Below are 55315 nucleotides of genomic sequence, written 5' to 3'. Positions count from 1 at the left end.
TCGGTCGCCCGCTCGCGGCCAACCAGCTGATCCAGAAAAAACTGGCCGACATGCTGACCGAGATCGGCCTGGGCCTGCAGGGCTGCCTGCGCCTGGGCCGCATGAAGGACGAGGGCACCGCCGCCGTCGAGATCACCTCCATCCTCAAGCGCAACAGCTGCGGCAAGGCGCTGGACATCGCCCGCCTGGCGCGCGACATGATGGGCGGCAACGGCATCAGCGACGAGTTCGGCGTGGCGCGCCACCTGGTGAACCTGGAGGTGGTCAACACCTACGAGGGCACGCACGACATCCACGCCCTCATCCTGGGCCGCGCGATTACCGGCATCCAGGCGTTTTCCTGAGCACGGCCTCCGGGGGGCCAAGGGCCCTCCGGTGCCGTCGGATATGGGGGGTGGGGTATATTACTAACCCACCGGTCATTAAAACCCCATGTCTGCCCCCACGCCCCTGACCTCCCCCGAATCCGACGCCGAACCGCGCCAGCGCCGCGCCCGGCGCAAGGAGGCGCGCCCGGGCGAATTGCTGGACGCGGCGCTGCGCCTGTTCGTTGAAAAAGGCTTCGCCGCCACGCGGGTGGAGGAAGTCGCCGCGCTGGCCGGCGTGTCCAAGGGCACCCTGTTCCTGTACTTCCCGAGCAAGGAAGAGCTGTTCAAGGCCGTGGTGCGCGAGAACCTGGCCGGGCGCTTTCCTGAGTGGAACGAGGAACTCGACCACTTCGAGGGCGACAGCGCCGAGCTGGTGCGCTACTGCCTGCACACCTGGTGGGAGCGCGTGGGCATGACGCCCGCCTCCGGCATCACCAAGCTGGTGATGAGCGAGGCCGGCATGTTCCCCGAGATCGCGGCCTTCTACCAGAAGGAAGTGATCGAACCCGGCCACGAACTGATCCGGCGCATCCTGCAGCGCGGCATCGACCGCGGCGAGTTCCGCCCGCTCTCCATGGACTACGCCATCTACAGCCTGATCGCGCCGATGATCTTCGTGCTGATGTGGAAACATTCCATGGCGCCCTGCTGCGCCTCGAACGAGACGCTGGACCCGATCGGCTTCATCGACAACCAGGTGGACCTGCTGCTGCACGGCATGCTCGCGCCCAGCCCCACACCCTGACCTTCACGCCACCATGAACGCTCCCCGCTCGCGCTCCACCTGGATCAAATGGCTGCTGCTGGCCGTGCTGGTGCTGGGTGTCGGCCTGGGCCTGGTGCGCGCGCTGGACAAGCGCAAGACCCAGGGCGAAACCGCCCGCGCGGCCGCCGAGGCGCTCAAGACCGCGCCGGTGTACACGCTCTCCGCGCGCGATGTGGTGGCCGTGCAGGCGCTGGAGCTGACGCAGACGGTGGGCCTCTCGGGCTCGGTGCAGGCCTTGCAGACCGCCGCCATCAAGGCGCGCACCGCCGGCGAGATCCAGGGCCTGAGCAAGCGCGAAGGCGACGCGGTGAAGGCCGGTGAGGTGGTGGCGCGCATCGACAGCACCGAGGCCGACGCGCGCGTGCGCCAGGCCACGCGGCAGGCCGAGTCGGCCCAGTCGCAGGTGGCGATCGCGCGGCGCACGCTGGACAACAACCAGGCCCTGGTGCGCCAGGGCTTCATCTCGGCCACCGCGCTGGAGACGGCCAGCGCCAACCTCGCCGGCGCCGAAGCCACGCACCAGGCCGCATTGGCCGCGCTGGACATCGCGAAGAAGGCCCTGGCCGACACCACGCTGCGCTCGCCCCTGACCGGCCAGATCTCGGCCCGCCTGGTGCAGAACGGCGAACGCGTGGGCGTGGACACGCGCGTGTTCGACGTGGTGGACCTCTCGGCCTTCGAAATGGAGGCCGCCATCACCCCGGCCGACGCGGTGTCGGTGAAGGTGGGCCAGACGGCGAACCTGCGGGTCGAAGGGCTGGCCGAACCGGTGCGGGCCACGGTCTCGCGCATCAACCCCAGCGTGCAGGCGGGCAGCCGCAGCGTGCTGGTGTACCTGCGCGTGCCGGCCGCCGAAGGCATGCGCCAGGGCCTGTTCGCGCAGGGCCAGATCGTCACCGGCGCGGTCAACGCGCTGGCGGTGCCGCTGTCCTCGGTGCGCAACGACAAGCCCCAGCCCTATGTGCAGGTGGTGCGCGAGAGCAAGATCGCCCACGTGGTGCTGGATGGCGGCGCCACCGGCCTGCGCGGCAGCGAGCCCATGCGCGAGGTCAAGGGCCTGCAGGCCGGCGAGCCGGTGCTCAGCGCCCAGGCCGGCGCCATCCGCGAAGGCACGGCCGTTCGCCTGGCCACCCACTGAGCGCGCCGCACCATGTGGTTCACCCAGGTCTCGCTGCGCAACCCGGTCTTCGCCACCATGGTGATGATCGCCTTCGTGGTGCTGGGCCTGTTCTCGTTCCAGCGCCTGCAGGTGGACCAGTTCCCCAACATCGATTTCCCGGTGGTCGTGGTGCAGGTGGCCTACCCGGGCGCCTCGCCCGAGATCGTCGAGTCCGAGGTCACCAAGAAGGTCGAGGAGGCGGTCAACGCGATCGCCGGCGTCAACACCCTGACCTCGCGCAGCTACGAAGGCCAGTCCCTCGTCATCATCGAGTTCCAGCTGACGGTGGACGGGCGCAAGGCGGCCGAGGACGTGCGCGAGAAGATCGCCATCCTGCGCCCGGTGTTCCGCGACGAGGTGGAAGAGCCGCGCGTGCTGCGCTTCGACCCGGCCAGCCGCTCGATCTGGTCGGTGGCCGTGATCCCGCAGGCCGTGGACGGCAAGACACCGAGCGCGGTCGAGCTCACCACCTGGGCCGAGCAGGTCTTCAAGAAGCGGCTGGAGAACGTGCGCGGCGTGGGCTCGGTCACGCTGGTGGGCGCCACGCGGCGCGCCGTCAACATCGACCTCGACCCCTCGGCCATGGAAGCGCTGGGCGTGACCACCGAGCAGGTCAACGCCGCCGTGCGCAACGAGAACCAGGACCTGCCGGTGGGCACGCTCAAGACCGGCGAGGCCGAGCGCGTGGTGCAGGTGCTCTCGCGGCTGCAGAACCCGCAGGACTTCGAGCACATCATCGTCGCGCGCCGCGGCGGCCAGGCCGTGCGCCTGGGCCAGGTGGCGCGCGTGAGCGACGGCACGCAGGAGGTGGAGAGCCTGGCGCTCTACAACGGCCAGCGCACCCTGCTGCTGCAGGTGCAGAAGGCGCAGGACGAGAACACCATCGCGGTGACCGACGGCCTGAAAGCCGCCGTGGCCTCGCTCGGCGCCGAGCTGCCGCCCGGCGTGCGGCTGGAGCAGATCGCCGACGGCTCGCGACCGATCCGCGTCTCGGTCGAGAACGTGCGCCGCACGCTGATCGAAGGCGCGGTGCTCACCGTGCTGATCGTGTTCCTGTTCCTGAACTCCTGGCGCTCGACCGTCATCACCGGCCTCACGCTGCCGATCGCGCTGATCGGCACCTTCTTCTTCATGAACCTGTTCGGGTTCACCATCAACATGATCACGCTGATGGCGCTCACGCTCTCGGTGGGTCTGCTGATCGACGACGCCATCGTGGTGCGCGAGAACATCGTGCGCCATGTGCAGATGGGCAAGCGCCCGTTCGACGCGGCCATGGACGGCACGCAGGAGATCGGCCTGGCCGTGCTGGCCACCACGCTGTCCATCGTGGCCGTGTTCCTGCCGATCGGCTTCATGGGCGGCATCATCGGCAAGTTCTTCCACGAGTTCGGCATCACCATGGTGGCGGCCGTGCTGATCTCCATGTTCGTGAGCTTCACGCTCGACCCGATGTTGTCCTCGGTCTGGCACGACCCCGAGATCGAGAAACACGGCCACGCCGCCAGCGGCCCGAAGACCTTCTACGACCGCACCATCGGCCGCGTGACCGGCTGGTTCGACCGCTTCCAGGACGACCTGAGCCACACCTACCAGGGCACGCTGCGCTGGTCGCTCAAGCACAAGCTCGCCACGCTGGGCCTGGCCCTGGCCACCTTCGTCGGCAGCCTGTTCATCGTGCCGCTGCTGGGCACCGAGTTCGTGCCCACGGCCGACTTCTCCGAGACCTCGCTGAGCTTTCACACGCCGGTGGGCTCCTCGCTGGAGGCCACCGAGGCCAAGACGCGCGAGGTCGAGGGCATCCTGCGCGAGTTCCCCGAGGTGAAGTACACGCTGTCCACGCTGAACACCGGCAACGCGCAGGGCACCATGTACGCCAGCATCTACGTGCGCCTGACCGACCGCCACGAGCGCACGCTGAGCGCGCTCGAGATGTCGGCGCGCCTGCGCGAGCGGCTGCGCGGCGTGCCCGGCATCACCGTGACGCACGTCGGCCTGCTCGACGCCGTGGGCGGCAACAAGCAGGTGGAGTTCTCGCTGCAGGGCGACGACCTGGCCGAGCTCGAACGCCTGACGCAGACCGTGATGGAGCGCATCCGCCCCATCGTCGGCCTGGTCGATCTGGACGCCAGCGTGAAGCCCAACAAGCCCACGGTGGACGTGAAGATGAAGCGCGACCTGGCCTCCGACGTGGGCGTGAGCGTGGCCACGGTGGGCGCCAGCCTGCGCACCCTGGTGGCCGGCACCACGGTGGGCAACTGGCGCGCCGCCGACGGCCAGAGCTACGACGTGAACGTGCGCCTGGCGCCCAGCGGGCGCGAGCGCGCGAGCGACCTGGAGCAACTGCCTTTCATGGTCGGCACCGACAGCGACGGCACGGCGCGCGTGGTGCGCCTGGGCCAGGTGGCCGACGTGGTGGACGCCACCGGCCCGAACCAGATCAACCGCCGCAACCTCAACCGCGAGGTCTCGATCAACGCCAACGTCTACGGGCGCTCGCCGGGCGAGGTCTCCACCGAGATCCGCCAGGTGCTCGACACCATCGCCTTCCCGCCCGGCTACCGATACGAGTTCGGCGGCTCCACCAAGAACATGCAGGAGTCCTTCGGCTACGCGCTCTCGGCGCTGGCCCTGGCCATCATCTTCATCTACATGATCCTGGCCAGCCAGTTCCAGAGCTTCCTGCAGCCGCTGGCGCTCATGACCTCGCTGCCGCTCACACTGATCGGCGTGGTGCTGACCCTGCTCATGTTCGGCTCCAGCATGAGCATGTTCTCGGTCATCGGCATCGTGCTGCTGATGGGCCTGGTCACCAAGAACGCGATCCTGCTGGTCGATTTCGCGATCCGCGCGCGCGAAGGCCGCGCGGGTGAGCCGCCGATGGACCGCGAGTCCGCGCTGCTGCTGGCCGCGCGCGTGCGGCTGCGCCCCATCCTGATGACCACGCTGGCCATGGTGTTCGGCATGGTGCCGCTGGCGTTCGCGCTCACCGAAGGCTCTGAACAGCGCGCGCCCATGGGCCAGGCCGTCATCGGCGGCGTCATCACCTCCTCCCTGCTCACCCTGGTGGTCGTGCCGGTGGTCTATTGCTACATGGACGACCTCGGCAACTGGTTCCGCCGCCGGCTCGGCCTGGCGATACCCCACCCCGTCCCCGAAGGTCCCACTCCTTAAAATCTCGCGGTTCCCGCCGCCCCCTCTAGAAACACCGTTCCTGCGAGTCGATGCCATGACCACTTCCACCGCCCCCTCCCTCAGCCTGAGCCAGGCCCGTTTCAACATGATCGAGCAGCAGATCCGCCCCTGGGAGGTGCTCGACGCCCGGGTGCTCGCCCTGCTGGACCGCGTGCACCGCGAGCAGTTCGTGCCCGCCGCGCACCGGTCGCTGGCCTTCGCCGACATGGAACTGCCGCTGAACCACCCCGCGGTGGACGGCCAGGCGATGCTCGCGCCCAAGGTCGAGGCGCGCCTGCTGCAGGACCTCGCGCTCAAGCCCACCGACAAGGTGCTCGAAGTCGGCACCGGCAGCGGCCACATGGCGGCCCTGCTGGCCAGCTTGGCGCAGCGCGTGGTGAGCATCGAGATCGACGAGGCGCTGGCCCGCCTGGCGCGTGAGAACCTGCAGAAGGCCGGCATCACCAACGCCGAGGTGCGCTGCGCCGATGCCGCCGCCAAGGGCTTCGCGGCCTGCTCGGATGGCGCGCCGTTCGACGCCATCGTGCTCAGCGGCTCGGTCGCCGAGATCCCCTCGGCCCTGCTGGACCTGCTGGCCCCGGGCGGGCGCCTGGCCGCGATCGTCGGCTTCGAGCCCATGATGCGCGCGACCATCGTCACCCGCACCGGCGAGGCCGCCTTCCAGACCGCCCAGCCCTGGGACACCGTGGCCCCGCGCCTGCGCCACTTCCCGGAACCCTCGCGTTTCCGCTTCTGAGCCCGGAAACCTTCCCCCGCCCACGGACGCCGCCATGAACTCGATCACCCCCGCCCAACTGCCCGACTGGCTGAAGCAGGCCGCCGACCCCGCCGCACCGCAGGCTGCCCTGCCCGTCGTGCTGGACGTGCGCGAACCGTGGGAGCTGCAGACCGCTTCCGTGAAGCCCGAGGGCTTCGAGCTGCGCGCCATGCCCATGCGCACGGTGCCGGCGCGCCTGCTCGAACTCGACCGACACCAGCCCATCGCCGTGCTGTGCCACCACGGCGGCCGCAGCGCGCAGGTGGTGCAGTTCCTCGAAGGCAATGGTTTCACCCACGTCGTGAACATCGACGGCGGCATCCACGCCTGGTCGCAGCAGCGCGACCCCAGCGTGCCCGTCTACTGAAATGAAACGCCCCCCTGTGCCGCTTCGCGGCTTCCCCCCTCCGTGGCGCGCCTTCGGCGCTTCGAGGGGGGACGGCATCTCGGGCCGGCAAAGCCGGACCCTGGATGCCCCTGGGGGGCTGCCTCTCTCACGAGTCTCTCAGCACCTCCGTCCCGCTCCAAGGAACACCGCATGAAAGCCGCTTCGTCCGCTCGCAAGTCGTCAGCCCACCACCTGCTGTTTCCGCGGGCGGTCATGCTGGTGCTGGGCGCGCTCGCCACCGGTGCCCAGGCGCAGAGCCTGGTGCAGCTGTACGAGGCGGCGCGCGGGTTCGACGCCACCTACCTGGCCGCGCGCTCGCAGTACGACGCGTCCCTGGCCCAGGCCGCGCAGGCCCGCGCCGGCCTGCTGCCGCAAGCCGGCCTGGCCGCCGCGGCGAGCTGGGCGCGGCGCGAGGTGAGCAACTACGGCGCGCTCGACGGCAACAGCAACAACCAGAGCGCCACGCTCTCGGCCAGCCAGCCGCTGTACCGCCCGGCCAACCGGATCGCCAACGACCAGGCCGAGCTCAGCGTCGACATCGCCAAGGCCCGCCTCACCCTGGCCGAGCAGGACCTCATCGTGCGCACCTCGCAGGCCTACTTCGACGTGCTCGCGGCGCAGGACACGCTGGCCTTCGTGCAGGCGCAGAAGACCGCCGTGGCCGAGCAGCTGGCCGCGGCCAAGCGCAACTTCGAGGTCGGCACCACCACCATCACCGACTCGCGCGAGGCGCAGGCCCAGTACGACCTGGTGCTGGCGCGCGAAATCGCGGCCGAGAACGACCTGCGCGTGAAGAAGCTCGCGCTCAACCAGCTGGTGGGCCGCCCCTCGGTGGAGCCGCGCCCGCTGGCCGCGCCCGTGACCCTGCCCGAGGTGGTGCCGGCCGACCCGCAGGCCTGGGTGGACCGCAACCCCGGCACGCACCCGACCATCCTGCAGGCCACGCGCAACCTGGAGATCGCCCAGCTCGAAACCAGCAAGGCCGAAGCCGGGCACAAGCCCACGCTGGACCTGGTCGGCCAGTACCAGGTGGCGCGCGGCCCCATGACGACCCTGCCGATCCCCGGCAACGTGCGCACCAACACCGCCAGCGTCGGCGTGCAGTTCAACCTGCCGCTGTTCGCCGGCTTCGCAGTCCAGAACCGGGTCAAGGAAACCCTGGCGCTGGAAGAAAAGGCGCGCTCCGACCTCGAAGCCGCGCGCCGGGGGGTGGACCTGTCCACGCGCAGCGCCTACCTGGGCGTGGTCTCGGGCCAGGGCCAGGTGCGCGCGCTGCAGGCCGCCGAAGCCTCCAGCCAGAGCGCGCTGGACGCCAACCGCCTGGGTTACCAGGTGGGCGTGCGCATCAACATCGACGTGCTCAACGCGCAGAGCCAGCTGTTCCAGACCAAGCGCGACCTGGCCCAGGCGCGCTACAACGTGCTGCTGAGCAGCCTGCGCCTGCGCCAGGCCAGCGGCGCCCTGCTGCCCGAAGACCTGCTGCCCATCGATTCCCTGCTCGCGAAGTGAGCTCCGCTACACTCGACCGCCAAGTTGGCGTCAGCCAGCCAACACCCGCAGAAGAGGAAGCCATGCAGACCATCAACGTGTTGTGCATCAAATGGGGCAAGAAGTACGGCCCCGAGTACGTCAACAAACTCCACAGCATGGTGTCGCGGCACCTGCACCGGCCCTTCCGTTTCGTCTGCCTGACCGACGACGGTGAAGGCATCAACCCCGCCGTCGAGGTCAAGCCCATCCCCGCCGTGGGTTTCGACGAATTCGACCAGCGCAAGCCCTGGAGCTTCGGCCACGGCTGGCTCAAGCTCACCAGCTTCGCCGATCCGCTCTACGACCTCACCGGCCAGACGCTGTTCCTGGACCTGGACATCGTCATCGTCGACAGCCTGGACGAGTTCTTCGACCAGCCCGGCACCTTCATCGTCATCAAGGAATGGGACAAGAAGGACGGCACGGGCAACACCTCGTGTTACCTCTACACCATCGGCGCGCACACCGACGCCCTGGAGCACCTGAAGAACGGCTACCCGGAGTCGATCGCGGACGTGCGCAACGAGCAGGAGTACATCACCGGCTACCTCAACCGGCAGGGCAAGGTCAGCTACTGGCCCGAGGCCTGGTGCCGCAGCTTCAAGCGCCACTGCATGCGCCCGGGCATCCTGGGCTGGTTCTCGCCGCCCACCATCCCGCCCGGTGCCAAGATCATCGTGTTCCACGGCAAGCCCAACCCACCCGATGTCATTGCCGGCGTGAGCGGCAAGTGGTACCGGCGCGTGTTGCCCGCCCAATGGGTCGCCGACCATTGGCGCTGAGCAGCCCGGTTTCGCTGCCCCATCGGGCGTACCGACTGCTCAGCCGCGCCCTGGCCGCTCCCCTGCTGGGCTGGTTGTGGTGGCGTGGCCGGCGTGAGCCCGGCTACCGTCAGAACCTGCGGCAGCGCCTCGGTTTCATTCCCATCGACCCCGAGCAGCTCGGCTGCATCTGGATCCATGCGGCCTCGGTGGGCGAGGTGCAGGCCATGCAACCGCTGCTGCACGCCCTGCTCGAAGAATGGCCGGCGCACGCCGTGGTCGTCAGCACCCAGACCCCCACCGGTGCGCGCGCGCTGCAGACGCACTGGGGCGACCAGATCCGCCACGTCTACGCGCCCATCGACACGCCCGGTGCCGTCGCCCGCTTCCTGAACCGGCTGCAGCCCCGGCTGCTGATCCTCGTGGAGCGCGAGCTCTGGCCCGAATGGCTGCAGCAATGCCGGGCCAACGCGATCCCGGTTGCGCTCGTCAACGCGCGCCTCTCCGAAGGCTCGGCGCGCACCTACCGGCGATGGCCGGGCCTGATGCGGCCCGTCTGGCCACAGCTCACAGTGGCGGCCGCCGACACCGCCAGCGCCGAGCGCCTGCGCGGGCTGGGTGTGCCCGAGCCGCGCCTGCACGACACCGGCAACCTGAAATTCGATGTCGCCGTGCCCGCCGCGCGCGTGGCGCTGGCGCCCGAACTGCAGGGGCGCACGCTGCTGGTGGCGGGCAGCACGCACGAAGGCGACGAGGCCGCCTGGCTGGCGATCTGGAGCGAGCTCTCGCCCGTCAACCCGAGCTGGCTGCTGGTGCTGGTGCCACGCCATCCCCAGCGCTTCGACGAGGTCGCGGCCCACGTGCAGCACAGCGGTCTGAGTTTCGTGCGGCGCAGCAGCGGGCAGGCGGTGGCGCCGGGCACGCAGGTGCTGCTGATCGACGCCATGGGCGAGCTCATGCACTGGTACCAGCACGCCTCGCTGTGTTTCGTGGGCGGCACGCTGGCGCCCGTGGGCGGGCACAACCCGCTGGAGCCCATGTCGGTCGGCCAGCCGGTGCTGTTCGGCCCTCACGTCCACAACGCGGCGCCGCTGTTCGAGGAGATCGCGCGCAGCGGCGCCGGCGAGCGCGTGCGCGACGCGCGCGAACTGGCGGCGGCGGTGCAGCGCTGGCTGATGCAACACGAGACCTGGCAACGCCGCGCCCACGCCGCGCGCGAGCTGATCGCCCGCAACCAGGGCGCCTCGGCGCGCACGCTGGCCGTGGTGCGGCCGCTGTGGCGGCCCGCACACACCGGCAACGTCTCGCGCGTGCGGGCCTCGGTGGATGCAGGCCGCACCGCCTGGTTCGATCCGCACCACCTGAGCCAGGTCTCCGCGCGCACCTTCGACCCGATCGCCCATGTGGGCGGCACCGCCCTGGCCACCGGCAGCGGGCGCGGCCAGGCGCTGCTGGTCCACGAGGGCGGGCAAGGCTATGTGCTGCGCCACTACCGGCGCGGCGGCCTGATGGCCCGCCTGAGCCACGACCGCTTCTGGCGCGCCGCGCCGCACGACAGCCGCGCCATGCGCGAATTCACCCTGCTGCGCCTGATGCGCTCCTGGCAACTGCCGGTGCCCGAGCCGGTGGCCGCCAGCCACTGGCCCCGCGCGGGCCTGTTCTACGAAGCCGACATCCTCGTCGGCCTCATCCCGGGCAGCGCGAACGTGGTGCAACGGCTCCAGCAAAGGCCGCTCGCGCCAGCCGAATGGCAGGCCCTGGGCCGCGCGATCCGGCAACTGCATGAGCGGCAGGTGTTCCATGCCGACCTGAACGCCCACAATCTGCTGCTCGACCCGGCCGGCCAGGCCTGGATCGTGGATTTCGACAAATGCGGGGTTCGCACGGGCGGCGACTGGAAGCCGCGCAACCTGGAGCGTCTGCGGCGCTCGCTGCGCAAGGAAGCCACCCGCGTCGCCCCTTACCACTGGACCGAAGCCGACTGGGCCCCGCTGATGGCGGGCTACCAGGACCTCCCCGCTCCCCCATGACCCCCCCGTCCACCTTCCTTCAGCGGGGCGCCAAGGCTTCGCTCATCCTGGTCTTCTTCGCGTTCCCGATGTCGGTCGCGCTCGCCAATGTGGCGCTGCTGCTCACCCTGGTGTTCTGGCTGCTCGGCTGCGTCTGGGGCCATTCCCTGCGCGACACCCGCCAGGCGCTGAGCAACCCCCTGGCGGCGCCGGCGCTGGCGCTGTTCGCCTGGATCGCGCTCGCGGCCCTGTGGTCGCCAGCCGAGGGGCCGCTCATCGGCACGGCCCTGGGCAAGTACAGCAAGCTGTTGTGGGTACCGGTCTTCATCGGTCTGCTCAACGACTCGGCCACGCGCCGCCGTTGCTGGCAGGCCTTCGCGCTGGCCATGCTGTTCACGCTGGTGGTCACCTGGCTCAATGTCTGGTTCGATTTTTCCTGGACGCGCACGCACAACCAGGGCTTCGGCGAGGACCACACCGTCTTCAAGGACCGCATCGCGCAAGGCATCCTGATGTCGTTCTTCACGGTGATGGCCCTGCACCAGGCCATGCATGCGCCAACGCGGGCCCGGGCCGTGCTCGCCGCCCTGGTGGCCGCGCTGGCGGCGTTCAGCGTGCTGTTCCTGTCGTCGGGCCGCACCGGCTACCTGGCCCTGCTGCTGGCCCTGGCGGTGTTCGCGGTCTTCGCCGTCGGCCTGCACCGGCGCCGGCTGGCCATCGCGGCGCTGGCCCTGGTCGCCGTGATGGCCGTGACCTTCACCACGTCGACCCAGCTGCGGTCGCGCGTCAACGAGGCCTGGCTTGAAGCACAGAACAGCAGCATCACGGTGCCTGTCACGTCCGCAGGCGCCCGCATGGAGATGAACCGCTTCGCGCTGCAGAGCGCGCTGGAGCAGCCTGTGCTCGGCCACGGCACCGCGTCCTATCCGGTGCTGTCGCCTGCGCATTTCACCGATCCTGCGTGGTGCGCCGTGGTCTGCGTGCACCCACACAACCAGTTCACCTTCTTCCTGTTCGAACAAGGCCTGATCGGCCTGGCCCTGTTCCTGTGGTTCGTGTTCGTCATCGCACGACAGGCCTGGCGCGAAGACACGCCGCGCCGGGCGCTGATGATGGGCTTTGTGGCGGTGCTGCTGGTCGCCAACACGACGCACAGCTCGTTCTGGCTCTCGACGGAAAACCATTTCTTCATCCTGATGTCGGCGCTGCTGATGGCCGCCATCCCGATGCGCCAACGGGAGCGGGTGGCCCCATGACGAAGACCATCGCCTTTCACTCCAACCAGCTATCGATCCGGGGCACCGAGGTCGCGCTGTACGACTACGCGCTTCACAACGAGACGGTGCTGGGCCACCGCAGCCTGGTGGTCTACAACGCCGACAGCCCGCACAACAGCGCCGAGGCCCTGGCCAAGTTCAGCGCGCGCTTCGAGGTGCTGGGCTACCGCCGGATCGACGAACTCGATGCCCTGCTTGGCCGGCACCACGCGGACCTGCTGTACGCCATCAAGGCCGGCAAGAACGACGGTGTGTGGTCGCGCACGGTGCCCACGATGGTGCACGCGGTCTTCCCGACCACCCCCGCGCAGGCCCATGGCGCCTCCTACGCCTTCATCTCCGAGTGGCTGAGCCGGCATTGCGCGAACGGCAAGATCCCCAGCGTGCCGCACATCGTGGAGCTGCCCGATGTGAACGAGGACCTGCGCGGCGAACTGGGCATCCCGCCGCAGGCCAAGGTGCTGGGCTGCCACGGTGGCGCCAACAGCTTCGACGTGCCCAGCGCGATCGAGGCGGTGCGCCAGGTGCTGGCGCGCTCGCCCGACACCTGGTTCGTCTTCCTCAACATCGCGCCCTTCGTGGACCACCCGCGCGCCCTCTTCCTGCCGGGCAGCAGCGACATGGTTTACAAGACGCGTTTCATCAACACCTGCGACGCCATGCTGCACGCGCGCCTGCAGGGCGAGTCCTTCGGGCTGGCCTGTGGCGAGTTCTCGATCCGCAACAAGCCGGTCATCACCTACGCCGGCAGCAAGCACCGGCACCACATCGACGTGCTGGGCGACTCGGGCTTCTGCTACACCGATGCGCGCTCGCTGGTCGACATCATCGAGAAGCTGGACCCGCAAGACCTCAAGCGACACCACTGGGATCGGTATTCCGCGCTCTACAACCGGGACGTGGTGATGGGCCTGTTCGACCGGCACCTGATCCAGCCCGCGCTGCGCAACCCCGACCGCGCCAAACCCCAGTTGAACCTGCGTTGGGCCGACCGGCTGCCGTACTACCGGCTCAAGCTGAGCATGCGCTTCGGCCGCCGCTGACGCGGCCGGCCCTCACCACGCGTTCCACACGCGCAGCTTGAGCTTTTCCCAGGCCGACGGTTTGCCGCCAGCGGCGCGGCGTGCCGCGAGCAAGGCGTCCACATTGCCCACCGGCTGGATCGCCGCCGGGGAGAACAGCTCGGGGCGCTGCGCGAACCATTGCGCCACCACCGTGTTGCCGAAATCGCCCATATGCACGCGGCCCCAGCGCTTGGCCCGTCGGTAGATGTCCTTGCCGGCGTGGATGCGAGCGAGGTTCTTCTCCCGGTCCTTGTAGCGGGGCTTGTTGAGGTTCTGGTGCGAGAAGCGTTCGAGCTTGCGCTCGATCATGTCCATACCGCCCAGGTAGCTGAAGTGCCAGCCCGCGTCGCGGACCTCGAGGGTTACCACCTCGGCGCGCAGGGCCGCGCTGTTGCGGATGTCTTCGGCCTCATGGGCGAGCGCGTAGGCGCCCGTGACCGCCACCGCCTTGCGCCAGAACGGTTCCGACACCATGAGGTAGTCGCAGTAGAAGTACAGCATCAGCAACTCGAAGACCTGGACGGTGCCCGGCTCGACGGGGCCGATTTTCTCGGGCCGGATGATCTCGTCCACGTCGGCGATGACCACCACGTCGTCTTCGGCCGCATCCTGGTAACCGAGGCGCAAGGCGTTGCGCTGCACGCGCTCGCGGTCCCACGTGGTCTGGCACGCCGCGAACACCTCGGCGCGCAGCGGGATGTAGCGGATCTTGGAGCGGGCCCAGGCGTATCGCTCGGCGTCGAACTGCAGGGCCTTCGCGGTGCCGGCGAAGGTGACCTCGGCCTCGACGATCACGAAGTGGTCCACGCGGTCCCACTGCGTGCGCAGACGCAGTTCCAGGCAATCCTCACCGTCGAAGGTGATGCAGTCGTAGACCTTGTAGGGAGATGGCATGGGATTCTGTCCGGAGAAACATTCGTGCGGCGCGATTCAGTCGCGCAGCCGCCAGCGCACCAGGCCCATCCAGCGCCCGGCCATGCGCGCGAGCAGGCGCGGCGACCACGCGATCGCGCGCAACGGCAGGGCCACCGTGGTGCCCAGCAGCACCGACCAGCGCTGGCGCCGCGCCTTCGCGTGCGAACGGTGCTTGGCGGTGTAGATCAGCTTGGACTGGGCGTGGTGGTAACCGCGCAGGTACTCGCTCTTCCAGGGCGTCTTGCCCTTGACCGAGCCGCGCGCGCGGTGCACGGCGGCCACGGCGGGCCACACGACGATGGGCCGCTGCCGCTGGAACAGCCGCAGGCAGAGGTCGTCGTCCTCGTAGTACAGGAAGAAGCGCTCGTCGAAGAAGCCCACGCCCTCGAAACGCGAGAGCCGGAACAGCATCGCCGCGCCGACCACGAAACCCACGCAGGCAGGGCCTTCGGCGCCGGGCCCGCGCGAGGACCAGGCGGTGCTCGGCCAGCGGTAGTTCACATCGGGCCGCCCGGGCGCGCCTTCGAGCTGCGGCGCCACGATGGCGGCCTCGGGCATGCCGTTGGCCACCCGCACCAGCTCGCGCAGGCCCTCGGGCGTGACTTCGCAATCGGGGTTGACCAGCAAGGCCAGCGGCGTGCGCGTGGCGGCGAGCGCGCGGTTGTTCGCGGCTCCGAAACCGAGGTTGCGGCCGTGCTCGAGCACGGTGGCCTGCGGCCAGCGCGCGCGCGCCAGCGCGGGGGTGTCGTCGGTGCTGCCGTTGTCCGAGATCACCACGTGCGGGCAGTGCGCGAGCAGCGCATCCAGCGCGTCCAGGCAATGGGCGCTGTGGTACGTGACCAGGACGACGGTGACCTGGTCGAGCAGCTCGTCGGCGTTCATCTCAATGCGCGCTGGCGCCGACCACGGCATCGGGCTTGGCCTGCTTCAGCAGCGCCAGCATGGTGGCCTCGATGCGGTGCAGCGCCTCGGTGGTCTGGCCTTCGAAGCGCAGCACCAGCACCGGCGTGGTGTTGGAGGCGCGGATCAGACCGAAGCCGTCGGGCCAGTCCACGCGCACGCCGTCGATGGTGGAGAGTTTGGCCGGCGCGTCGAACTTCGCCAGCGCGACCAGCTTGTCCACCACCGCGTGCGGCTCGCCTTCGGCGCAGGCCACGTTGAGCTCGGGCGTGCTGTGGCTGGTGGGCAGGGCGTTGAGCACGGCGCTCGCGTCGGGGCTGCGGCTGAGGATTTCCAGCAGGCGCGCGCCGGCGTAGGTGCCGTCGTCGAAACCGAACCAGCGCTCCTTGAAGAAGATGTGGCCGCTCATCTCGCCGCCCAGCGGGCTGTCCAGCTCCTTCATGCGCGCCTTGATCAGCGAGTGGCCGGTCTTGTAGATGTGGGGCACGCCACCGGCCGCCTCGATCGCGGGCGCCAGGCGCTGCGAGCATTTCACGTCGAACACGATGTCGCCACCGGGCACGCGCGAGAGCACGTCCTGCGCGAACAGGATCATCTGGCGGTCGGGGTAGATGGTCTGGCCGTCCTTGGTGACGATGCCCAGGCGGTCGCCGTCGCCGTCGAAGGCCAGGCCGAGTTCGGCGTCGGTCTCGCGCAGGGTGCGGATCACGTCCTGCAGGTTCTCGGGCTTGCTCGGGTCCGGGTGGTGGTTGGGGAAGTTGCCGTCCACCTCGCTGAAGAGTTCGATCACCTCGCAGCCCAGCGCGCGGAAGATCGCCGGGGCCGAGGCGCCGGCCACGCCGTTGCCGCAGTCCACCACCAGCTTCATGGGGCGCGCGAGCTTGGCGTCGGACACGATGCGGGCCTGGTACGCGGCCTGCACGTTGATCAGGCGCACGCGCCCGCCCTCGGCGCGCCGGTGCGTCTCGGCTTCCATGGTCTTGCGCAGGGCCTGGATGTCCTCGCCGTAGATCGCGCGGCCGGCCAGCACCATCTTGAAACCGTTGTAGTCCCTGGGGTTGTGGCTGCCCGTGACCTGGATGCCGCTGGTGCACAGCGTGGCGGCGGCGAAGTACAGCATGGGCGTGGTCGCCAGACCGATGTCGATCACGTCCACCCCGGCGGCCACCAGCCCCCGGATCAGCGCGGCGGACAGGGCCGGGCCGCTCAGGCGGCCGTCGCGGCCCACGGCCACGGTCTTTTCGCCCAGTTCCAGGGCCCGGGTGCCAAAGGCCAGGCCCAATGCCTCGGCCACGCCTTCGTTCAACGCGGTGGGGGTGACGCCCCGGATGTCGTAGGCCTTGAAGATGGACGCGGCAACTTGCATGGAGTTTTTCCTCGTGACGGGCAAAACGGGCATTGTAGGAGGGGGGTACCCATCATGCCGGAGGCACATGTCCGGAAACGGCCAGTCAACCCCGTCCGAACGGCCTACCATGGCTGCCATGAACCACTCAGACCGCATCGACGAAGACGCCTGCTACCGCGCGCTGTGCTCGCACGACGCGCGCTTCGACGGCCAGTTCTTCACCGCCGTCACCTCCACCGGCATCTACTGCCGACCGGTGTGCCGCGTGCGCACGCCCCGGCGCGAGAACTGCCGCTTCTTCGCGCACGCCGCGCAGGCCGAACAGGCGGGCTTCCGGCCCTGCCTGCGCTGCCGGCCCGAGCTGGCGCCGCGCGAGCGGCACTGGTCGACGGAAGACGCCTCCACCATCCTGGTGCAGCAGGCCACGCTGTGGCTGGACGACCCCCAGCACTGGCAGGACGACGACGGCGGCGCGATGGGCGAGCGCCTGGCGGCGCGGCTGGGCGTGAGCGACCGCCACCTGCGGCGCGTCTTCGAGGAACGCCTGGGCGTCTCGCCGCTGCAGTACCTGCTCACGCGCAAGCTGCTCACGGCCAAGCAGCTGCTGGCCGACACCGACCTGCCCGTCACCCAGATCGCCCAGGCCAGCGGCTTTGCCAGCGTGCGGCGCTTCAACGCGGCCTTTCTCGAGCACTACCGGCTCAACCCCACGCAGCTGCGGCGCGAAACCGCCACCCGCGACACCGGCCAGGGCACCGCGGTGCGGCTGGGCTACCGGCCGCCGTACGACGTGGCGGCCACGCTGGGCTTCTTCCGCCAGCGCCTGATCGACGGCGTGGCCTTCATCGACGAACAGGGCCTGCGCCTGGGGCAGACCCTGCGCATGGAGCTGGGCGGGCGCACCCACACGGGCTGGCTGGTGGCCGGCTTCGACGAGGCCCGCAGCCAGCTCGAGCTGCGCGTCAGCGACGACCTGCGCGAGGTCTTGCCCCAGGTGATTCACCGCCTGCGCGCCGCGCTCGACCTGGACGCCGACCCGACCGCCATCAACGCCGTGCTGCACGGCGCGTTCCCGGCCGGCGATGGCCTGCGGGTGCCCGGCGCGCTCGACGGCTTCGAGCTCGCGGTGCGCGCGGTGCTGGGCCAGCAGATCACGGTGGCGGCCGCGCGCACGCTGGCGCAACGGCTGGTGAACCGCTTCGGCGAGCCCGTCGAGACGCCGCACGCCGGCCTCTCCCGCCTGTTCCCCACGCCCGCCGCATTGGCCCAGGCCGAAGGCGACGGCCTGGGGGAACTCGGCATCGTGCGGCAGCGCCAGGCCGCCATCGTGGCGCTGGCGCGCGGCGTGGCCGAGCAGGGCCTGGTGCTCAACGGCAGCGCCGACGTGCCCGCCACCCTCACCGCCCTCAAGGCCATGCCGGGCATCGGCGACTGGACCGCGCAGTACATCGCCATGCGCGCCCTGCGCTGGCCCGACGCCTTCCCCGCGGGTGACGTGGCACTGCACAAGGTCATGGGCGTGCGCGAAAACAAACACCCGGCCCGCGAGGCCGAAGCCGCCTCCCTCGCCTGGAAACCCTGGCGCAGCTACGCCGTCGTGCGCGCCTGGTCGGCAGGCCACGTCGTCTCATCCACAGGAGCCTCCGCATGAAACACGATCCCCTCACCGTCTTCACCACCTGGCAAGGCCCGATGGGCGCCATGACGCTGGCGGCCACGCCGCGCGGCCTGAGCGGCGTCTGGTTCGACGGGCAGCGCCACGGCCCGGACCGCTCGGCCTGGCGCCACGACCCCGACCACCCGGTGCTGCGCCAGGCCATCGAGCAGCTCACGCAGTACTTCGCCGGGCAGCGCCAGCACTTCGAGCTGCCGCTGGACCTGAGCATGGGCACGCCCTTCCAGCAGCAGGTGTGGCAGGCCTTGTTGGGCATCGCGCCCGGCGCCACCACCAGCTACGGGCGACTGAGCGCGGCCATCGGCAAACCGGCCGCGGTGCGCGCGCTGGGGGCGGCGGTGGGCCGCAACCCGATGAGCGTGGTGGTGCCCTGCCACCGCGTGCTGGGCACCGACGGCTCGCTCACCGGCTACGCGGGTGGGCTGGATCGCAAGACCGCCCTGCTCTCGCTCGAAGGTGCCACCTTGGTGTGAGGCGGCGCGACGAACGGCATTGTGCCGTTCCACTCATCAATCCATGCCCCATCCGGCATCAATCGCGCGCCGTGACACCCGGGGCGCCATGCATACTTTGACGCCATGAGCCCCACCCTCGTCCTGGAATTCCTGCTGCTGGCCGCCCTGTGGGGCGCCTCCTTCCTGTTCATGCGCCTGGGCGGCGCCGAGTTCGGCGCCCTGCCCACGGCCGGCCTGCGCGTCGCGCTCGCCGCCCTCTTCCTGCTGCCGGTGTTCTTCATCAAGGGTGTATGGGCCGACTTCCGCTCGCGCGCCCGGCCCATCCTGTTCGTCGGCCTGCTCAACTCCGGCATCCCCTTCGCCCTGTTCGCCTACGCCGTGCTGCACATCCCCACCGGCCTGACCTCCATCCTCAACGCCACCGTGCCGCTGTCGGGCGCGCTGGTGGCCTGGCTCTGGCTCAAGGACCGGCCAGGCGGCTCGCGCATGCTGGGCCTGGCGATCGGCTTCGCCGGCGTCACGCTGCTGGTGATCGGCAAGTCCGGCTTCAGCGCGGCCGGCGTGGTGAGCGACGGCCCCGTGGCCAGCACGCTGATCGCCATGGGGGCCTGCCTGCTCGCCACCCTGTTCTACGGCATCGCCGCGAGCTTCACCAAGCGCTACCTCACGGGCGCCCACCCGCTGGCCACCGCCACCGGCAGCCAGATCGGCGCGGCCCTGGGCCTGGCCATTCCCACCGCCTTGCTGTGGCCCAGCCAGCCGGTGAGCAGCACCGCCTGGGGCGCGGTCGCGGCCGTGGCCCTGCTGTGCACGGCCATCGCCTACATCATTTTTTTCCACCTGATCGAGAAGGCCGGCCCGAGCCGCGCGCTGACCGTGACCTTCCTGGTGCCGGTGTTCGCGCTGGTCTACGGCTCGGTCTTCCTCAACGAGGTCATCACGCCCTGGATGATCGGCTGCGGCGTGGTCATCGTCTGCGGCACCGCCCTGTCCACCGGGCTGGTGCGGCTGGGCTGGCTGGAGCGCGCGGCCTGAGGGCGCGCGGTCACTTCGCGGCCGATGCGCGTGGGAGGGCCTTGCCCGCCGAGGGCGAGCCGGGCAGCGCCAGCGCCACTTCCTCGAGGTAGCCGGCCAGCACCTGCGCCTCGTCGCTGAGGGGGCGGATCGCCGAGCGGTAGATCTCCGTCCCAAGCTCGATGCGCGGCCGGAAGGGCCGCGTCACGATGTCCGGGAAGATGCCGGTGGACAGCAGCATGGGGTTGATCAACCCGATGCCCACGTTCTGCTGCACCAGCGCGCACACCCCCATGGAGGTGCTGGCGATCGTGCCCTGCCCCACCAGCACGCCGGCTTCCTGCAGCGTGGCGCGCACCAGGATCGAGGTGGGCGACTCCTCGGGCAGCGCGATCACCTCGGCGTCCACCAGGTCCTGCGGCCGCACCAGGGCCTTGGCCACCAGGGGGTGGCGCCGGTGCATGGCCACCACCAGCAAGTCCTCGGAGATGGTGCGGCGCTCGCACAGTTCCACGGCGCTGATGGTGTTGGGCGCGGGCGGGTTGGTGACGCCCAGATCGACCTCGTGGTGGGCGACCAGCCGCAGCACCTCCGGCGGCCCCTCCACCCGCACCCGCACCTTGACCTCGGGGTGGCTGAGCTTGAAGCGCTGGATCGCGCCGGGCAGGATGGCGATCAAAGGGGGCGCGTGCGCCGCCACCGTCACCGTGCGGTTCGAGGCCTGGTCCAGCGTGGCGGCTTCGGCCAGCGCCCAGGCCAGGTGGTTGGCCGCCTGCTCGGCGCGCGGCAGCAGGCGGCGGGCCGCGGCGGTGGGCTCCAGCCGGCCACCCTGGCGCGTGAACAGCTCGACGCCGGTCTCGCGCTCCAGCAGGCCCAGGGTCTTGCTGACAGCGGCCTTGGAAATGCCCAGCTTGAGCGCGGCCTCGCCCAGCCCCCGGCTGCGCATCACCGCGGTGAAGATCTGGAAATGGCGGCCGTTGAGCAGCGAGGACACAGGCATGGGAAGGCGAAACGTGGGTGGTGGTCAAGGGCGAAATCGTCAACCAGAGGTTAACAAGAAAGTGCCTTGTGCTCCCGGGTGCCTCCCTAGAATTTCCCTCATCCCATTCACCCATTCCCCCAAGAACCGAGGTAGTCCCCCGTGATCCGACAACTGCTCCCCGCCCTGATCGTTTCGGCCTTTGCCCCCTTCGCCGCGGCCCAGTCCTTCCCCTCCAAACCCGTGACCATCGTGGTCTCGGTGCCGGCCGGCGGCACCATCGACGCCATCGCGCGCATGGTGGCCAAGGACATGGGCGAGGCCCTGGGACAGCCGGTGGTGATCGACAACCGCGCGGGCGCCAACGGCAACATCGCCGCCGAGTTCGTGCGCCGCGCGCCGGCCGACGGCCACACGCTGCTGATGCTGGCCTCCAGCACGCTGACGCTGGGCCCCTACGTCATGGACAAGGTGCCGTTCGACCCGATCAAGGACTTCGCGCCCGTCGCCATGACGGCCGGCCTCAACATGGCCCTGCTGGCCCACCCCAAGGTGGGCGTGAGCGACGTCAAGGGCCTGGTCGAGAAGATGAAGGCCAGCCCCGGCAAGCTGAACTACTCCTCCACCGGCAACGGTTCCTTCCCGCACGTGGCGGGCGCCCTGCTGAACCTGGAGACCGACACCCAGGCCGAGCACCTCGCCTACAAGGGCCTGGCGCCTTCGATACAGGACCTGCTGGCCGGCGTGGTGGACTTCACCTTCGACTCGGGCAGCGCCATCCATGTGAAGGCCGGCAAGCTCAAGGCGCTGGCCGTGATCGGCCCCAAGCGCGCGGCCGCCCTGCCCGACGTGCCCACCTTCCGCGAAGTGGGCCTGCCCGAGCTGGAGAAGATCAGCGGCTGGCACGGCGTCTTCGCACCCGCCGGCACGCCGGACGACGTGATCCGCCGCCTGAACGCCGAGATCAACAAGAGCCTGAAGAAGCCCGCCTCCATCGAGCGCGTGCAGGCCATGGGTTTCGAGAGCGTCACCACCACCCCGGCCGAGCTCGGCAACGTGCTGCGCAAGGACCACAAGACCTACGGTGAGCTGATCACGCGCACCAAGATCTCCATCAACTGACCGCCCGGGCGCGCCGCGCCCCTCCCCCTCGTCTGTGAACGACATCGCCCGATCGACGGCGAGGGGCCTTGCTTCGCCTTTCATTTCCCGCTCCATGCCCAGCTTCCAATTCGAAACCCCACCCCGCATCGTCTGCGAGCGCGGCGCGGCCCTGCGACTCGCACCGCTGCTGCAAAGACGCCGGCATGCCTTCGTCGTCACCGACGCCGGCCTGGTGCGCGCAGGCCTGATCGACGCCCCGGTGGCCGCGCTGCGCAAGGCCGGGCTGCGCGTGACGGTGCACGACAAGGTGGAGGCCGACCCGCCCGAGCACGTGGTGCTCGCGGCGGTGGACGCGGCCCGCGTCGCCGGGGCCGACTGCGTCATCGGCCTGGGCGGCGGCAGCTCGCTGGACACCGCCAAACTGGTCGCGCTGCTCGCGGCCAGCCCCCAGCCGCTGGCCGACATCTACGGGCCGCAGCGCGCGACCGGGCCGCGCCTGCCGCTGATCCAAGTGCCGACCACGGCCGGCACCGGTTCCGAGGCCACGCCCACCTCGGTGGTCTCCACGCCGGACCACCAGAAACGCGGCGTCATCAGCTCGCTGCTGTACCCCGATGTCGCCGTGCTGGACGCCCAGCTGACCCTGGCCCTGCCGCCCGCGCCCACCGCCATGACCGGCGTGGATGCGATGGTGCACGCCATCGAGGCCTACACCACCCGCCACCTGAAGAACCCGATCTCCGACGCGCTGGCGGTGCGCGCGCTCCAGCTGCTCGACCGCCACCTCGGGCGCGTGATCGCCCAGGGCGACGACATCGAAGCGCGGGAAGGCATGCTGCTGGGCTCGATGCTGGCCGGCATGGCCTTCGCCAATGCGCCGGTGGCCGCGATCCACGCCCTGGCCCACCCGCTGGGCAGCCACTTCCACGTGCCCCACGGCCTGGCCAACGCCCTGGTCATGGTGCCGGTGCTGCGCTTCAACCTGCCCGAGGCGGGCGCTCGTTACGCCGAACTCGCGCGCGCCTTGAACCCGGCGCTGCACGGGGCCAGCGACGGTGAAGCGGCCGAGGCCTTCATCGCCACCATGGCCCGGCACGTGGCGCAAGCCCCGATGCCGCAGCGGCTGCGCGAGGTGGGCATCGCCGCCAACGACCTGCCCATGCTGGCCGAGGCCGCCATGGGCGTGCAAAGGCTGCTGACCAACAACCCGCGAGAACTGAACCAGACCCACGCCCTCGTCCTGTACACCCAGGCGCACTGACGCCGAGCCAGAGGCGCTTCTACTGGGTTTGAACACATCGCCCCAGGCCCTGGTGCCTCTGACCAAGGCACGCCCGCCTGGTCAGGGGTCCAGGCAACGCGATCGGTCGATGTCCTGTCAGTTCGACAGCAGCAGCAACTCGCTGCGCGCCTCGATGCCCAGCTTGATGTAGGCGCGTTTGCGCAGGGTCTGGACCGTGGACGGGGCCACGCCCATGCCCGCGGCGATGCCGTCCACACTGAGACCGTCCACGATGCCCACGCAGACCTCGCGCTCGCGCTCGGACAACCGGGGTGCCCGCTGCAGCAGGTTCTGCTCGACCAGGGCCTTGCGCGCCTGCGCGTGCAGGCGCTGCCGCCGGACATGCAAGGCGTTGAGGTGCACCTTGCGAAGAATGGGTGCGATGGCGGTCAGGCGGTCGATCTCCATCGGGGCAAAAGGCCCGCAGGACACATCGCGGTAGAGGTTGATGGCAAACGCGGTGCGGGCAACCGGCGCGTACAGGAAGCTCAACCGGCCCGTGAGTTTCGAATGCTCAAAAATTTCCTGCCGCCAGCAGATGTCCGGAATGTCCTCCAGACCATAGTGCACCACGGTCACATCCGGCGAGGGATGCACATCCTGCTGGACCCGGCCCGCCAGGTGGGTCACCTCGTCCAGCTGGCTGTACTGCCGCTTGTAGCGGGCAAAGCACTCGGCCGTGATGTTGGGCAGGTGGTCCCCGTGCGTGCATCCATCCACCTGCGAGGGCACGGCCCCCGAGTACTCGACCAGGGAGAGGTAGTCCACCTCCACGTGCGCGTTGATGAAGTTCAGCAAGCCGCGCCCGGGTGCGGTGCTCGTCGGCACATCGAGCAGCAGGTTCATGGCCGCCGCGTCCACGTGGTGGCCGGGCGGTGGCGTGAGGACATTCCAGGTGGAGCGCATGGCGCAGCCAGTTTGAAACCTCGCCGAGAGGGCACCAATAGGGCTTACCCGGTCGGCTGCCGCGCGGCCGCGGGTCGACCTGCCCGGCGCCCTCTGCTTACTGCGCCACCAGCCCGAAGTCCTTGATGCGCTTGAGGATCACCTCGGCTTCCGCGCGGTGGCTGGCCTCGAACTCCCTGGGGGTGCTGTTCATGATGTCCAGGCCCCGCTCGTTCATCAACCGGCCAACCTCCGGGTCCGCCAGGATCTTCCGGATCTCGTCCGCGAGTTTCTTCACCACGGGTTCGGGCGTCCTGGCCGGCGCGACGAAGGCGATGTAGACGGCCGCATCGAACAAGGGGTCGTCGAAACCCTGCTCCCGCATGGTCGGGACTTGCGGCAGCGCCGGCGACCGCTCTTTGCCCATGATGGCGAGTGCGGTCACCTTGCCCGCCAGCACGTGCTGCTTGGCCAGCCCGGCCGAGGTCAGGCCCACGCTGACGGTTTTCGACAGCAGATCGGCCATCACCGGCGCCTCGCCGCGCTGCGGCACATGGACCATTTCGGCACCGATGATGCGATTGAGCTGTTCACCCGCCAGATGGCCCAGGCCACCGGGCCCCCACGAGCCATAGGTCAGCTTGCCGCGCTGCTCGGCCGCGTAGCGCCTGAAGTCGGCCATGGTCTTGACGGGGAGGTCCGCATTCGCGGAAATCACCGCCGGGCTGCGAACGGCCTGCGTGATGTAGCTGAAATCCTTGAACGGGTCGTACGACAGCGTCTTGTACATCGCCACGTTGTTGATCAGGGTGTCGCCCAAGGTCACCAGCAGCGTGTACCCGTCCGGTGCGGCGCGCGCCACCTCGGAAGCGCCCAGGGCACCGTTCGCCCCCGCCTTGTTGTCCACGATGACCGGTTGGCCGAGCTGCTTGGACAAGCGCTCACCCACGGTGCGGGCGACGAAGTCCGTGGCGCCGCCGGCGGCCGCGGAGGCCACGATGCGGATGGGTTTGTTCGGAAATGCGGCGGGCGCTTGAGCGAGCACCGCGAAAGGCAGCGCGGCGGCGCCGACGAGCGCCAACAGGCGAAGGATGGTTCGATGGATCATGGGGTTGTCTCCTGGATGGGGGTGTTGTTCTGTGCTAGGCCGCGACGACCGCCGGGCGGGCGGGCGCGCGCTCGCGCTCCTTCGCCAGCTCGCTGTCCACGAGGCGGCGGAACTGCACCAGCGCGTGGTCCATCGCCATGGGCAGCATGGGCGCGGCGGGGTCGAGAAGCAGGTTCCGGTACTGGGCCGTGATGATCGAGCGGTCTTCCTCGAAGGCGGCGAGCAGTCCCTGGAAGATGGTGGCCGTGGTCCCGGGAATGGGCGCGGGCGCGTGGTAGGCCTGCTGGAAGAAGTAGTGGGTGGAGCTTGCCGTCTCGGGGGTCAGCGTCTGGCAGCTGTGCAGCCGCACCGCGCCCGCCATGTCGCCCTCGGCCCGGCCCGTCGGGCGCCCGCCGGAGTCCATGATGAGGGTGCCGGGCAGCAGGAAGTCGTAGATGAACCAGCGGTCGACGTTGCCTTCGAATTCGTGGAACGAGCGCCAGTACGCGGAGGGCGGCACGTCCGGCACGTGGCGCGTGACCCGGATGCCCTGCGGCACGCGCGCCACCTCGGGTTTCGACTGCGCGATCCGCGTGGAGCCCCCCAGGGTGTTCTCGTGCACGTACGACAGGTGCGAAAAGTCCAGCAGGTTGTCGCAGATGAGCATGTAGGGCGTCTCATAGTGCAGATAGCCCGGCTGGTAGTGCCACTCGGGGTGGTCGCAGGAGAAGTTGTCCGGCAGCAGTGAGACGTCCGCGAGACCCGGATCGCCCATCCAGACGAACACCCACCGGTTCCGCACGGCAACGGGGTAGCTGCGCACCTTCGCCTTGATGGGGATGCGGTCGAGGCCTGGCGCTTCGACGCAGGCGCCGTCGGGCGAGAACTTCAGCCCGTGGTAACCACAGCGCACGCAGTCGCCCTCGCGCCGACCGGCGGAAAGTGGTGCGAGGCGGTGACAGCACCGGTCTTCCAGCGCGACGGTCTCGCCATTGGCCAGGCGGTACAGGAGCAGCGGCTCGCCCAGAATGACGCGGGAAAACAGGCCGTGTTCGGGGATCTCGTGCGCCCAGGCGGCGACGTACCAGCAGTTTCGAATGAACATGTCGTTGGCTTCCATCGTGGATGGATGCCAATCTAGACGAGGGTCATTCGGCCGTCTGTCCTCCGCTTGAAGGACAGCGCTGGAACATCGGGTGCCAGAAACCAAAATGGGCTACGCGATTTCTCACGTAACCCATTGATTTATTTGGCGGAGTGGACGGGGCTCGAACCCGCGACCCCCGGCGTGACAGGCCGGTATTCTAACCAACTGAACTACCACTCCTGGTAGATGGCGTTCGTTCTTGCGAACCAAGTGCCAACCACTTGTTGCCTACTTGCCTTGCGGCTTGTTTGGCGACCCTACGGGGATTCGAACCCCGGTACTCACCGTGAAAGGGTGATGTCCTAGGCCTCTAGACGATAGGGTCATAACCTGGACTCAAAGAGCCTTCCATTGTAGCAGCGACAGAGCTTGTTTTTTCTGCCGATGCCGCGATGAAAACCTCTTCGCGACTTCAATCCTTGGTGGAGGTAAGCGGGATCGAACCGCTGACCTCTTGCATGCCATGCAAGCGCTCTCCCAGCTGAGCTATACCCCCACAGGGTTTGCTGACCGCCCTTTGCGACTTGTCGCTCAGTGCATTTCAGCAAGCCTCAAATTATAGGCGATTTTTTCAGGCGTTCTGCAAACGGTGCAGAACAACGTCACGATTTTGCAGTTCGAGCACCGCATCGAGCGACGGCGTCTGAGCCGTGCCCATCACCAGCACGCGCACCGGCATGGCCAGTTGCGGCATCTTCAGGCCGTGCGCGGCGAGCACTTCCTTGATGGCCGCCGAGAGGCCGGCCTTGTTCCAGGCACAGGCCGCGAGCTTCTCCGCCAGCGTGGCCAGCACGGGCCGCACGGCGTCGGTGATGTGTTGCGCGCGCTCGTCGGCGTTGGGCGTGATGTCGGCGTAGAAAGCCCTGGCCCACTGGGCCAGCGCCACGGTGGTGTCGCAGCGGTCCTTGAACAGGCCGCAGATGCGCGGCAGGCGCGCGTCCGTCGTGATGCCCTGCTGCTGCAGGTGCGCGGCCACCAGCGGCGCGAGCGCGTCGTCGGCCATGGCCTTGAGGTGCTGCGCGTTGACCCACTTGAGCTTGGCTTCGTCGAACTGCGCGGCGCTGCGGCCCAGGTGGTCGAGGTTGAACCATTCGAGGAACTGCGCGCGGCTGAAGATCTCGTCGTCGCCGTGGCTCCAGCCCAGGCGCGCGAGGTAGTTCACCATGGCGTCGGGCAGGTAGCCTTCGTCGCGGTACTGCGTGACGGGCTTGGCGCCGTTGCGCTTGCTCATCTTCTCGCCCTGCTCGTTGAGCACGGTGGGCAGGTGGGCGTACACCGGCGGCTCCTTGCCGAGCGCGCGGAAGATGTTGATCTGGCGCGGCGTGTTGTTCACGTGGTCGTCGCCGCGGATCACGTGGCTGATGGCCATGTCGATGTCGTCCACCACCACGCAGAAGTTGTAGGTGGGCGTGCCGTCGGGCCGCGCGATCACGAGGTCGTCGAGTTCGTCGTTGGCGATCTCGATGCGGCCCTTGACCTTGTCGTCCCAGGCCACCACGCCGCCCTGCGGGTTCTTGAAGCGCAATACAGGCTTCACACCTTCGGGCACGGGCGGCAGGGTCTTGCCGGGCTCGGGCCGCCAGGTGCCGTCGTAGCGCGGCTTCTCTTTCGCGGCCATCTGCTTCTCGCGCAGCGCATCGAGCTCGGCCACGCTCATGTAGCAGGGGTACACCTGGCCGCCGGCCACCATCTCGGCGAGCACCGCCTTGTAGCGGTCCATGCGCTGCATCTGATAGAACGGCCCTTCGTCGTGGTCTAGGCCGAGCCACTTCATGCCTTCGATGATCACGTCCACCGCGGCTTGCGAGGAGCGCTCGAGGTCGGTGTCTTCGATGCGCAGGATGAAGGCGCCGCCAGTGGAGCGCGCGAACGCCCAGGGGTAGAGCGCGGAGCGGATGTTGCCCAGGTGGATGAAGCCGGTGGGCGACGGGGCGAAGCGGGTGCGGATGGGTGCGGACATGTCAGAAGGAAGAAAGACCACGGTCAAGATCGGCCTGGATATCGCCCAGGTGCTCCAGCCCCACCGCCACGCGGATCAGGCCTTGCACCACGCCCGCCGTCTGGCGCTGCGCTTCGGTCAGGCGGCCGTGCGAGGTGCTGGCCGGGTGGGCCACCAGGGTCTTGGTGTCGCCGAGGTTGGTGGAGAGCGACATCACCTGCAGCGAATCGAGCACGTGGAAGGCGCGCGCGCGGGCCTGCTCGGGGTCGGCGCCCTTCACCTCGAAGGACAGCACGGCACCGCCGCAACCCGACTGCTGCGCCATCGCCAGCGCGTGCTGCGGGTGGCTGGCCAGCCCGGGGTAGTACACGCGGGCCACCGACGGGTGGGCCTCCAGCCACTGCGCGAGCGCCAGGGCGTTGGCCGACTGGGCGCGCATGCGGATGTCCAGCGTCTCCAGGCCCTTGAGCACGACCCAGGCATTGAAGGGCGCCAGCGTCATGCCCGAACTCTTGAGCACCGGCAGGAAGGTCTTGGTCACCAGCTCCTGGCTGGCGCACAGGGCGCCGGCCATCACGCGGCCCTGGCCGTCGAGGTACTTGGTGCCGGAGTGCATGACGATGTCGGCGCCCAGCGCCATGGGGCGCTGCAGGGCCGGCGTGGCGAAGCAGTTGTCCACGCACAGCAGCGCGCCGGCGGCGTGGGCGATGTCGGCCAGCGCGCGGATGTCGCAGACCTCGGTGAGCGGGTTGGTCGGCGTCTCGGCGAACAGCAGGCGCGTGTTGGGCTTGACGGCCGCCTTCCAGGCCGCGACGTCGGTCTGCGACACGAAGCTGGATTCGACGCCGAACTTGGCGAGGTCCGAGCCGATGAGCTTGATGGTGGAGCCGAACATGGAGTGTGAGCACACCACGTGGTCGCCGGCCTTGAGCAGGCCCAGGCACATCATGAGGATGGCCGACATGCCCGAGGCGGTGGAGATGCAGGCCTCGGCGCCTTCGAGCGCGGCCAGGCGCTGCTCGAAGCTGGCCACCGTGGGGTTGCCGTAGCGGCCGTAGGTGAAGCCGTCCTCGTCGCCGGCGAAGCGGCGTGCGGCGGCTTCCGCGCTGGGTTGCACGTAGCCGCTGGTGAGGTACAGGGCTTCGGAGTTCTCGCCGTACGGGCTGCGTTCGACGGCTTCGCGCACGGCGAGCGTGTCGCGGTGCAGGTCAGGTTTCTTGGCGTTCATGAAGATGGGGTGTCAGACGACCTGGGCATTGGGCAAGGCGAGGCGCGAGGTGTCTTCCTCGCCCTCTTCGCTCTGGTCGCGGCCGGCGTTGAGGCGGGCGATGTCGGCCGGCGTGATGTCGCCGGTGACGTACACGCCGTCGAAGCACGAGGCGTCGAAGCCGTCGAGCTTGGGGTTGAGCGAGCCGATGGCCTGCTTCATCGCGTCCACGTCCTGGTAGATCAGCGCGTCGCAGCCGATGATCTCGCGCACCTCGTCGACGGTGCGGCCATGGGCCACGAGTTCGTCGGGCGTGGGCATGTCGATGCCGTAGACGTTGGGGTAGCGCACGGGCGGCGCTGCGCTGGCCAGGTAGACCTTGCGCGCACCGGCGTCGCGCGCCATCTGCACGATCTCGCGGCTGGTGGTGCCACGCACGATGGAGTCGTCCACCAGCAGCACGTTGCGGCCCTTGAATTCGCTGCCGATCACATTGAGTTTCTGGCGCACCGATTTCTTGCGCACGCCCTGCCCCGGCATGATGAAGGTGCGGCCCACGTAGCGGTTCTTCACGAAGCCTTCGCGGTACGGCAGGCCCAGCAGCTGGGCCAGCTCCATGGCGCTCGGGCGCGAGGATTCGGGAATCGGGATCACCACATCGATCTCGTTCGGCGGCACGGTGGAGACCACGCGCTTGGCCAGCGTCACGCCCAGGTTCAGCCGAGCCTGGTAGACCGAGATGCCGTCCATCACCGAGTCGGGCCGGGCCAGGTAGACGAATTCGAAGATGCAGGGGTTGTGGCTGACCTTGTCGGCGCACTGCTCGAACTGCATCTGGCCTTCGAGGTCGACGAACACCGCTTCACCGGGCTGCAGGTCGCGGTCGAACTCGAAGCCGTTGCCTTCGAGCGTGACGGACTCGCTGGCCACCATCACGCCGCCGTTCTTGTTGCGGCCCAGGCACAGCGGGCGGATGCCATGGGGATCGCGGAAGGCCAGCAGGCCGTGGCCGGCGATCAGCGCCACCACGGCGTAGGAGCCCTTCACGCGCTGGTGCACGCCGCGCACGGCGGCGAAGACGTCGGCCGGCTTGAGGGTGATGCCGCGCGTGACCTTCTCCAGCTCGTGCGCCAGCACGTTGAGCAGCACCTCGGAGTCGCTCTCGGTGTTGACGTGGCGGTGGTCGGTCTGGAACAGCTCCTGGGCCAGCGCCTTGGCGTTGGTCAGGTTGCCGTTGTGCACCAGCACCAGGCCGAAGGGCGCGTTCACGTAGAAGGGCTGCGCCTCTTCCTCGCTGAAGGCATTGCCCGCGGTGGGGTAGCGCACCTGGCCCAGGCCGCACAGGCCGGGCAAGGCGCGCATGTTGCGGGTGCGGAAGATGTCGCGCACCATGCCCTTGGCCTTGTGCATGAAGAACTTGCGGCCCTGCTGGGTCACGATGCCGGCGGCATCCTGGCCCCGGTGTTGCAACAGCAACAGCGCGTCGTAGATGAGCTGATTGACTGGCGTCTTGCTGACCACGCCCACGATTCCACACATGATTGAATCCTCAGGAAAACTAACGGATATATCGGGCCACGGCCTCGGGCAACAAGGGCTTGATCTCGTGCAGCGAGGCCGACAGCACGGACGCCGTGGCCGACTCGCGCCACCACGCGGCCCCCTCCATCTGCGTCATGCTCACCACGAGCGCCACCGCCAGCAGGATCACCCCACCGCGCAAGAGGCCGAACGCGCCTCCGAGCACCCGGTCCACCGGTCGCAGGCCGACCGAGGCCACCAATTTCTGCACCAGCCAGGCCCCCAGGCCGGCGGCGAAAGCCACCACCACGAACACCAGGACAAAACCGACCGCCACCCGCATGGGCGGCGACAGGCCGTCCATCGGCAACCAGGTCCCGGCCTCGTCGGCGAAGGCCTGGGCCAGCACGAAGGCCGCCACCCAACCCGCCACCGACAACACCTCGTACACCAGACCGCGCCACAACCCCAGCAGCACCGACAGCAGCAACACCGTGAGCAGCACCCAGTCGGTCAAGGCCATCAGCGCGTCACCCCACCCGACGTCACAGCGTCAGGACGGCGGCGGTCAGGCCCAGGGCCTTCACACGGGCGGCGGCCTTCTCGGCGTCCGCGCGGTTCTCGAACGGGCCCACGCGCACCCGGATGCGCTTGCCATCGGGCGTCTGGGCGACGTGCGTGTAGGTCTTGAGACCCGCACCTTCCAGTTTCTGGCGCACGGCGCGCGCGCCGGCCTCTTCCGAAAACGCGCCCACCTGCACCACGAGGCGCTCGGCGCCAGCGGCCGGTTTGGCGGCGGCGCTGGCCGGCGCGGCGGCCGGCTTGCCTTCGAGCAGCGCGCGTGCCCGGTCGGCCTCGGCGGGCGACGGGGCGGCGGGCTTGGCGGGTGCAGGTGCCGGCGCGGCGGCCACGGGCGCAGGCGCCGGTGTGGGCGCTGGGGCGGCAGCTGGCGCGGGTTTGGGTGCGGCTTCGACCACTTCCTCGCGGGCACCCAGGCCCTCACGCACCGGCAGCGGTGCGCTGGCGGCGGCGGCAGGCGGCTTGGTGGCGGCGGGCTTGGCAACCGGCGCGGGCGTGCCCTTGGCCGGGATCTCGATGGGAATGTCGACGGGAATCGGGCGTGGCTGCGTGTCGAACAGCAGCGGGAAGCCGACCACGCCCAGCAGCACGAGCACGCTGGCGCCGATCAGGCGGTGGCGGGCGCGGCGGCGCACGGCCTCGATGCTCTGCGGCGGGGGGGTCGAGGCGTTGCCCTGGGAACCTGAACGGGATTTGAACATCGGGGGGACCGTGGCGATAAAAGGCTAGGCGGACAGGTGTTTCGCCGACATTCGGGGCACGCCGTCCTGCAATACGCCACCCACGGTGTAGAACGATCCGAAGACCACGATTCTATCAGCGGGGTCCGCGGCGGACACCGCGGCCCGCAGGGCGTCCATGGGGTCGGTGTGCCTTCCCGCCACCCGGCCCTTGCATTGGGGATGGGCCTCCAGCTGTTCGGCCAGGGCGGCGGCCGAACTGGCGCGCGGCAGGGGCAGGTTGGTGAGGTGCCAGCGGTCGATCAGCGGCGCGATGCGGTCCAGCATGGCGCCCAGGTCCTTGTCGGCCATGGCGCCGAACACGGCGTGCGTGGTGGGGTAGAAGCCCATGGCGTCGAGGTTGGCGGCGAGCGCGGCCACCGAATGCGGGTTGTGCGCCACGTCCAGCACCAGGGTGGGCGTGCCCGGCACGATCTGGAAGCGCCCGGGCAGCTCCACCAGGGCCAGGCCGTTGCGCACCGCCTGCGCCGTCACCGGCAGCCGCCCGCGCAGGGCCTCCACCGCCGCCAGCACGCCCGAGGCGTTGACCAGCTGGTTCGCGCCGCGCAGCGCCGGGTAGGCCAGGCCGGCGTAGCGCCGCCCGCCGTGCGAGGGGTGCATGGCCCAGCCCCATTGCTGCTGGTCGCCCGCGAAATGGAAGTCCTTGCCCAGGCGCCAGAGCTCGGCGCCGATCTCCAGCGCGCGGTCCAGGATGCTCTGCGGCGGCACCGGGTCGCTCACCACCACCGGGCGGCCGGTGCGCATGATGCCGGCCTTCTCGAAGCCGATGGCCTCGCGGTCGTTGCCCAGCAGGGCCATGTGGTCGAGGGCGATGCTGGTGATGACCGCGCAATCGGCGTCGATGATGTTCACCGCATCCAGCCGGCCGCCCAGCCCCACCTCGAGAATCGCCACGTCCAGCCCGCTGCGCGAGAGCGTGCGCAGGATGGCGAGCGTGGTGATTTCGAAATAGCTCAGGCTGATCTCGCCGCCCTCGTCGCCGGCCTGGCCCTTGCGGGCCACCTCCACCTCGGCGAAGGCAGGCACCAGGTCGTTGGCGGCCACCGCCTCGCCCGCGACGCGGCAGCGCTCCTCGAAGTGCACCAGGTGGGGCGAGGTGTAGACGCCGGTGCGGTAGCCCGACTGCGTGTAGACGGCCTCCAGCATCGCGCAGGTGGAACCCTTGCCGTTGGTGCCGGCGACCGTGATCACCGGGCAGTCCAGCGCCAGGCCCATGCGCTGGGCGACGCGCTGCACACGCTCCAGCCCCATGTCGATGGTGACCGGGTGCAGGCGTTCGGCATGGGCCAGCCAGTCGGCCAGGGTGGTGGGGTGATCGGGCACGGGAATGTCAAGCATGGGCAGGATTGTCCCATCGCCGTCCCGGGCCCGGGGCCGCGGGGACATGGCGGACAATGCGGGCCATGATCACCGTTCATGGCATCCCCAACTGCGACACCGTCAAGAAGGCCCGCACCTGGCTGGCGGAACACGGCGTCGAGCACCACTTCCACGATTTCAAGAAACAGGGCGTGCCCGAGGCCGCGCTCGACCGCTGGCTGACCGCCGCCGGCTGGGAGACCGTGATCAACCGCAAGGGCACCACCTGGCGCCAGCTCGACGAGGCCACGCGCACCGGCGTGAAAGACGCCGCGAGCGCCCGCGCCGTGGCGCTGGCGAACCCGAGCGTGATCAAGCGCCCGGTCGTGCAGTGGGCCGACGGTGCCATCACCGTGGGCTTCGACGCCACCGCCTGGCAGCAGCGCCTCTGAGCCGGCGCGGCGCGCCCCGGCCCGCGGCCTAAAATCGCGGTTTCGCCTTTCGTCTTCGCTTTACTCCCCCTCCAACACCATGAGCACCACCCAATTCGACGGCGTGACCGTCAACACCCAGGCCAACGTGTACTTCGACGGCAAGTGCGTCAGCCACGGCATCACCCTGGCCGATGGCACGAAAAAGTCGGTCGGCGTGGTGCTGCCCGCCACCCTCACCTTCAACACCGGCGCGCCCGAGATCATGGAATGCGTGGCCGGCGGCTGCGAGTACTTGCTGGCGGGCACCACGGAGTGGAAGAAGTCGGGCCCTGGCGAGAAATTCAACGTGCCGGGCAACAGCAGCTTCCAGATCCGCGTGACCGAGCCCTACCACTACATCTGCCATTTCGGCTGATCGACCCTCGCCGCCGAAAGAACGAACGCCATGGCCACCATTCTTCAGAACCTCCCCACCCAACAGAAAGTCGGCATCGCCTTCTCCGGCGGCCTGGACACCTCCGCCGCGCTGCTGTGGATGAAGCAGAAGGGCGCGATCCCTTATGCCTACACCGCCAACCTGGGCCAGCCCGACGAGCCGGACTACGACGAGATCCCGCGCAAGGCCCTGGCCTACGGTGCCGAGAAGGCGCGCCTGATCGACTGCCGCACGCAGCTGGCGCACGAAGGCATTGCCGCGCTGCAGTGCGGCGCCTTCCACATCAGCACGGCCGGCGTGACCTACTTCAACACCACGCCGCTGGGCCGCGCGGTCACGGGCACCATGCTGGTGGCCGCGATGAAGGAGGACGACGTCCACATCTGGGGCGACGGCTCGACCTTCAAGGGCAACGACATCGAGCGCTTCTACCGCTACGGTCTGCTGACCAACCCGAGCCTGAAGATCTACAAGCCCTGGTTGGACCAGCTGTTCATCGACGAGCTGGGCGGCCGCGCCGAGATGAGCGCGTTCATGACGGCCAATGGCTTCGGCTACAAGATGAGCGCCGAGAAGGCCTACAGCACCGACAGCAACATGCTGGGCGCCACGCACGAGGCCAAGGACCTGGAGCACCTCAACAGCGGCATCCGCATCGTCAACCCGATCATGGGCGTGCCGTTCTGGCGCGAGGACTGCGCGGTGAAGGCCGAGGAGGTGACGGTGCGTTTCGAAGAGGGCCAGCCGGTGGCGCTCAATGGCGAGACGTTCGCGAGCCCGGTGGACCTGATTCTGAAGGCCAATCAGATCGGCGGGCGCCATGGCCTGGGCATGAGCGATCAGATCGAGAACCGCATCATCGAGGCCAAGAGCCGTGGCATCTACGAGGCCCCGGGTCTGGCGCTGCTGTTCATCGCGTACGAGCGCCTGGTGACGGGCATTCACAACGAGGACACGATCGAGCAGTACCGCATCAACGGTCTGCGCCTGGGCCGGTTGCTGTACCAGGGCCGCTGGTTCGACCCGCAGGCCATCATGTTGCGCGAGACGGCGCAGCGCTGGGTGGCGCGTGCGATCACGGGCGAGGTGACGGTGGAGCTGCGCCGGGGCAACGACTATTCGATCCTGAACACCGAGAGCGCGAACCTCACGTACGCGCCGGAGCGGCTGAGCATGGAGAAGGTGGAGGACGCGCCGTTCTCGCCGCTGGACCGCATCGGCCAGCTGACCATGCGCAACCTCGACATCACCGACACGCGGGCCAAACTGGGCATCTATGCCAAGAGTGGTCTTCTGTCGCTCGGTGAGGGTTCGCAGATGCTGAAGCTCGAAGGCGAATAAGGTCTTTCTTTCAGTGACCTCGCGGGGTCGGGGCGCTCCGGCGCTCTGCTCCGCGGGTGTCCCCCGGCGGCTGGTGCCGCCTCCTCCTTTACCCCGCTGCGCAGAACGCCGGAGCACCCCGACCCGGGGAGATGCTGGCGCTCGCGCTTTTCCCTCTTGTTGGCGTGCCTATCGGCTGGCAGGTCCGACGACGTCGGGTGGTTGGCGCAGCGAAGTAAAGGAGGAGGCGGCACCAGCCGCCGGGGGACATTCGCGGAGCCGACCACCCGGCGACGGCGGACCCGAAGAAGCGCAGGCGAGAAACCTCAGACCACCACAGGCTCAGGCTCCAGCAAAATCCCGAACCGCTCATACACACTGGTCTGGATGGCCTTCGCCAAAGTCATCACCTCCCCCCCGGTCGCCCCACCCCGGTTCACCAGCACCAGCGCCTGCTTCTCGTAGACCCCGGCATTCCCCACGCCCCGGCCCTTCCAGCCACAGGCGTCGATCAGCCAACCCGCCGCCAGCTTGATGCTGCCGTCGGCCATCGGGTAGTGCACCACCTTCGGGTCGCGCGCGATGATGTCCGCACACTGCTCCACACTCACCGTCGGGTTCTTGAAGAAACTGCCCGCGTTGCCGATCACCACCGGGTCCGGCAGCTTCGCGCGCCGGATCGCGCAGATCCAGTCGAAGATCTGCTGCGCGTCGGGATGGGACATGCCGGTCTCGGCCATCCGGCGCTCCAGGTCCGCATAGCCCAGCACCGGCTTCCAGGGCTTGGGCAGCCAGAAACGCACCCGCGTGATCAGCGCGCGCCCCGCCAGGCCCAGACCCTTCTCGCCCGCCGGCGTGTGCTTGAACACCGAGTCCCGGTAGCCAAAGCCGCACTGCGCGGCGTTCAGGGTGAAACTCTGCCCGGTCTGCAGGTCGATCGCGTCCAGCTCATGAAAACGGTCCTGCAGCTCCACGCCATAGGCGCCGATGTTCTGCACCGGCGACGCACCCACACAACCCGGAATCAGGGCCAGGTTTTCCAGCCCCGGCCAGCCCTGCGCCAGCGTCCAGGCCACGGTCTCGTGCCAGTTCTCGCCCGCGCCCGCCTCCACCAGCCAGCCCCGGGCCGACTCCTCCACCAGCTGGCGCCCGCGGATCTCCACCTTGAGCACCAGCGGCTTGATGTCGCCCGTCACCACCAGGTTGCTGCCGCCGCCCAGCACGAAGGGCGGCGCCTCGCGCGTGAGCGCGGGCCAATCGGCGCCCGCCATGAGCGCGCGCAACTCCGTTTCGTCGCGCACGCGGGCCAGCCGCAGCGCGCGCGCCACGATGCCAAAACTGTTGTATGGCTGGAGCGCCACGTTGTTCTCGACTACCATCCCCGGATTGTCTCACCCACCCTCAGGATTCATCAGCCATGCCTTCTTTTGACACCGTACTCGAAGCCGATTTCGTCGAAGTGAAAAACGCGGTGGACCAGGTGACGCGCGAGATCGGCACGCGCTTCGATTTCAAGGGCACCGGTGCCGCCATCGAGCTCAAGGAAAAAGAGAAAGAAATCATCCTGCACGGCGACGCCGAGTTCCAGCTGCAGCAGATCGACGACGTGCTGCGCGGCAAACTGACCAAGCGCGGCGTGGACGCGCGCTTCCTCGATGTCGGCAAGGTCGAAAAGGCCGGCGGCGACAAGGTCAAGCAGGTCGTCAAGGTGCGCAACGGCATCAGCACCGAAGACGGCAAGAAGATCCAGCAGGTCATCAAGGGCAGCAAGCTCAAGGTGCAGGGCGCGATCCAGGGCGATGCGGTGCGCGTGACCGGGGCCAAGCGCGACGACCTGCAGGCCGCCATGGCGCTGATCCGCAGCGAGCTCAAGGACCTGCCGCTGTCCTTCAACAACTTCAGAGATTAAGTGAATACCCCCTGCGCCGCTTTCGGCGTCACCCCCCTCCAGGGGGGCGGCGCTGGCGGCCCGGCAAAGCCGGTTCCACGGCGCCTCTGGCCCAAGGCCTCCGCGCTCGTGGCGGGTCTTCTTCTGGCGCTGCCCGCCCTGTCCCAGCAGGTCGCGCTGTCGGGTGTGGCCGGTGGCAAGGCGCTGGTGAACATCGATGGCGCCGCGCCGCGTTTCATGAGCCCCGGCCAGATCCAGCAAGGTGTGAAGCTGCTGAGCCTGCAGGGCGAGGCGGCCGTGTTCGACATCAACGGCCAGCGCCTGACCCTGCGGGTGGGCGATGCACCGGTCAGCCTGGGCCGGTCTTCATCGGGCCAGGATGGCGGTGGTGCCCAGCGCATCGTGCTCACCGCCGACGCCCAGGGCCACTTCATGCCCACCGGCCAGATCAACGGGCGCACCGTGCAGTTCATGGTGGACACCGGCGCGACCACGGTGATCCTCAGCGAGTCCGATGCCAAACGCATCCAGCTGGACTACACCAAGGGCCGCAAAGTGGGTGTGGCCACCGCCAATGGCCGCGTCGTGGGCCATCAGGTGCAACTGGACTCGGTGCGTGTGGGCGATGCCCAGGTGTACAGCGTCGCGGCCATCGTGCTGCCGCAACCCATGACTTATGTGCTGCTGGGCAACAGCTTTCTCACGCGCTTTCAGATGCAGCGCCACAACGACCAGCTGACGCTGGAAAAACGCTATTGATCAGGCCGCGTTCTGCGCGGCGGTGACCACGATCTCGATGCGCCAGGCCGGGTTGGCCAGCGCGGCCTGCACCGTGGCGCGCGGCGGCGCGGTGCCCGGCACCACCCAGGCGTCCCACACCTCGTTCATGGCCGCGATGTCGCGGATGTCGGTGAGGTAGATCTGCGCGCGCAGGATGCGCGACTTGTCACTGCCCGCTTCGAGCAGGCGCTGCTGCACCTGCTCCAGCACGTCCTGCGTCTGGCCCGCGATGTCGGTGTCGCCGCGCTCGGGCACCATGCCCGCGAGGTAGACCACGCCGTTGAACACCGCGGCCTCGCTGTAGCGCGCGGCCATGCCGATGCGGGTGATGTCCTTGTGCAGATCGCTCATTTCTTCTTCGCTCCCAGTTTGCTTTCGGTGCCGGCCAGCAGGCGGTTGATGTTTTCCGAATGCCGCCACACCAGCAGCAGGCCCATGACGGCCAGGCTCAGCACCTGCACGCCCGGTGCGTCCCAGGCCACCCGGTTGCCGAGCAGGAAGTAGGCCGGCGCGAAGACCGCCGTGACGATGGAGGCGAGCGACGAATAGCGGAAGAAGATGGCGATGATCAGCCAGGTCGCGAGCGCCGCCAGCCCCAGCCAGGGCTGGAACGCGAGGATCACGCCCGCGGCCGTGGCCACGCCCTTGCCGCCCTGGAAGCGGAAGAACACCGGGTACAGGTGGCCCAGGAAGGCCGCCAGGCCCACCAGCGCCACCGTGCCGTCGCCCAGGCCATAGGCCTCACCCCACCACTTCACCGCCATCACGGGCAGCCAGCCCTTGAAGGCATCGAGCAGCAGGGTGATGACGGCCGCCGCCTTGTTGCCCGAGCGCAGCACGTTGGTGGCGCCCGGGTTCTTGCTGCCGTAGGTGCGCGGGTCGTTCAGCCCCATGAGGCGGCTCACCAGCACGGCGAAGGACAGCGAGCCGATCAGGTAGGCGGCCAGCGTGGCCAGCAAGGGGTAGGTCATGAAGAAAGCTCCTCGTTCTCGTGGGGCCGCCGCGTCTGTGCGCGAAGCCGTGTCTGGGCGGCTATTCTGCCAGCGCGCAGTTCACCGGCTTGGCGCCCAGGGGACCGGCGAGCACCGCCGGATCGATGCCGACGAGAAAACCCCGGCGCCCGCCGTTGATCCAGATCTTCGGCAAGCCGAGCACCGTGGCCTCCACCCACACCGGCATGTCGCGCTTGAGGCCGAACGGCGAGGTGCCACCCACGAAGTAGCCGCTGTGCCGGTTGGCGACCTCGGGCTTGCAGGGCTCGACCGACTTGGCGCCGATCTGCCGCGCCAGGTTCTTGGTGGAGACGGTGCGGTTGCCGTGCATCAGCACCGCCAGCGGCCTGGCCGCCTCGTCCTGCATGATCAGCGTCTTCACCACCGCGAAGGGGTCGAACCCGAGCACCTGCGCGCTGTGCTGCGCGCCCCCGTGCTCCAGGTACTCGTAGGGGTGCTCGGTGAACACCACGCCATGCGCCTTGAGCCAGGCGGTGGCGGGCGTTTCACTCACGTGCGATTTTTTTGCCATGGAAGATTTCAGGTCCGCAGTGGCTTCGGCCAAGGATGCCGTGGAACCGGCTTTGCCGAGCCACTGGCATCGCCCCCTTGAGGGGGTCGCGCGAAGCGCGGCGGGGGTGTTCCGATCACTGCGCGGGGTCGCGGCTCTCCCAGCGGATCGCATCGATCGCCGCCAGCAGCTCCGGCGAGAGCTTCGTGTCCCAGGCGTCCAGGCACTCGTCGAGCTGGGCCAGCGTGGTCACACCGATGATGGTGCTGGCCACGCGCCGGTTGGTGTAGCAGAAGGCCAGCGCGAGCTGCGAGGGCGTGAGGCCGTGTTCGCGCGCCAGCGCGTTGTAGCGGCGCGCGGTGTCCAGCGCTTCGGGCCGGCCCCAGCGCTGCTTGCGCATCGATTCGTAGATCGCCATGCGGCCCGCGTTGCCCACCAGGCCGGTCTCGTCGTACTTGCCGCTCAGCAGGCCAAAGCCCAGCGGCGAATACGCCAGCAGCGACACATCCAGCCGGTGGCAGGTTTCGTCGAGCCCGTTCTCGTAACTGCGGTTGATCAGGCAGTACGGGTTCTGCACGGTGGCCACGCGCGGCAGGCCGTGCTGCTCGGCCAGGCGCACGAACTCGTGCACGCCATAGGGGGTCTCGTTGGACAGGCCGATGGCCTTGACCTTGCCGGCCTTCACCAGCTCGGCCAGGGCTTCGAGCTGTTCGAGCACGGAGGGCGCGGGCTTGTCCTTGGCCGGGTCGAAGTAGATCGCGCCAAAGGCCGGCACGTTGCGCGCGGGCCAGTGGATCTGGTAGAGGTCGATCACCTCGGTCTGCAGGCGGCGCAGGCTGGCTTCGCAGGCTTCGATGATGCCGGCCTTGCTCACCTCGGGGCGCAGCCAGGGCATGCCGCGCGCCGGCCCGGCCACCTTGGTGGCCAGCACCAGCTTGTCGCGCGCGCCCGGCCGCTTGGCGAACCAGTTGCCCAGGATGGTTTCGGTGGAGCCGCTGGTGTCGGCGCGCGCCGGCACCGAGTACATCTCGGCCGCGTCGAGGAAGCTGATCTCACGCTCCAGCGCGCGATCCAGGATGCGGTGCGCGGTGGCTTCGTCCACCTGCTCGCCAAACGTCATGGTGCCCAGGCAGATCGGGGGCACGCGCAGCGCGCTGGTGCCCAGTGGTACGTTCTTCATGCAAGTATTTGTAAATAGGAACTGAAGGAGGTTTCGGCTGAAACCCGTAGGGGTATAAGTTTAGGGTGCCTTGCACGTCTCAATCGACCTTCAACCAAGCAGTGGAGAAAAACCATGTCCAACTTCAACATCCATCTGACCCGAGGCCTGACGGTCACCACACTGGCCGCGGCGCTTGCCCTGGCCGGTTGCGCCAACATGAGTGAAACGCAAAGCGGCACCGCCAAAGGCGCCGGCATCGGTGCTGTCGCGGGCGCCCTGCTCGGCGCGGCCACGGGCGGCTCCAAGGGCGCGGCCACGGGCGCCGTGCTCGGTGCCGGCGCGGGCGCGGTGGGTGGCTATGTCTGGTCCAACAAGATGCAGGAGCAGAAGAAGCAGATGGAGGCCGCCACGGCAGGCACCGGCATCGGCGTGAGCCAGACCAGCGACAACCGCCTCAAGCTCGACGTGCCGGCCGACGCCGGTTTCGCCACCGGCCGTTCGACCGTGAGCCCCACGCTGCAGAACGTGCTCAGCCAGTTCGCCGGCACGCTCAACGCCAACCCGGTGACCGCCGTGGCCATCGTGGGCCACACCGACAGCACCGGCAGCGACGCCGTGAACAACCCGCTGTCCTTCGACCGCGCCAACGCCACGCGCGACTACCTCGTGGCGCGCGGCGTCGCGGCCAGCCGCATCGCCACCGACGGCCGAGGCTCGCACCAACCGGTCGCGGACAACAGCACGGCCCAGGGCCGCGCCGCCAACCGCCGCGTAGAGATCTACGTGGCCGAACCCGCACAAACCGCAGCGCGCTAAGTCGGAGCGAGGCAGCCCCAACCAGTGACACCGAGGATCCGGCTCCGCCGGTCCCAGGTGTCGCCCCCCCTTTCAGGGGGGTCGCGCGCAGCGCGGCGGGGGATGCCTCACAGCCTCGCCATCACGTGGCGTGCGACCGTGTAGTCCTCCAGCGCGTACATCGACATGTCCTTGCCATAGCCGCTGGCCTTCATGCCACCGTGCGGCATCTCGTTGGCCAGCATGAAGTGGGTGTTGATCCAGGTGCAGCCGTACTGCAGCTTGCGCGCCACGCGCAGCGCGCGCGACACGTCCTGCGTCCACACCGATGAAGCCAGGCCGTACTCCGAATCGTTGGCCCAGGTCACGGCCTCCTCGGGGTCGGTGAAGCGCGTCACCGACACCACCGGCCCGAACACCTCGCGGCGCACGATCTCGTCGTCCTGCCGCGCCCCCGCGATCACCGTGGGTTCGTAGAAGAAACCGCTGCCCGAGCGCATCTTGCCGCCGGCGGTGACTTCCATGTGGCCCAGCATCTGCGCGCGCTCCACGAAGCTCGCCACACGGTCGCGCTGGCGGTCGGTGATCAGCGGGCCCAGCTCCACGCCCGCCTCGTCCTGCGTGCCCATCTGGATGGTCTTGACCGCGCTGCTGAGGTCGGCCACCAGCCGGTCGTACACCTTGGCGCCCGCGTAGAGCCGGCAGGCCGCCGTGCAGTCCTGCCCCGCGTTGTAGTAACCGAAGGTGCGGATGCCCTCCACCACCGCGTCGATGTCGGCGTCGTCGAACACCAGCACCGGCGCCTTGCCGCCCAGCTCCAGGTGCGTGCGCTTGAGCGTGCCGGTGGCGGCCTGCAGGATCTTGCGGCCGGTGGACACATCGCCGGTGAGCGAGACCATGCGCACCAGCGGGTGCTCCACCAGCGGCTGGCCCACGCTGGGGCCGCGGCCGCAGACCACGTTGAACACCCCCTTGGGCAGGATCTCGGCCACCACGCGCGCGAGCATCAGCGTGGTCAGCGGCGTCTGCTCGCTGGGCTTGAGCACCACGGTGTTGCCGGCCGCCAGCGCGGGCGCGCATTTCCAGGCGGCCATCATCAGCGGGTAGTTCCAGGGCGCGATCGAGCCGACCACGCCGATGGGGTCGCGCCGAATCATGCTGGTGTGGCCCGGCAGGTACTCGCCGGCCACCGAGCCCGTCATGCAGCGCGCCGCGCCCGCGAAGAAGCGGAAGCAGTCGACGATGGCAGGAATCTCGTCCTCCAGCGCGCGCGCATAGGGCTTGCCGCAGTTGAGCGACTCCAGCCGCGCGAACTGCTCGGCGCGCTGCTCGATCGCATCGGCCACCTTGAGCAACAGGCGCGAGCGCTCCATGGGCGTGGTCTCGCTCCAGCTGTCGAACGCGCGGCTGGCCCCCAGCACCGCCCTGTGGATCTGCTCGTACGAGGCCTCGGGCACCTGCGCGATCACGTCGCCCGTGGCCGGGTTCAGCACGCGCTCGCGCTCGCCCTCGCCGGCCACGAACTGGCCGTCGATGAACAGCTCGGTCGATATCGGGACTTGGAAATCGGGGGTCTTGCCCATGGTGGTCTCCGTCGGGGTGGAAGGGGTTCGGGCTCAGCGCCCGTTGGGTTGTTCGTCGGCGCGCGTGAGGACATACGCGGCCAGGATGGGGATGAAGGTGAGCGCGATGATGACCACCGCCACCACGTTGGTGACCGGCCGCTGGCGCGGGCGGATCAGCTCCTGCAGCATCCAGATCGGCAGCGTGGTCTGCTGCCCGGCGGTGAAGGTGGTGACGATGACCTCGTCGAAGCTCAGCGCGAACGCCAGCAGGCCACCGGCCAGCAGGGCCGAGCCGAGCTGCGGCAGGATCACGTAGCGGATCGTCTGGAAGCTGTCCGCGCCCAGGTCCATCGAGGCCTCGATCAGCGAAGGGCTGGTGCGCCGCAGCCGCGCCACCGCGTTGTTGTAGACCACCACCACGCAGAAGGTGGCGTGACCGACCACGATGGTCCAGAAGCTGAACGGGATCTCCATCGTGTGGTACGCGGTGCGCAGCGCGATGCCGGTGATGATGCCGGGCAGCGCGATCGGCAGGATCAGCAGCAGCGAGATCGCGTCGCGGCCGAAGAAGCGCGTGCGCGCCAGGCCGGCCGCCGCCAGCGTGCCCAGCACCATGGCCAGCGCGGTGGCGATCAGCGCGACGCGGAACGACAGGCCGATGGCGGCCCACACGTCCTCTCGCGCCCAGGCCGCGGCGAACCATTGCGTGGTGAGGCCCGGCGGCGGGAACACGTAGCTTTTGTCCTCGGCGCTGAAGGCGTAGAGGATGATGAGCGCGAGCGGGATGTGCAGGAACAGCACGCCGGCCCAGGTCGCGGCCTTCAGGCCCCAGCCGGCGCGGGACGGGTCAGAGCGCATCGAAAGCCCCCAGGCGTTTGGCGATCCACAGGTAGACGCCGATGACCACGATGGGCACCAGCGAGAACGCGGCGGCGAAGGGCACGTTGCCCGCCACGCCCTGCTGGCGGTACACCACCTGGCCGATGAACAGCGTGGAGTCGCCGATCACCTGCGGAATGATGTAGTCGCCCAATGTGAGCGAGAAGGTGAAGATGGAACCGGCCGCGATGCCCGGCATGGCGAGCGGAAAGATCACCTTCCAGAAGGTGGTGCCGCCGCGCGCGCCGAGGTCGCTGGAGGCTTCGAGCAGCGAGCCCGGGATGCGCTCGATGGCGGCCTGGATCGGCAGGATCATGAAAGGCAGCCACATGTAGACGAAGACGATGAAGGTGCCCAGGCGCGAGAACGAGAGCGAGTTGCCGCCGATGCCGGGTGTGGACAGCACGAGATCGAGCAGCCAGGTCATGTGCACCTCGGCCAGCACCCAGGAGATCGCGCCCTCCTTGGCCAGCAGCAGCTTCCAGGCGTAGAGCCGCACCAGGTAGCTGGACCACAGCGGCAGCATCACCGCGATGTAGAGCAGCGCCTTCTGCGGGCCGCGCGCATACCGCGCCATGTAGTAGGCGATGGGAAAGGCGATGAGCCCGCAGGCCAGCGTGACGCTGACCGCCATGGCGACGGTGCGCATCACCACGTCCACGTTGGCGGGGTCGGTCATCTCGCGGAAGTTCTGCAGCGTGAAGCGCGTGCGGTCCACCACGCCGGAGAACTCGTCGAGCGCGAAGAAGCTGTTGGCCAGCAGCGCGAACAGCGAGCCCAGGTAGATCACGCCGAACCACAGCAGCGGCGGCCCGAGCAATGCGGCCATCAGCAGGCCACGGCGGGTGTAGAGCAGGTCCGAAAGCCGGCGCAGCGCGCCGCCACGCGGCACCCGCGGCGGGAAGGCGGACAGGGCCAGGCTCATGGCGCCGCACCTGGCTGCAGCGGGTGCACCGCATCGGCCTGCCAGTGCAGGTGCACCGTGTCGCCCGGCGTGGGCAGCTCGGGGTGCAGCTCGGGGTTGAGGTCCACCGAGATGGCCTCGCCGCCCCAGTCCACCCGCACGCGCGAGAACGAGCCGAAGTACTGCGCGTCGATCACCGCGCCGCTCAGGCGCGCCTGCGGCGAGGGGCCCAGGCGGATGCGCTCGGGCCGAAGCATGACGCTGTCCACCCCCGCGATCTCGCGCGCCCGCGCGCCGTCGAACACATTGGCCGCGCCCACGAACTCGGCCACGAAGCGCGTGGCCGGGCGGTTGTAGATGGCCTGCGGCGCGCCGACCTGCTCCAGCCGGCCGTTGCTGAACACGCCGATGCGGTCGCTCATGGACAGCGCCTCGTGCTGGTCGTGCGTGATGAAGAGGAAGGTGATGCCCAGCTGCCGCTGCAGGGCTTTCAGCTCGGTCTGCATCTGCTCGCGCAGCTTGAGGTCGAGCGCCCCCAGCGGCTCGTCGAGCAGCAGCACCTGTGGCTGGTTGATCAGCGCGCGCGCCAGCGCCACGCGCTGGCGCTGGCCACCCGAGAGCTGGCCCGGGCGGCGCTCGCCCACGCCCGAGAGCCGCACCAGGTCCAGCATCTGCTCGGCACGCGCGTGCCGCGCCGACTTGTCAACGCCCTGCACCATCAGGCCGTAGGCCACGTTGTCGCGGATGTTCATGTGCGGGAACAGCGCGTAGTCCTGGAACACCGTGTTCACCGGCCGCGCGTACGGCGGCAGGTGCGACACGTCCTGCCCGCCGATGAGGATGCGGCCCGAGGTCGGCAGCGTGAAGCCGCCGATCATGCGCAGGCAGGTCGTCTTGCCCGAGCCCGAGGGCCCGAGCAAGGTGAAGAACTCCCCGCCTTCGATGGTGAGGTCCACGCGGTCGACCGCGCGCACGGCCTGCGCGCCGCTGCCGAACACGCAGGAAACCGATTCAAGGGTGACGGCAGTGGTCATGCAACAAGGTCAGAAGAAACAGCACGAGAGAAGAGGCGCTTCATCCAGAGATGCCGAGGAACCGGCTTTGCCGGGCCTCAGGCATCGCCCCCTCGAGGGGGTGGCGCGAAGCGCCGCGGGGGTGTGCCGCGTCAGCGGCCTCCCAATACCGCGATGTAGTCCGACACCCACTTGTGGTACGGCACGCAGTTGTTGTTCTGCGTCGTGCACTTGCTCGTGGGCGTCTTCCAGAACGAGATCTTGTCGAAGCTGTTGTAGCCCTGGTTGGCACAGCCCTGGTCGCCCAGCAGCTTGTTGCCCTTGCAGGCCGCCGGCACCGAGGGCACCGAGCCGAACCAGGCCGAGAGGTCGCCCTGCAGCTTGGTGTTGAGCGAGTGCTCCATCCACATATAGGCGCAGTTGGGGTGCTTGGCGTCGGCGTGCAGCATGGTGGTGTCGGCCCAGCCCGTCGCGCCTTCGACCGGCACCACGGTGGCGACCGGGCGGTTCTTGCTCTTGAGGATGTTGGCCATGAACTGCCAGCTGCTGGAAGCCACCACGCCTTCGTTGGTGAAGTCGTCGATCTGCACGAAGGCGTCGTGCCAGTACTTGCCCACCAGCTTGCGCTGGCCGCGCAGCAGGTCCAGCGCGGCCTTGTACTGCGCCTCGTTGAGTTCGTAGGGGTCCTTGATGCCCAGGGCCGGGTTCTTCTTCATCAGGTAGAGCGCGGCGTCGGCGATGTAGATCGGGCCGTCGAAGGCCTGCACGCGACCCTTGTTGCTCTTGCCATCGGGCAGCGTGGTTTCCTCGAACACCACGTTCCAGCTGGTGGGCGGCTTGTCCTTGAAGACGGTGGTGTTGTACATGAGCACGTTCCAGCCCCACTGGTAGGGCGTGCCGTAGTGCGTGTTGTTCACGTAGTGCCAGGGCGCCTTCTGCAGGCGCGGGTCCACGGTCTTGTAGCTGGGGATCAGGTCCACGTTGACGGGCTGCACGCGCTTGCCGGCGATGAGGCGCATGGAGGCGTCGCCCGAGGCGGTGACGAGGTCGAAGCCGCCTTCGTTCATGAGCGCGACCATTTCGTCGGAGGTGCCGGCGGTCTTCACGTTGACCTTGCAACTGGTCTTTTTCTCGAAGTCGGTGACCCAGTCGAAGTTCTTGTCGGTCTGGCCGCGTTCGATGTAGCCCGCCCAGGCCACGATGTCGACCTGGCCTTCGCCTTTGCCCAGTTTCTTGAGGGCCGATTGCGCCTGCGCGGCGGGGGCCAGGGTGGCCAGGGTGAGGGCCGTCGTCAGCAGACCCGCGACGGTGCGGGCGAGGGGGCGTTGTGCGAGTTTCATGGATCGATCACCTATGGGTTGATAGCGGTTTCAGAAACGCAGCCCACCGCCCGGCGGGCCGACTGCAGCGCATCGTAGGAAGGCCGGCCCGGCTTTCAAAATTCAATATTGCTGCGGTAAGCTATCTCGAAAATAGAGAGCAAGGGTTTACCCATATCTTTTTTGCACCGCAACAGGGCAGCAGTTCTGGCGTGGTGCGCACCAGCATGAACCGGCACATCACGCTCAAGCAGTTCCGCTACTTCCTGGCGGTGGCCGAATCGGACTCCGTGGCCGCGGCCTCGCGCATGCTGAACATCGCGCAGTCGGCGATCACCAAGAGCGTGCTGGAGCTGGAGGATGGTCTGGGCCTGGTGTTGTTCGAGCGCAGCCCCAAGGGCATGCGGCTGACGCCGGAGGGGCACCGGTTTCTGGTGAAGGCGCGGCGGGTGATCGGTGCGGTGGCGGATGCCACGCGGGGTGTGCACCAGGGGGCGACGCCGTTGGCCGGTTCACTCACGATCGGGGTGACGAGTCTGGTGGCGGGGTACTACCTGTCGGAGGTGTTCGCGCGGTTCCGGCGCACGTGTCCGGGGGTGGATCTGCAGGTGGTGGAGGACGCGCCGCCGTTTCTGGAGCACCTGTTGATCAATGGCGAACTGGACATCGCGATCATGGTGAGCAATGCGCTGGGTGAGCCGCAGGCTTTGGTGGCGGAGACGCTGACGCGGTCACCGAACCGGGTGTGGATGGCGGCGGACCATCCGCTGGCGTCGCAGGCGGAGGTGGGGTTGGCGGAGTGTGCGCAGCACGATCTGGTGGTGTTGCAGGCGGACCGGATCGAGTTGTTGATGCGCAGTGTGTGGGCGCGCCATCAGCTGAAGCCGCGCACGGTGTTGCGCACGTCCTCTTTGGAAGCGGTGCGTTCTTTGGTGGGGGTGGGGGCGGGGTTGGCGGTGCTGCCGGATTTCCTGTACCGGCCTTGGACGCTGGATGCGGAGCACGTGGAGGTGCGGACTTTGCGCGATGCCGTTCCTACCGTCGATGTGGGGCTGGTGTGGCGCCGAGGGTCCCAGCCTCGGGCGGAGGTGCTGGAGTTCATCGAGGTGGCCCGGGGTCAGTCTCGGTCTCGGCGGCCTGTGGCCTAGTTTTTTCTTGCCTGGGGTTTCTGGCCTGGACCTCGCGCTGCCGGATGGCGTGGTCCGCGTTCTCCGGCGCTGCTCGCGGACGGCTGCCCGGGTTCGCCACCGTTACCTCGTCAACTCCACCCCCTCACTCAGGCTCTGTGGCAACCGCGAATGGGCGCCTGCGCCCGCGAACCCCACCATCCGTCGAGAGGAAGGTGGGTGAAGGGAAAGAAATTCAAATGAAACTTGAATTCAACCACTTGAATGCCAACCATGCCACTGGGTCGATGGTGCGGGTGGCCGGGCGCAGGCGCCCATTCGCGGTTGCCACAGAGGTCGCGCGCCTGCCCGGTGTTGACGAAGCGGTGTGGGCGTGCCCGGGCAGCCGTCCGCGAGCAGCGCCGGAGAACGGCCACCCGCACCAGCGGCCCCGCGCCAAAGCAGGCTAGAGAGACGAACGCGCCCGCTCCTCCTCCAGCAACCGCAAAACCCGCCGCTGCACCTTCCCCGTGGTCGTCATGGGCAAAGCATCGATGAACTCGATCTCCTTGGGGTACTCGTAGGGCGCCAACATCCCCTTCACATGCAGCTGAAGCGCCTTCACCAGCGCATCGTCCCCGGCGCACCCCGGGGCCAGCACCACAAAAGCCTTCACCAACGCCCCCCGCTCGGCATCCGGTTTCGGCACCACCGCCGCATTCGCCACCGAAGCGTGCTTCACCAGACAGTTCTCGATCTCGCTCGGCCCGATGCGGTACCCCGCCGCCTTGAACACATCGTCCGCCCGCCCCTGGTACCAGAGATAACCCTCGGCATCGCGCGTCGCCAGATCGCCCGTGCGGCACCAGCTGTCCGCCGGATCGCCCGTGTACTTCGCGCGCGTCGCCCCCTCGTTCTTCCAATACCCCAGAAAAAACACCGGATCCGGATCGCCATGCCCATCCAGCCGGTGCACCGCCACATCCCCCGGCACCCCCACCGGGCATTCCCGGCCCTCATCGTCCAGCACCGCCACCCGGTGCCCGGGGTAAGCCTTGCCCATGCTGCCCGGCTTCGCCGGCCACAACGGCGCGCAATTGCCCACGATGTAATTGATCTCGGTCTGGCCGAACATCTCGTTCACCGTCACGCCCAGCTGATCGCGACACCACGCGAACACCGCGTCCCCCACCGCCTCGCCCGCGCTCATCAGCGCCTGCAGCTTCAACCGGTAGCGCGGCCGCACCACCGGCACCGCCTTCATCATCGCCTTCAGCGCCGTGGGAAACAGGAAACTGTGCGTCACCCCATGCCGCTGCATCAGCTCGAACGCGAGCTCGGGGGAGAAGCGGCCGTTGTGGCCCACGATGGGCCGGCCGAAGTACAGCGTGGGCAACAGCGCGTCCATCAGGCCACCGGTCCAGGCCCAGTCGGCCGGCGACCAGAACACCGCTTTCGATGCCACCGAGGCATCGAACGGATCGAAGCCAAACCAGTTCTGGCTGCACACGAAACCGCTCAGGTTGCCGATCAGCGCGCGGTGCGGAATCAAGGCGCCCTTGGGGTTGCCCGTGGTGCCGCTGGTGTAGATCAGCACCGCGGCCTCGTCGGCGTAAGTGTTCACGGGCACGAAGTCCGTGGGCTCCTGCGCCAGCAGCTCGCTCCAGTCCAGGTCGGCGCGCATGCCCTCGGGCGTGCCGTCGCCATCGAGCCCGATCACCGCGCGCAGCAAGGGGCAGCGCTCGCGCACGCCCAGCAGCGCGGGCAGCGAAGGCTGGTCGCAGATCGCCACAACGGCCTCGCTGTCGTGCAGGCGGTACTCCAGCGCGTCGGGGCCGAACAGCTGCGACAGCGGCATGCCCACCGCGCCCAGCTGCAGCACCGCCATGTAGGCCACGGCGGTCTCGAAGCGCTGCGGCAGCACGATGGCCACGCGGTCGCCGCGCTGCACGCCCAGCGCGGCCAGGGCGTTGGACAGGCGGTTGGCCTGGTCCATGAGTTCGGCATATCGGTGGTGGCGCGGCTCGCGGCCCGGCGCGCTGGCGATCACCGCCGTGCGCAAGGCGGTGGCGGGCCGCTCGGCCCAGCGCCGCATGCAGACCTCGGCGATGTTGAAATGCGTCGGCACCTGCCAGGCAAAGCGCCGGTGCAGGGGGTCGTAGAGGTCCCTTGGGGGCGTGGGGGACTTGTCTCTGGCTTGACTCGATCGCATGGCCGGTCTCCGTCTCGTTCTCTATGATCGATCGAATGTACCAAGCCCGGAAACCTTCCCGCACCGAGTTCGTCCCGGTGCGCCACCTGAACTACCACGTGCGCCAATGGGGCCAGCCCGATGCCACGCAGGCCCCGCTGGTGCTCGTGCACGGCTGGATGGACGTGTCCGCCTCCTGGCAGTTCGTGGTGGACGCGATGCGCGGCGATCGCTGGATCATCGCGCCCGACTGGCGCGGCTTCGGCCTCTCCAAGGCGGACGGCCCCGCGCCCGACAACTACTGGTTCCCCGACTACCTCGCCGACCTCGACATCCTGCTCGACCACTACGCCGGCGAGCGCGCGGTGGACCTCGTGGGCCACAGCATGGGCGGCAACGTGGCCATGATCTACAGCGGCGTGCGGCCCCAGCGCATCCGCCGCCTCGTCAACCTCGAAGGCTTCGGCATGCCCGAGACGCGGCCCGCGCAGGCGCCGGGGCGTTATGCGCAGTGGATCGACGAGGTCAAGGCCCTGCACCGGGGCGAGAACGGCCTCAAGGCCTACGGCTCGGTCGACGGCGTGGCGCAGCGCCTCATGAAGACCAACCCGCGCCTGCCGCGCGACAAGGCCGACTGGCTGGCGCGCCAATGGGCCGCGCCGAACGCCGAGGGCGGCTGGGAGATCCTGGGTGACGCGGCCCACAAGGTGGTCGGCGCGAACCTGTACCGGCTCGACGAGGCGCTGGAGCTGTACCGCCGCATCAGCGCGCCCGTGCTCTCGGTGACCGCCAGCGACGACAGCCTGGGCCTGTGGTGGAAGGGCGCCTTCACCCTGGCCCAGTACCACGAGCGCATCCAGGCCGTGCCCCGGCTGCGCAGCGCCGAGGTGCCCGACGCCGGGCACATGATGCACCACGACCAGCCCGAAGCACTGGCCGGCCTGATCGAGGATTTCCTCCAGGCCCCAGGCTGATGTACGGATTGTTGCAGTCGCAACGCGGGTGGCGTGCATACTTGTGACCTATGGTTTTCAGCTTGCCCACGACCCCAACCCGCCCCGCTCTTTCACGCCCCCTGGCCACCTTCGCCCTGCTGGCGGCGCTGTCCTCGCCGGCCCTGGCCATCGACTGGACGCTGTGCCCCGGCATCAACGATCCCGTGGCCGAAGGTGCGACCGAACCCCGCTACGAGGGCTTTTTCTCGCCCTACACGCACCACTGGTCGCACGATCCGGAGCACAAGCCGGTGTTCGCCTTCAGCCTGAGCCGCCTGCTGCCCAACGACCGCACCTGCGGCATCAGCCTGTTCCGCAACTCCTTCGGCCAGCCCTCGGCCTACGCCTTCGTGGGCAAGGCCTGGCCCGGCCTGCTGCCCAGCCAGCCCAAGGTGTATGTGTCGGTGACGGCCGGCATCCTGTACGGCTACGTGGGCCAGTACAAGGACAAGGTCCCCATGAACGTGGGCGGGTTTTCGCCCGCCATCATCCCGGCGGTGGGCTACCAGCTCTCGCCCCGGTCCGCCCTCGAAGTCCAGATCCTGGGCACCGCGGCGTTCATGGTGGGCGCGAAGTGGCGCTTCTGACATCGGCCACCGCCTGCGGCCCGGGGCCGGCCCGTGAGAAAATCGCCGTCTTTGTACACAGACAGCAGGAAACAGTCCCATGGAAGCCGAACGCAGCAACGCCATCCGAAGCCAGCTCGAAGACCTGACCACCCGAGTGGTCGAGCTCCGGAGGTATCTTTGACTACGATGCCAAGGCATCGAAGCTGAAGGAAGTCGAGTCCGCGCTCGAAGACCCGACGGTCTGGAACGACCCCAAGCGCGCCCAGGACCTGGGCCGCGAGAAAAAATCCCTGGAAGACGTGGTGTTGGTGCTGGACCGCCTCACCGGCGAACTGGCCGACAACACCGAGCTGTTCGAGATGTCGAGCGAGGACGGCGACACCGCCGGCCTGGTCACCATCGAAGGCGAAGCCGCCAAGGTGGCGGCCGAGGTGGAGAAGCTCGAATTCCGCCGCATGTTCAACAACCCGGCCGATCCGCTGAACTGTTTCGTCGACATCCAGGCCGGCGCCGGCGGCACCGAGGCCTGCGACTGGGCCAGCATGCTGCTGCGCCAGTACCTGCGCTACGCCGAGCGCAAGGGCTTCAAGACCACCATCGAGGACGAGACCGAGGGCGACACCGCCGGCATCAAGAGCGCGACCATCAAGGTGGAGGGCGAGTACGCCTTCGGCCTGCTGCGCACCGAGACCGGCGTGCACCGCCTGGTGCGCAAGAGCCCGTTCGACTCCTCGGGCGGGCGCCACACCTCGTTCGCGTCCATCTTCGTCTACCCCGAGGTGGACGACTCGATCGAGATCGACATCAACCCGGCCGACGTGCGCACCGACACCTTCCGCGCCTCGGGCGCGGGCGGCCAGCACATCAACAAGACCGACTCGGCCGTGCGCCTCACGCACATCCCCACCGGCATCGTGGTGCAGTGCCAGGACGGCCGCAGCCAGCACAGCAACCGCGACGTGGCGTGGAAGCGCCTGCGCTCGCGCCTGTACGACCACGAACTGCGCAAGCGGCAGGAAGAGCAACAGAAGCTCGAAGACACCAAGACCGACGTGGGCTGGGGCCACCAGATCCGCTCGTACGTGCTGGACAACAGCCGCATCAAGGACCTGCGCACCAACGTCGAGATTTCCGCCACGCAGAAGGTGCTGGACGGCGACCTCGACCCCTTCATCGAAGCATCACTCAAACAGGGAGTTTGATCCATGAGCTCATTGCGTGAAGGCCCCACCACCGTGGTGCGCCGCGAGGACTACGCCGCCCCGGCCTACTGGATCGACACCGTCGATCTCGGCTTCGACCTGGACCCGGCCAAGACCCGCGTGCTCAACAAGATGCGCCTGCGCCGCAACCCGGACGTGCCGGCGCAGGCCTTGCGCCTGGACGGGGAAGACCTCAGCGTCGCGCGCGTGCTGGTCAACGGCGCGGGCTGCTCCTTCAAGATCGAAGGCACCCAGCTCGTGCTGGAGAGCCTGCCCGAAGGCCACGAACCCTTCGACCTGGAGATCTTCACGATCTGCGTGCCCGAGAAGAACACGCAGCTCATGGGCCTGTACGTGAGCCAGGGCACCTTCTTCACGCAATGCGAGGCCGAGGGCTTCCGCCGCATCACCTACTTCCTGGACCGCCCGGACGTGATGGCCAGCTACACCGTCACCTTGCGCGCCGACAAGGCGAAGTACCCGGTGCTGCTGTCCAACGGCAACCTGGTGGAAGAAGGCGCCCTGCCCGATGGCCGCCACTTCGCGAAGTGGGTCGATCCGCACAAGAAGCCGTGTTACCTGTTCGCCCTCGTCGCCGGCCAGCTGGTGGCGCGCGAGCAGCGCATCACCTCGCGCAGCGGTGGCAAGCACCTGCTGCAGGTCTATGTGCGTCCGGGCGACATGGACAAGACCGAGCACGCGATGAACTCGCTGATCGCCAGCGTGGCCTGGGACGAGGCCCGCTTCGGCCTGCCGCTCGACCTCGAGCGTTTCATGATCGTCGCCACCAGCGACTTCAACATGGGCGCGATGGAGAACAAAGGCCTCAACATCTTCAACACCAAGTACGTGCTGGCCAACGCCGCCACGGCCACCGACACCGATTTCGCCAACATCGAATCGGTGGTGGGCCACGAGTACTTCCACAACTGGACCGGCAACCGCGTCACCTGCCGCGACTGGTTCCAGCTCAGCCTCAAGGAAGGCCTCACCGTCTTCCGCGACCAGGAATTCAGCATGGACCTGTGCGCCGAGCCCTCGGCGCGCGCGGTCAAGCGCATCGAGGACGTGCGCGTGCTGCGCACCGCGCAATTCCCCGAGGACGCCGGCCCCATGGCCCACCCGGTGCGGCCCGACAGCTACGCCGAGATCAACAACTTCTACACCGTCACCGTCTACGAAAAAGGCGCCGAGGTGGTGCGCATGATGCAGACCCTGGTCGGCCGCGAAGGCTTCGCCAGGGGCATGAAGCTGTACTTCGAGCGGCACGACGGCCAGGCCGTCACCTGCGACGACTTCGCCCAGGCCATCGCCGACGCCAACCCCGAGAGCGACCTGCACCGCCTGCTGCCGCAGTTCAAGCGCTGGTACAGCCAGGCCGGCACGCCACACGTGCGCGCCGAAGGCGTGTACGACGCCGCCGCGCGCAGCTACACGCTCACGCTGTCGCAAAGCTGCATGCCCACGCCGGGCCAGGCCGCCAAGGAGCCGTTCGTGATCCCGGTCTCGCTCGGCCTGCTCAGCCCCGAAGGCCAGCAGTTGCCGCTGCAACTGGCGCACTGGACGCAGCCCGAGACCGGCAGCCGCACCTTCGTGCTCACCCAGGCCAGCGAGACCTTCACCTTCGTGAACCTCGACAGCGCGCCCGTGCCCTCGCTGCTGCGCGGCTTCTCGGCGCCTGTGGTGCTGGAATGCCACTACACCGACGCGCAGCTGCTCACCCTGCTCGCGGCCGACCCCGACCCGTTCAACCGCTGGGAAGCCGGCCAGCGCCTGGCCCTGCGCCGCGCGCTCATGGCCATCCTGGCCGAAGGCCCCGCCCCCGATGCGCCGCTGGACGGCGCCTTCCTCGGCGCCATGCGCGATGTGCTGCGCCACCAGCACCTGGACGCCGCCTTCAAGGA

Annotated in this window: 51 protein-coding genes and 3 tRNA genes (2 of these 54 running past the window's edge); 27 read left to right on the top strand and 27 right to left on the bottom strand. The window is 68.7% G+C overall.

Annotation, left to right across the window (positions count from 1 at the left end; translation table 11 throughout):
- The 11 genes from AC1Q9M_RS08550 to AC1Q9M_RS08500 all read left to right on the top strand — a co-directional run.
- Positions 1-344 carry the end of an acyl-CoA dehydrogenase gene (locus tag AC1Q9M_RS08550; protein ID WP_492433300.1) on the top strand. The gene continues 841 nt to the left of window position 1, outside the view, so only the last 344 of its 1185 coding nucleotides appear in the window; its start codon lies beyond the left edge, outside the window; the stop codon is at positions 342-344.
- 88 nt (positions 345-432) lie between these two features.
- Positions 433-1113 carry a TetR/AcrR family transcriptional regulator gene (locus AC1Q9M_RS08545; RefSeq protein ID WP_382159877.1) on the top strand — a complete coding sequence of 227 codons (681 nt, stop codon included), beginning with the start codon at positions 433-435 and terminating at the stop codon, positions 1111-1113.
- A 13-nt stretch (positions 1114-1126) separates the two neighbouring features.
- Positions 1127-2272: an efflux RND transporter periplasmic adaptor subunit gene (locus AC1Q9M_RS08540; RefSeq protein ID WP_382159880.1), complete on the top strand. Its 1146-nt coding sequence runs from the start codon at positions 1127-1129 to the stop codon at positions 2270-2272.
- Positions 2273-2284: 12 nt separating this feature from the next.
- Complete coding sequence (locus AC1Q9M_RS08535; protein WP_382327167.1) at positions 2285-5467, top strand: efflux RND transporter permease subunit; 3183 nt, start codon at positions 2285-2287, stop codon at positions 5465-5467.
- Positions 5468-5522: 55 nt separating this feature from the next.
- Entirely contained in the window at positions 5523-6224 is a 702-nt protein-coding gene (locus AC1Q9M_RS08530) for a protein-L-isoaspartate O-methyltransferase family protein (RefSeq protein ID WP_382323658.1), read from the top strand.
- Between the two features lie 34 nt (positions 6225-6258).
- Positions 6259-6612, top strand: a complete 354-nt coding sequence (locus AC1Q9M_RS08525; RefSeq protein WP_382159889.1) for a rhodanese-like domain-containing protein — start codon at positions 6259-6261, stop codon at positions 6610-6612.
- Between the two features lie 171 nt (positions 6613-6783).
- The gene (locus AC1Q9M_RS08520; protein WP_382323657.1) at positions 6784-8142 is read left to right on the top strand and encodes a TolC family outer membrane protein; all 1359 of its coding nucleotides are present in this window, start codon (positions 6784-6786) and stop codon (positions 8140-8142) included.
- A gap of 62 nt (positions 8143-8204) precedes the next feature.
- Positions 8205-8945: a glycosyltransferase gene (locus AC1Q9M_RS08515; protein WP_492433296.1), complete on the top strand. Its 741-nt coding sequence runs from the start codon at positions 8205-8207 to the stop codon at positions 8943-8945.
- The gene (locus AC1Q9M_RS08510; protein ID WP_492433294.1) at positions 8921-10954 is read left to right on the top strand and encodes a 3-deoxy-D-manno-octulosonic acid kinase; all 2034 of its coding nucleotides are present in this window, start codon (positions 8921-8923) and stop codon (positions 10952-10954) included. Before AC1Q9M_RS08515 ends, AC1Q9M_RS08510 begins: the two co-directional genes overlap by 25 nt.
- Entirely contained in the window at positions 10951-12189 is a 1239-nt protein-coding gene (locus tag AC1Q9M_RS08505; RefSeq protein WP_382323655.1) for an O-antigen ligase family protein, read from the top strand. The genes AC1Q9M_RS08510 and AC1Q9M_RS08505 overlap by 4 nt, the downstream gene beginning before the upstream one ends.
- Positions 12186-13253, top strand: a complete 1068-nt coding sequence (locus tag AC1Q9M_RS08500; RefSeq protein WP_444688231.1) for a glycosyltransferase family protein — start codon at positions 12186-12188, stop codon at positions 13251-13253. The genes AC1Q9M_RS08505 and AC1Q9M_RS08500 overlap by 4 nt, the downstream gene beginning before the upstream one ends.
- Positions 13254-13265: 12 nt before the next feature.
- Here the strand turns inward: AC1Q9M_RS08500 and AC1Q9M_RS08495 are convergent, their stop codons facing one another.
- Genes AC1Q9M_RS08495 through AC1Q9M_RS08485 form a run of 3 tightly spaced genes read right to left on the bottom strand, consistent with a single transcriptional unit; the run spans position 13266 to position 16455 of the window.
- A complete protein-coding gene (locus AC1Q9M_RS08495) occupies positions 13266-14168 on the bottom strand; it encodes a glycosyltransferase family 17 protein (protein ID WP_444688232.1) in 903 nt (300 codons plus the stop codon).
- Positions 14169-14204: 36 nt separating this feature from the next.
- Positions 14205-15071 (bottom strand): glycosyltransferase family 2 protein, encoded by an 867-nt coding sequence (locus AC1Q9M_RS08490; protein ID WP_444688233.1) that lies wholly within the window; start codon positions 15069-15071, stop codon positions 14205-14207.
- Position 15072: 1 nt separating this feature from the next.
- Positions 15073-16455, bottom strand: coding sequence for a phosphomannomutase/phosphoglucomutase (locus AC1Q9M_RS08485; protein ID WP_382323651.1), 1383 nt, complete (start codon positions 16453-16455; stop codon positions 15073-15075).
- A 118-nt stretch (positions 16456-16573) separates the two neighbouring features.
- Here AC1Q9M_RS08485 and AC1Q9M_RS08480 point away from each other — a divergent pair, with 118 nt between their 5' ends.
- The 3 genes from AC1Q9M_RS08480 to AC1Q9M_RS08470 all read left to right on the top strand — a co-directional run bounded on the left by AC1Q9M_RS08480 (position 16574) and on the right by AC1Q9M_RS08470 (position 19602).
- Positions 16574-18088: a DNA-3-methyladenine glycosylase 2 family protein gene (locus AC1Q9M_RS08480; RefSeq protein WP_492433290.1), complete on the top strand. Its 1515-nt coding sequence runs from the start codon at positions 16574-16576 to the stop codon at positions 18086-18088.
- The gene (locus AC1Q9M_RS08475) at positions 18085-18585 is read left to right on the top strand and encodes a methylated-DNA--[protein]-cysteine S-methyltransferase (RefSeq protein ID WP_382323649.1); all 501 of its coding nucleotides are present in this window, start codon (positions 18085-18087) and stop codon (positions 18583-18585) included. The genes AC1Q9M_RS08480 and AC1Q9M_RS08475 overlap by 4 nt, the downstream gene beginning before the upstream one ends.
- Before the next feature lie 105 nt (positions 18586-18690).
- Positions 18691-19602 (top strand): DMT family transporter, encoded by a 912-nt coding sequence (locus tag AC1Q9M_RS08470; RefSeq protein WP_291112790.1) that lies wholly within the window; start codon positions 18691-18693, stop codon positions 19600-19602.
- A 10-nt stretch (positions 19603-19612) separates the two neighbouring features.
- Here the strand turns inward: AC1Q9M_RS08470 and AC1Q9M_RS08465 are convergent, their stop codons facing one another.
- Entirely contained in the window at positions 19613-20581 is a 969-nt protein-coding gene (locus AC1Q9M_RS08465; protein ID WP_382159920.1) for a LysR family transcriptional regulator, read from the bottom strand.
- A gap of 141 nt (positions 20582-20722) precedes the next feature.
- Here AC1Q9M_RS08465 and AC1Q9M_RS08460 point away from each other — a divergent pair, with 141 nt between their 5' ends.
- Complete coding sequence (locus tag AC1Q9M_RS08460) at positions 20723-21682, top strand: Bug family tripartite tricarboxylate transporter substrate binding protein (RefSeq protein ID WP_382159922.1); 960 nt, start codon at positions 20723-20725, stop codon at positions 21680-21682.
- A gap of 94 nt (positions 21683-21776) precedes the next feature.
- The gene (locus AC1Q9M_RS08455) at positions 21777-22925 is read left to right on the top strand and encodes an iron-containing alcohol dehydrogenase (RefSeq protein ID WP_492433287.1); all 1149 of its coding nucleotides are present in this window, start codon (positions 21777-21779) and stop codon (positions 22923-22925) included.
- A gap of 117 nt (positions 22926-23042) precedes the next feature.
- On the opposite strand, the gene AC1Q9M_RS08450 is transcribed toward AC1Q9M_RS08455, so the two are convergent.
- From AC1Q9M_RS08450 to folC, 12 genes are all read right to left on the bottom strand, one after another.
- On the bottom strand, positions 23043-23852 hold the full coding sequence (locus AC1Q9M_RS08450) for a helix-turn-helix transcriptional regulator (protein WP_492433285.1): 810 nt from the start codon (positions 23850-23852) through the stop codon (positions 23043-23045).
- Between the two features lie 97 nt (positions 23853-23949).
- Entirely contained in the window at positions 23950-24939 is a 990-nt protein-coding gene (locus AC1Q9M_RS08445; protein ID WP_492433283.1) for a Bug family tripartite tricarboxylate transporter substrate binding protein, read from the bottom strand.
- Between the two features lie 34 nt (positions 24940-24973).
- The gene (locus AC1Q9M_RS08440; protein WP_492433281.1) at positions 24974-26023 is read right to left on the bottom strand and encodes an aromatic ring-hydroxylating dioxygenase subunit alpha; all 1050 of its coding nucleotides are present in this window, start codon (positions 26021-26023) and stop codon (positions 24974-24976) included.
- Between the two features lie 145 nt (positions 26024-26168).
- Positions 26169-26245, bottom strand: a tRNA-Asp gene (locus AC1Q9M_RS08435).
- Between the two features lie 69 nt (positions 26246-26314).
- Positions 26315-26390 (bottom strand) — tRNA-Glu (locus AC1Q9M_RS08430).
- 95 nt (positions 26391-26485) lie between these two features.
- Positions 26486-26561 (bottom strand) — tRNA-Ala (locus AC1Q9M_RS08425).
- A 75-nt stretch (positions 26562-26636) separates the two neighbouring features.
- The gene (gene gltX / locus AC1Q9M_RS08420; RefSeq protein ID WP_444688241.1) at positions 26637-28025 is read right to left on the bottom strand and encodes a glutamate--tRNA ligase; all 1389 of its coding nucleotides are present in this window, start codon (positions 28023-28025) and stop codon (positions 26637-26639) included.
- A gap of 1 nt (position 28026) precedes the next feature.
- Positions 28027-29232 (bottom strand): O-succinylhomoserine sulfhydrylase, encoded by a 1206-nt coding sequence (locus AC1Q9M_RS08415; protein WP_382160251.1) that lies wholly within the window; start codon positions 29230-29232, stop codon positions 28027-28029.
- Between the two features lie 12 nt (positions 29233-29244).
- Positions 29245-30750 (bottom strand): amidophosphoribosyltransferase, encoded by a 1506-nt coding sequence (purF, locus tag AC1Q9M_RS08410; RefSeq protein WP_382327180.1) that lies wholly within the window; start codon positions 30748-30750, stop codon positions 29245-29247.
- Between the two features lie 19 nt (positions 30751-30769).
- Complete coding sequence (locus AC1Q9M_RS08405) at positions 30770-31255, bottom strand: CvpA family protein (RefSeq protein WP_382323632.1); 486 nt, start codon at positions 31253-31255, stop codon at positions 30770-30772.
- A gap of 22 nt (positions 31256-31277) precedes the next feature.
- Entirely contained in the window at positions 31278-32012 is a 735-nt protein-coding gene (locus AC1Q9M_RS08400) for an SPOR domain-containing protein (RefSeq protein WP_444688242.1), read from the bottom strand.
- Between the two features lie 24 nt (positions 32013-32036).
- A complete protein-coding gene (gene folC / locus AC1Q9M_RS08395; RefSeq protein ID WP_382323630.1) occupies positions 32037-33389 on the bottom strand; it encodes a bifunctional tetrahydrofolate synthase/dihydrofolate synthase in 1353 nt (450 codons plus the stop codon).
- Positions 33390-33454: 65 nt separating this feature from the next.
- Between folC and AC1Q9M_RS08390 the strand changes: the two genes are divergently transcribed.
- The 3 genes from AC1Q9M_RS08390 (at position 33455) to argG (ending at position 35561) form a co-directional block, all read left to right on the top strand.
- Positions 33455-33802 carry an ArsC family reductase gene (locus AC1Q9M_RS08390; RefSeq protein ID WP_382323629.1) on the top strand — a complete coding sequence of 116 codons (348 nt, stop codon included), beginning with the start codon at positions 33455-33457 and terminating at the stop codon, positions 33800-33802.
- 79 nt (positions 33803-33881) lie between these two features.
- Positions 33882-34199, top strand: coding sequence for a pyrimidine/purine nucleoside phosphorylase (gene ppnP, locus AC1Q9M_RS08385; RefSeq protein ID WP_291112815.1), 318 nt, complete (start codon positions 33882-33884; stop codon positions 34197-34199).
- A 30-nt stretch (positions 34200-34229) separates the two neighbouring features.
- A complete protein-coding gene (argG, locus tag AC1Q9M_RS08380; protein WP_382160267.1) occupies positions 34230-35561 on the top strand; it encodes an argininosuccinate synthase in 1332 nt (443 codons plus the stop codon).
- Between the two features lie 305 nt (positions 35562-35866).
- Here argG and murB read toward each other — a convergent pair whose 3' ends face one another.
- Positions 35867-36919 carry a UDP-N-acetylmuramate dehydrogenase gene (gene murB / locus AC1Q9M_RS08375; protein WP_492433276.1) on the bottom strand — a complete coding sequence of 351 codons (1053 nt, stop codon included), beginning with the start codon at positions 36917-36919 and terminating at the stop codon, positions 35867-35869.
- A 38-nt stretch (positions 36920-36957) separates the two neighbouring features.
- Here murB and AC1Q9M_RS08370 point away from each other — a divergent pair, with 38 nt between their 5' ends.
- Positions 36958-37449: a YajQ family cyclic di-GMP-binding protein gene (locus AC1Q9M_RS08370; protein WP_297401042.1), complete on the top strand. Its 492-nt coding sequence runs from the start codon at positions 36958-36960 to the stop codon at positions 37447-37449.
- 108 nt (positions 37450-37557) lie between these two features.
- Entirely contained in the window at positions 37558-38187 is a 630-nt protein-coding gene (locus tag AC1Q9M_RS08365) for a retropepsin-like aspartic protease family protein (protein ID WP_492433273.1), read from the top strand.
- Here the strand turns inward: AC1Q9M_RS08365 and AC1Q9M_RS08360 are convergent, their stop codons facing one another.
- From AC1Q9M_RS08360 to AC1Q9M_RS08345, 4 genes are all read right to left on the bottom strand, one after another.
- A complete protein-coding gene (locus tag AC1Q9M_RS08360; protein ID WP_444688248.1) occupies positions 38188-38559 on the bottom strand; it encodes a RidA family protein in 372 nt (123 codons plus the stop codon). It abuts the gene before it with no gap.
- Complete coding sequence (gene plsY / locus AC1Q9M_RS08355) at positions 38556-39179, bottom strand: glycerol-3-phosphate 1-O-acyltransferase PlsY (protein ID WP_382160281.1); 624 nt, start codon at positions 39177-39179, stop codon at positions 38556-38558. The genes AC1Q9M_RS08360 and plsY overlap by 4 nt, the downstream gene beginning before the upstream one ends.
- A 61-nt stretch (positions 39180-39240) precedes the next feature.
- On the bottom strand, positions 39241-39732 hold the full coding sequence (locus AC1Q9M_RS08350; RefSeq protein WP_444688249.1) for an aminoacyl-tRNA deacylase: 492 nt from the start codon (positions 39730-39732) through the stop codon (positions 39241-39243).
- A gap of 115 nt (positions 39733-39847) precedes the next feature.
- Complete coding sequence (locus tag AC1Q9M_RS08345) at positions 39848-40891, bottom strand: aldo/keto reductase (RefSeq protein WP_444688250.1); 1044 nt, start codon at positions 40889-40891, stop codon at positions 39848-39850.
- A gap of 114 nt (positions 40892-41005) precedes the next feature.
- Here AC1Q9M_RS08345 and AC1Q9M_RS08340 point away from each other — a divergent pair, with 114 nt between their 5' ends.
- Positions 41006-41689, top strand: a complete 684-nt coding sequence (locus AC1Q9M_RS08340) for a YiaD family glycine zipper/OmpA-like lipoprotein (protein WP_382323626.1) — start codon at positions 41006-41008, stop codon at positions 41687-41689.
- A 107-nt stretch (positions 41690-41796) separates the two neighbouring features.
- Here AC1Q9M_RS08340 and AC1Q9M_RS08335 read toward each other — a convergent pair whose 3' ends face one another.
- The 5 genes from AC1Q9M_RS08335 to AC1Q9M_RS08315 form a co-directional block, all read right to left on the bottom strand.
- Entirely contained in the window at positions 41797-43251 is a 1455-nt protein-coding gene (locus AC1Q9M_RS08335; RefSeq protein ID WP_492433269.1) for a gamma-aminobutyraldehyde dehydrogenase, read from the bottom strand.
- Positions 43252-43284: 33 nt separating this feature from the next.
- Positions 43285-44091: an ABC transporter permease gene (locus tag AC1Q9M_RS08330; RefSeq protein ID WP_382323625.1), complete on the bottom strand. Its 807-nt coding sequence runs from the start codon at positions 44089-44091 to the stop codon at positions 43285-43287.
- Positions 44081-45037: an ABC transporter permease gene (locus AC1Q9M_RS08325; RefSeq protein ID WP_444688252.1), complete on the bottom strand. Its 957-nt coding sequence runs from the start codon at positions 45035-45037 to the stop codon at positions 44081-44083. Before AC1Q9M_RS08325 ends, AC1Q9M_RS08330 begins: the two co-directional genes overlap by 11 nt.
- Positions 45034-46050, bottom strand: a complete 1017-nt coding sequence (locus AC1Q9M_RS08320) for an ABC transporter ATP-binding protein (RefSeq protein WP_444688253.1) — start codon at positions 46048-46050, stop codon at positions 45034-45036. Before AC1Q9M_RS08320 ends, AC1Q9M_RS08325 begins: the two co-directional genes overlap by 4 nt.
- A gap of 131 nt (positions 46051-46181) precedes the next feature.
- Positions 46182-47369 (bottom strand): ABC transporter substrate-binding protein, encoded by a 1188-nt coding sequence (locus tag AC1Q9M_RS08315; protein WP_444688254.1) that lies wholly within the window; start codon positions 47367-47369, stop codon positions 46182-46184.
- Positions 47370-47575: 206 nt separating this feature from the next.
- Between AC1Q9M_RS08315 and AC1Q9M_RS08310 the strand changes: the two genes are divergently transcribed.
- Positions 47576-48496 carry a LysR substrate-binding domain-containing protein gene (locus tag AC1Q9M_RS08310; RefSeq protein ID WP_492433266.1) on the top strand — a complete coding sequence of 307 codons (921 nt, stop codon included), beginning with the start codon at positions 47576-47578 and terminating at the stop codon, positions 48494-48496.
- A 424-nt stretch (positions 48497-48920) separates the two neighbouring features.
- Here AC1Q9M_RS08310 and AC1Q9M_RS08305 read toward each other — a convergent pair whose 3' ends face one another.
- Positions 48921-50666: an acetate--CoA ligase gene (locus AC1Q9M_RS08305; RefSeq protein ID WP_492433264.1), complete on the bottom strand. Its 1746-nt coding sequence runs from the start codon at positions 50664-50666 to the stop codon at positions 48921-48923.
- Between the two features lie 35 nt (positions 50667-50701).
- On the opposite strand from AC1Q9M_RS08305, the gene AC1Q9M_RS08300 reads away from it, so the two are divergent.
- The 4 genes from AC1Q9M_RS08300 to pepN form a co-directional block, all read left to right on the top strand.
- Positions 50702-51619 carry an alpha/beta fold hydrolase gene (locus AC1Q9M_RS08300; protein ID WP_382160311.1) on the top strand — a complete coding sequence of 306 codons (918 nt, stop codon included), beginning with the start codon at positions 50702-50704 and terminating at the stop codon, positions 51617-51619.
- A gap of 62 nt (positions 51620-51681) precedes the next feature.
- Positions 51682-52227 (top strand): hypothetical protein, encoded by a 546-nt coding sequence (locus tag AC1Q9M_RS08295; RefSeq protein WP_382160314.1) that lies wholly within the window; start codon positions 51682-51684, stop codon positions 52225-52227.
- A 79-nt stretch (positions 52228-52306) separates the two neighbouring features.
- Positions 52307-53411, top strand: a protein-coding gene (gene prfB, locus AC1Q9M_RS08290) for a peptide chain release factor 2 (protein ID WP_382160317.1) whose coding sequence is annotated in 2 segments (ribosomal slippage) — positions 52307-52387 and positions 52389-53411 — 1104 coding nt in all. Because the reading frame shifts where the segments join, the coding sequence is not laid out codon by codon here.
- A 3-nt stretch (positions 53412-53414) separates the two neighbouring features.
- Positions 53415-55315, top strand: partial view of an aminopeptidase N gene (gene pepN / locus AC1Q9M_RS08285; protein ID WP_492433261.1) — the 5' portion only. Its footprint extends 796 nt past the window's final position; only the first 1901 of its 2697 coding nucleotides appear in the window; it begins with the start codon at positions 53415-53417; its stop codon lies beyond the right edge, outside the window.

The sequence above is a fragment of the Hydrogenophaga sp. GW823-FHT04C09 genome, from assembly GCF_058796355.1.
Note: the sequence above shows the minus strand (reverse complement) of the source record. Positions and strands in the feature narration are given on the sequence as shown.

Excerpts from the sequence above, each read along its gene's own strand:
- AC1Q9M_RS08545 (WP_382159877.1), top strand. The coding sequence starts at position 433 with ATGTCTGCCCCCACGCCCCTGACCTCCCCCGAATCCGACGCCGAACCG.
- AC1Q9M_RS08540 (WP_382159880.1), top strand. The coding sequence starts at position 1,127 with ATGAACGCTCCCCGCTCGCGCTCCACCTGGATCAAATGGCTGCTGCTG.
- AC1Q9M_RS08535 (WP_382327167.1), top strand. The coding sequence starts at position 2,285 with ATGTGGTTCACCCAGGTCTCGCTGCGCAACCCGGTCTTCGCCACCATG.
- AC1Q9M_RS08530 (WP_382323658.1), top strand. The coding sequence starts at position 5,523 with ATGACCACTTCCACCGCCCCCTCCCTCAGCCTGAGCCAGGCCCGTTTC.
- AC1Q9M_RS08525 (WP_382159889.1), top strand. The coding sequence starts at position 6,259 with ATGAACTCGATCACCCCCGCCCAACTGCCCGACTGGCTGAAGCAGGCC.
- AC1Q9M_RS08520 (WP_382323657.1), top strand. The coding sequence starts at position 6,784 with ATGAAAGCCGCTTCGTCCGCTCGCAAGTCGTCAGCCCACCACCTGCTG.
- AC1Q9M_RS08515 (WP_492433296.1), top strand. The coding sequence starts at position 8,205 with ATGCAGACCATCAACGTGTTGTGCATCAAATGGGGCAAGAAGTACGGC.
- AC1Q9M_RS08510 (WP_492433294.1), top strand. The coding sequence starts at position 8,921 with ATGGGTCGCCGACCATTGGCGCTGAGCAGCCCGGTTTCGCTGCCCCAT.
- AC1Q9M_RS08505 (WP_382323655.1), top strand. The coding sequence starts at position 10,951 with ATGACCCCCCCGTCCACCTTCCTTCAGCGGGGCGCCAAGGCTTCGCTC.
- AC1Q9M_RS08500 (WP_444688231.1), top strand. The coding sequence starts at position 12,186 with ATGACGAAGACCATCGCCTTTCACTCCAACCAGCTATCGATCCGGGGC.
- AC1Q9M_RS08495 (WP_444688232.1), bottom strand. The coding sequence starts at position 14,168 with ATGCCATCTCCCTACAAGGTCTACGACTGCATCACCTTCGACGGTGAG.
- AC1Q9M_RS08490 (WP_444688233.1), bottom strand. The coding sequence starts at position 15,071 with ATGAACGCCGACGAGCTGCTCGACCAGGTCACCGTCGTCCTGGTCACG.
- AC1Q9M_RS08485 (WP_382323651.1), bottom strand. The coding sequence starts at position 16,455 with ATGCAAGTTGCCGCGTCCATCTTCAAGGCCTACGACATCCGGGGCGTC.
- AC1Q9M_RS08480 (WP_492433290.1), top strand. The coding sequence starts at position 16,574 with ATGAACCACTCAGACCGCATCGACGAAGACGCCTGCTACCGCGCGCTG.
- AC1Q9M_RS08475 (WP_382323649.1), top strand. The coding sequence starts at position 18,085 with ATGAAACACGATCCCCTCACCGTCTTCACCACCTGGCAAGGCCCGATG.
- AC1Q9M_RS08470 (WP_291112790.1), top strand. The coding sequence starts at position 18,691 with ATGAGCCCCACCCTCGTCCTGGAATTCCTGCTGCTGGCCGCCCTGTGG.
- AC1Q9M_RS08465 (WP_382159920.1), bottom strand. The coding sequence starts at position 20,581 with ATGCCTGTGTCCTCGCTGCTCAACGGCCGCCATTTCCAGATCTTCACC.
- AC1Q9M_RS08455 (WP_492433287.1), top strand. The coding sequence starts at position 21,777 with ATGCCCAGCTTCCAATTCGAAACCCCACCCCGCATCGTCTGCGAGCGC.
- AC1Q9M_RS08450 (WP_492433285.1), bottom strand. The coding sequence starts at position 23,852 with ATGCGCTCCACCTGGAATGTCCTCACGCCACCGCCCGGCCACCACGTG.
- AC1Q9M_RS08445 (WP_492433283.1), bottom strand. The coding sequence starts at position 24,939 with ATGATCCATCGAACCATCCTTCGCCTGTTGGCGCTCGTCGGCGCCGCC.
- AC1Q9M_RS08440 (WP_492433281.1), bottom strand. The coding sequence starts at position 26,023 with ATGTTCATTCGAAACTGCTGGTACGTCGCCGCCTGGGCGCACGAGATC.
- gltX (WP_444688241.1), bottom strand. The coding sequence starts at position 28,025 with ATGTCCGCACCCATCCGCACCCGCTTCGCCCCGTCGCCCACCGGCTTC.
- AC1Q9M_RS08415 (WP_382160251.1), bottom strand. The coding sequence starts at position 29,232 with ATGAACGCCAAGAAACCTGACCTGCACCGCGACACGCTCGCCGTGCGC.
- purF (WP_382327180.1), bottom strand. The coding sequence starts at position 30,750 with ATGTGTGGAATCGTGGGCGTGGTCAGCAAGACGCCAGTCAATCAGCTC.
- AC1Q9M_RS08405 (WP_382323632.1), bottom strand. The coding sequence starts at position 31,255 with ATGGCCTTGACCGACTGGGTGCTGCTCACGGTGTTGCTGCTGTCGGTG.
- AC1Q9M_RS08400 (WP_444688242.1), bottom strand. The coding sequence starts at position 32,012 with ATGTTCAAATCCCGTTCAGGTTCCCAGGGCAACGCCTCGACCCCCCCG.
- folC (WP_382323630.1), bottom strand. The coding sequence starts at position 33,389 with ATGCTTGACATTCCCGTGCCCGATCACCCCACCACCCTGGCCGACTGG.
- AC1Q9M_RS08390 (WP_382323629.1), top strand. The coding sequence starts at position 33,455 with ATGATCACCGTTCATGGCATCCCCAACTGCGACACCGTCAAGAAGGCC.
- ppnP (WP_291112815.1), top strand. The coding sequence starts at position 33,882 with ATGAGCACCACCCAATTCGACGGCGTGACCGTCAACACCCAGGCCAAC.
- argG (WP_382160267.1), top strand. The coding sequence starts at position 34,230 with ATGGCCACCATTCTTCAGAACCTCCCCACCCAACAGAAAGTCGGCATC.
- murB (WP_492433276.1), bottom strand. The coding sequence starts at position 36,919 with ATGGTAGTCGAGAACAACGTGGCGCTCCAGCCATACAACAGTTTTGGC.
- AC1Q9M_RS08370 (WP_297401042.1), top strand. The coding sequence starts at position 36,958 with ATGCCTTCTTTTGACACCGTACTCGAAGCCGATTTCGTCGAAGTGAAA.
- AC1Q9M_RS08360 (WP_444688248.1), bottom strand. The coding sequence starts at position 38,559 with ATGAGCGATCTGCACAAGGACATCACCCGCATCGGCATGGCCGCGCGC.
- plsY (WP_382160281.1), bottom strand. The coding sequence starts at position 39,179 with ATGACCTACCCCTTGCTGGCCACGCTGGCCGCCTACCTGATCGGCTCG.
- AC1Q9M_RS08350 (WP_444688249.1), bottom strand. The coding sequence starts at position 39,732 with ATGGCAAAAAAATCGCACGTGAGTGAAACGCCCGCCACCGCCTGGCTC.
- AC1Q9M_RS08345 (WP_444688250.1), bottom strand. The coding sequence starts at position 40,891 with ATGAAGAACGTACCACTGGGCACCAGCGCGCTGCGCGTGCCCCCGATC.
- AC1Q9M_RS08340 (WP_382323626.1), top strand. The coding sequence starts at position 41,006 with ATGTCCAACTTCAACATCCATCTGACCCGAGGCCTGACGGTCACCACA.
- AC1Q9M_RS08335 (WP_492433269.1), bottom strand. The coding sequence starts at position 43,251 with ATGGGCAAGACCCCCGATTTCCAAGTCCCGATATCGACCGAGCTGTTC.
- AC1Q9M_RS08330 (WP_382323625.1), bottom strand. The coding sequence starts at position 44,091 with ATGCGCTCTGACCCGTCCCGCGCCGGCTGGGGCCTGAAGGCCGCGACC.
- AC1Q9M_RS08325 (WP_444688252.1), bottom strand. The coding sequence starts at position 45,037 with ATGAGCCTGGCCCTGTCCGCCTTCCCGCCGCGGGTGCCGCGTGGCGGC.
- AC1Q9M_RS08320 (WP_444688253.1), bottom strand. The coding sequence starts at position 46,050 with ATGACCACTGCCGTCACCCTTGAATCGGTTTCCTGCGTGTTCGGCAGC.
- AC1Q9M_RS08315 (WP_444688254.1), bottom strand. The coding sequence starts at position 47,369 with ATGAAACTCGCACAACGCCCCCTCGCCCGCACCGTCGCGGGTCTGCTG.
- AC1Q9M_RS08310 (WP_492433266.1), top strand. The coding sequence starts at position 47,576 with ATGAACCGGCACATCACGCTCAAGCAGTTCCGCTACTTCCTGGCGGTG.
- AC1Q9M_RS08305 (WP_492433264.1), bottom strand. The coding sequence starts at position 50,666 with ATGCGATCGAGTCAAGCCAGAGACAAGTCCCCCACGCCCCCAAGGGAC.
- AC1Q9M_RS08300 (WP_382160311.1), top strand. The coding sequence starts at position 50,702 with ATGTACCAAGCCCGGAAACCTTCCCGCACCGAGTTCGTCCCGGTGCGC.